The sequence below is a fragment of the Sporofaciens sp. JLR.KK001 genome (assembly GCF_036941055.1).
GTDB lineage: Bacteria > Bacillota > Clostridia > Lachnospirales > Lachnospiraceae > Sporofaciens.
The window spans coordinates 346028-401863 of sequence record NZ_JAYMNO010000002.1; the positions used below are offsets into that span (position 1 = coordinate 346028).

Genomic DNA, 55836 nt, shown 5'->3' on the forward strand with positions numbered 1-55836 from the left:
GGCTGTTTTCACTGCTTTCAATCCGGCGCAGGCGGCAATCAGCGCCGTTCCTGCTTCTTTCCGGTCTGTGTACGCTTTCCCGCCGATGACCATAGAAAAATCATCTTTTTCCTTATCTTTCTCCAAAAGCGGCTTCACTGCCTCCGCATCTGCTTTTAAGCCTGCAATCCGCTCTTTCAGCGCTGTGATCTTCACTGGGTAATTCCTTGCGATCTCCGTTTCCAGGCGGTACTTTTGGCTGGTATGGTTTGCCTTCAAAAGTTTCAGCTTGCTCACCTGGATGTCGAGATCCATCTTCTCTTTGATGTAGGGATTGCCCGTAGCCAGAGCTTTGATCTCTGCATAACTTAACGCCGTATCGTCCACGTCCTCACAGGCTCGTACCGGGGATTTACTGGTCATGATCTGGCTGATGAACTTCTGCTTGTTCTCCAAAATCTGCCACATGTACGCATCGAATGTATTTTCGGTAACGTACCGGTAGATCTGTACCTTGTCATTCTGGTTCCCCTGCCTAAGAATACGGCCCTCCTGCTGCTCCAAATCAGTCGGTCATTTTTTGCGGACAGTTCAATACATGCCATCCGTTTCTGCTCCCTGCTCCTGCGTTTGCTCTCGTTTGACTTCTCCCTCTGCATCTTCTTGGCGCAAACGGGACAATACTTTGATATGCCAGAGCCAGGGACGTATTCAACGCCGCACACTGTACAGCATTTAGCGGGCAACGCTGTCCACCGCTTTGTGGGTGTGATATGTAATTCACCGACAAAGCCGATGAATTTATAGTAAATCTTGATTTCCTGTTTCACTGTTCCGTCTGCAAGCTTCTCACGCTCGGAAACAAGTATCTTGTCTATCAAAGCGTTTATGATGGTTGCGTCCAGTTCCTTAATGCCTTGATAGTTACGGATAAGGGAGAGGAAGTCACGGATTCCCTGTGATTTTTCGTAGCTTTCGTTAAGCGTTTCTGTTACCTCTTTCAGCCTTGATTCAATCTCAAGCTGTTCTTTCTGGTATTTCCCCGACATCATCTCAAAATTCCGCTCGGTGATACGCTCCATGACCTTATCCTCGTAAAGAGAAGAAAATAGCCTGTCAAGCTCCGCAAGGCGTTTGTTCAGCTTCTTTTGTTCTTTCTCCATTGCCTTTGCCTTGCTCTGGTCTGTTTCCGTGAGCCGCTTCTCAATCGCCCTTACCGCCCGCTCATCATTCACCGCCATATCCGCAAAACGGTTGATGTCGGCAAGCACGGCGTTGAATAAGTCCCTCGCTTCAATGGCGTGTGCAGTACACATGACGTTGCCGTACCTGCCATAATTATTACAGGTGTATTGTACGCAGTCGATAATGTCGGGGCGTTTCCTCCTGTTTGCGCTCATCGCCCGCAAAGCATAGCCGCAGTCCGCACACTTGATAACGCCTGAAAAAATATTCTCAAAACCGCCCTTATTTTTTTCCCGCCTGCGGCTCGTCATAAGCTGTTGGACAGTATCAAATTCTTCTTGTGTAACTATGCCCTCATGGGTGTCGGGTATCACTTCCCATTCTTCGGGCAGCTTAGAGGGTCTTTTCTTGCTTTTCATATTGGCGGCAATCCGCTTGTAGCCTGCAAGGTTCCCCGCATAGATAGGGCTTCTTAAAATGCCCCTCACACTGTTCTCGCTCCAGATATAGCGGTTTTCCTCGTTATCCTCAAAGTATCGCTCATAGCCTGCCGCCCCCTGCTCCGCCGCATAAGCGGCAGGGCGTAGGATGTGCTGTTTATTAAGGTGCTTACGGATTTTTCCAAGTCCGTTTCCCGCCAATGCAAGGTCAAATATCTCCCTTACAACGTGCGCCACCTTATCATCAATCAGCAGATGGTTGTGGTCGGCGGGGTCTTTGATATACCCATAGGGTGCATATGTCCCCATGAATTTCCCCTGCTGGAACCTCGCACGGTACGCCGATTTTATCTTGACCGACACATCGGCGGAATACATTTCGTTTAGGATATTGCGGAATGGTGTGATGTCCATCGCCGATTTATTGAGCGTGTCCACGCCGTCATTGACCGCTATATACCTCACATTATGCTCTGGGAAAAAGACTTCGAGATACAAGCCGCAGTCAAGGTAATTCCTCCCAAGCCTTGATAAATCTTTCGTAATCACGCAGTTTATCAGCCCGTTTTCAATGTCCTTAAGCATTTCCTGAAAGGCTGGTCTTTGGAAATTTGTCCCAGAATACCCGTCGTCCACATACGTTTTTACCAGATTCCATCCCTGCTTTTTCACATAATCAGCAAGAATGGATTTCTGTGTTGCAATGCTCGCACTCTCGTTATCCGTACCGTCGTCCTTTGACAAGCGGCAGTAATCGCCGACATTATAAATCATACTTCCTGTTCTTGTCCCTGCCATACTGTTAAACCTCCGTCTTTGCTCTACTAAATTTCATGTTCCATTGCGTACATTCTAAGCGGATAACCCGTCATTGTCGAAGGTGTCATTTCCCGTAATGCTCTTTCGGATGTCCTCGGAGATAATCGGGATGAACGCTTCCGCAACGGTCTGTGTGCCAACATATTCACGGCTGACAACCATCTGCACTGGCTGTCCTGCCACATTGCGCTTTCTCTTTTTGTTCGCTGTCTTATCCTCGCCCATATTCAAATCTTCCTTTCCAGACAGGGCAGGGGAGTATATAAAAATGCTCCCGCCCCGCCAATCTGATACAATCAATCCCCGCTGTTTATCTCTTTCTGCAATGCTTTAAGGAGAGCCGCCGCTTCATCAGCAGTCAACGTGATTCCCTTTCCGCATTTCTCACGGTTCGGGGAAAAGCTACGGATGTCATATTTAGGCTCTTTCCCATTCCATGAAATAAGGTTGATTTCTTTTGTATAGCCGCTGTCGCTTGCCGACAACACGGCGATTTCCTTTACAATCTCATATTGAATATCTTTCATTTCCTGTCTTGCCTTTCTGCTTTTTTATCTGTCCAAAGTTTCTATTTACTGCCCGAAAAGAGAAGATTAGCGGCTGTCCCTGCCCCGTTTCCTCTGCAATTCACGCTCCAAAAGTTTGATGATGGTGTCCTCCATCTGCTTGGGCGTTGTGCCTTTCGGGAAATATTTCTTTAACCGCTCCATACCGATTTTCACGGTTTCTTTCTGGTTTCCTTTTTCCTCCGTCATAATCGCAAAGATGGTATCCATGTCAAGCCGCCCGCTCTGGCTTAGGCTTTTCATCCGCTGTGCCTGTGAAAGTGAGGGCGTTGCTTCCTCGCTCTCCATCGTGGCGAATAAATTTTCCTGCTCGTCTTTCTTCAGAAAGGACAGCTCCGCCGCAGGCGTGAGGGCGATTTTTCCCTCATCCACCATCTGCAAAATCGGCGGTATCAGTTCCGTCAATCGAATAAATCTCTGCACGGTCATCCTGCCAACGCCGAAGCCCTGCGCCACTTTATCGTCCGTCCGCAACCTCGTCCCAACTTGTGACGAGGTTAAATCCGTGCGGAAGCCCTGCCGCTTCATGGCTTCGGATTTCATTTTGTAGGCGAACGCCCGCTCACTCGGCAGGATATTTTCTCTTTGGAGATTGCTGTCCACAAGGGTAATGATGGCTCGGTCACGGTCTAAGGGCAGGACAAAGGCGGGGACTGTGTTTATCCCTGCAAGCTCCGAAGCACGCACACGCCGCTGTCCCGCAATGATTTCATAGCCGTTGCCGTCCTCTTTCGGGCGTGTGATTATCGGCGTTACGATTCCAAACTCTTTGATACTCTCTGCTAACTCTGACAGCATTTCATCCTCCACCACATGAAACGGGTTATCGGGAAACGGATATAAATCTGCGGTCTTTAATACCTTAAAATCCTGTTTCTTCATTCACATTCCTGCCTTTCCTTCGCTCTGTTCCGATTGCTTTTCTGCAATTCTTCCAATATTTCTGGCGGGATTTTGGAGAGCAGCCGCCCCATCTGCTGATTGGTTTTCTGCAACTCAAATATCCTCTGGTTGGCTTTCTGTACCTTTAATTCCTGCTCGTACTTTTCATCACGCATACGCCCCGCATAATCGGCTTCCTGCCCGATTTTCTCTTTCAAGCTGTCGATATACGCCTGCTGTCTCCCGATTTCCTTAGAGAATTTCTCCACGTCTGGAAGCCATGCGGAGAGCAGTTCTAACGCCTTATCCCTTTTCTTGCCTGCGTTAAAGGCGTTAATATCAGAGAGGGCAGACACGATTTCCGCATACTGTTTATCCAATCTGCCGCCCAACTTATAGAGCCATGTGGGGATGTGCTTCCGCTTCGTCTCCATTGAGGATTGACCTCTTTCCAATTCGCTCCACCGTGCGGACATACGCTCATGGTAGGCGGTCTGCCACTCGGATAAGGATTTCTGGTTGCCTAAGATAGACTTCGCTGACAGCTTGTTGTCTGGCGTAAGCGGCACAAAGCATAGGTGCATATGGGGCGTTTTCTCGTCCATATGGACGACTGCGGAAAGGATATTTTGCTTTCCTACACGCTCCGAAATGAAGTCAAGAGCCGTCTGGAAATAGGCTTTTTGTTCTTCGGGCGGTAAGCTGTTCATAAATTCTGGTGAAGCGGTGATGAGCGTTTCCACCATCATCACGCTGTCTTTCCTCGTCCTGCACCCTGCTTCAGCCACCATTCGGTTTATCTCTTTTTTGTAGGTGTAGCAGGGCGGCTCCACAAGATGGTAGTTATCTTTGGAGCGTCCCACGTCAATGTCTGGATTGCTTTTATAGGCTTCTTTCTTCCGCTCGTTGTGGCGTTCACAAGCCGCAACGCCGCCTGCCTTGCGTTTTTGGAAACGCAGGATTGCATAGGGCATAATCAATCTTCCTTTCTTTCGGCGGGTAATCTTCCAGAGGGTGACGGTTGGTGACGGTGGTGACGGTGTTTTTGGGATGCCCCCACGGGAGCCACCGCCTGTCACCGCACATTCTTCCATCCGAAGCCGCCAGGCAGAGGATGGGCAGGGCGCAAGCCCTGCTTTAAGGGAGTCCAGAGGGAACGTCTGGCACACGACTTTGCAGGGCAAAGTGTAGTGTGTTACACCCTGTAAACGCAGTCGGAAAAATCGGAAGATTTTTCTGACCGCAGGGGTGGCTTTACGAGCCGAAAAAGGCGAGTAATGCCCACGCCTGCATTTTGCGTTTATGGGGTGTTCTCCCGCAGGGATGACAGCGGCGGGGGTATCCCAATCTAACCGTCATCACCGTCACCACCGTCACCCGACTGCCTTGTGAGGGAAATCTCCCTGCCCCCTTTCTTCCTGTGGTAGCTGTAACAGATATTGTTTTCACTGAGGAAACCGGCACGATATTCGTTGAGCCGCTTCGTCATGATGTTGGGCGGCGTTCCCGTTTCCCCCATCGCTTCCAGTAGCTCCGTTGCCGTTCCAGTCCATTCCTCCCTGCCCTGCATGAAATCCACTAACCGAAAAAGGACGTCTGGTATCGCTTCTTTCGCAAGCTGTTCCTGCTCCTTACGCTCCACCAGTTCCCAACTGCAATCGCGGAAGCGGAGCGTGAACTCCTGATAGGGCGTGTCCCTGCCCGTCACATACAGCTTTGCGGCATTGGACGCACGGCTTTCCTGCTGCAGGACAAAGGTTGCGTCCGCACTCCCCGTCAATCCCGTCGTGCCAGACACTTTGTTGAACACGTCGCTGTCGTTCTGCTTTCGGATGTGGTGTACGACAATGACCGCCAGGGAATGCCTGTCGGCAAAGTCTTTGATGAGGGAGATGTCCCCATAATCGCTTGCATAGGCGTTGTCTTTGGATGCGGTGCGGACTTTCTGCAAGGTGTCAATCACAATGAGCCTGCTGTCGGGGTATTCTTTTAGATAATCCTCCAACTGCACGATAAGACCGTCTGACAGCTTATCGCTTGCCACTGCAAAGTGAAGCCGCCCGCTTGCTTCATCCGTCAAGCGGAACAGCCTGTCCTGGATGCGGCAGAACGTGTCCTCCAAACAGAGGTAAAGCACGTCGCCCTCCTGTGTCGGCATATCCCACAAGGGGATTCCCTGCGACACACATAGGCAGAGCTTTAACATGAGCCAGCTCTTGCCGATTTTCTGTGAGCCGCAGAACAGGGTTAAGCCTGTGGGTATCAGACCGCCCACCACAAAGGACGGCTTTTCAAGCGGCTCATAGAGGAGCGTGTCTGCGCCCACTGTCTGAAGCTTCTGCATGGCTTTCCTCCTTTCGGGCGGTGTCTTTGGCTTTGTTGCACATAGGTGTGACCTCCTTAAAATTGATTTACTCCCACGGAAAAAGTGAGAGTATGTAATGCCGCCAATCCCATGCCGATAAAGAGCGGCTTTCTTTTTCGGGCGGTAATCGTCAAGGTTTGAGATACTTCCTCATTTCTGCCTTAACTTTCTCCCTTGCAACCGAAACGGACTTCTGGACAGCGGAAGCGGTACAATGCTCCATTTCGCCGATTTGGTAAAAATTGAAATCATACTCGTAATAGAGCAGGAAACGCCGCCTCTGTATCTCTGGCAGTCGGGCAACCGCTTTAACGAATATTTCATTCCGTTCTTTTTCAATCATGCTTTCATCAAGCGTTTTAGGAACCCGCAACGCCCGTCTGTAAAGCGTTTCGTCCCATACCTCGTTAAATTCCCTGTGCCGTTGGTTCCATTGCTGAAGGTTCCTGTTCCTGCGCTCCATCTGCCGAAATTCAATGAATAACTGCTCGGACACTTCCAGTTCGTGGTGTTCCCCCTGCCCGTCCTTAAAGCTGATAAAATACCTTTTGCCGCTTTCCGTGGATTCCTCCCGAAGCGTGTATGTCTTTGCCTTGTATGCCATTTCCTTTCCTCCTGCTAAAAAGTAGGAGAGAGTTTTTCCCTCCCCACCCGATAGCCCATAGGAAAGCAGGATATATGAGACGCTTATAAAATTTTCCGCAGCTTCTTCCGCAGATGGTTTAACCTCGCATAAACAGCCCCTGCCGTTAAATGCACAAGCGGGGCAATCTCCTTTGTGGAATAGCCCTGCATTTTTAGCAGGACGATTTGTAACGTGCGCCTGTCCACCGTGATTAAAGTAAGGTACAGAGTTTCGTTCTCAATCTCGTCCAGTAAATCAGAAACAGACTTTACCTCCGCCTGCTTCTCCCTGTCCGCCATGCCCTCAAGGTATTCGCCAAAGTCACTCGCCCATCGGTAAAACCGCCTGTTGGAATTAAAATCTGCCCTGTCGTCTGTGCGGATTTGCTCAATAACCGCTTCATCAACGCCGCACTCACGCAAAATTTTTTCCTCGGCTTCTTTCCAGATACGCCATTTCCTGTCCTCCCGTCCGTGGTTGTATGCCATCCTTATTTCCTCCAATCGAATTGATTGAGAGGGCAGGAAAAAGCCCCCTCATTTTCCCAAAGGAAAAAACAAGGGGGCTGAACGCCTTAAATTTTGTTTTCCATTATCTTCCTCAGCTTCGCAAGGATTTTGGCTTTGCGTTTATTGACAACGCTCTGCGTCACGCCTAACTTTAATCCTACTTCCCGCTCGGAAAGTTCCTCAAAAAAGATTGCTTGTATCAACGTCTGTTCACTATCCGACAATAAGGGCAGGGCGACTTTCAGCCTGTCCACCATCACCGAATGGACAACGGTTTCTGCAACATCCACCGCTTCATCAATAACGAAGTCAATCACATTTCCCTCGCTATCCGTAAATCCCTCCAATGAAAGCAGGCTGTGGTTCGTATCCAGTTTTTTCAGATAACGCCACCGTTCTTTCTCCTTGTAGAAATCTGCGTACTGTTCCCGCACGACTTCAAGCAGACAGCCCTGCACGGGGATAAACAGCTTGTCCATGTAACTCTGGTCGGCTTGCCTGCGGCGGCAGAAGTCCATATAGGACAGCTCCACATAGCCGCCATTCTCTTTGATATATACTTTTCTTGGTGCATACTTCACCGTAAGTACCTCCCATCTGAATTTTTGAAATGCTGAAAATCCAGATGGAGAGGGGGTGAACGGCAATGAATACCGCATAACGCCCTGCGGCATAATCTGATAAAAAACGACAAAAGAAAAACCGCAAAGGCTCTGTGACCTCTACGGTTATAGGAGATACATATTCTGTTAAGAAGAGATTCTACTTCTGGTTTCATGGTGAGAAGTAGCGTTGCATGGGCAGGGATTTTTTTAACTGGCTTCCTGCCAATCCCCGATATGCTATGTATAAGTCAAATCTGCCTTGCATGAGCAGATGGATAACTGCCCGAAAAAAGGACATAAAAAAATCCCTCCAAACTTCAAAAACAGGTCTGGAGAGTATTTGTTAAGTCTTTTCGGGCATAGCAATACCGCCCACCGAACCTCGTTTTTTTATTTGGTGAGCATTTGCCTTAAAACCTTATGAAATAAAATAGAGCCAACGAACTGTGAGTTTATTTCACACGTTCATCGGCTCTGCGTCTATGCGTCTGGCTCTGTGATGACTGTTATTTGCAAACTTTTGACCTCAATCAAAGTTTCCTGCTTGCATTTCGGGCAATAGAGAGGGTAGTTTTTCAAAACCGTGTCTTCTCTAATTCTGTCACGGGTTTTATTACCGCAAACAGGACAGCGTATCCACTTTTCTTTCATATACACTCCTATAATTGCTATTTATAATCTTTTAAATTACGGCAAACATCTACATTTCCGACATTGTTAGTACATGGCAGATATTCTTTTGGCTTTTTCCTTTAGAATATTTCTTGCTTCAACAGGTTCAATAATTTCGACATATTCCCCAAAAGAAAGCAGATATAGGAAAGTCCAATCACTAAGCTGGTATCTAAAAGTCACTTCCAATGTTCCATCGTCTAATTTTTTAATATATTTCTCTTGAAATTCATCATAGACTTTATACGCTATCTTTTCCGAAAAATGTAATATGAATATCGGGGTATTGTATTCTTCCTTGTAGACAGGGGTAATGGAAAAATCCTTTGGTAATTCACGTTCAAATAATTGGTCTGTTATTTGAAGCTCCCTAATACGGGACATCTTAAAAGTGCGAATATCATTTTTGCGCTTTGAATAGGCAACAAGATACCATGCATGAGATTTGAAAACCAATTTCAACGGTTCGACAATCTGATTGGTGATTGTCAATTCTGCATTAAAATAAGTGAACGTAATCACATACTTATTGATTATCGCACGTTCTAAAACCGTAATATTGTTTCGTTCCTTTTCAGGACTGCCCCAATAGGAAAAATCAATCTCCAACCATTCGGACTGCAAATTGTGACTAAACAATCCAGCAATCTTGTTTAATGATTTATCAGCATTGGGATAATTTGACGACTTTAGAATCTGCAACGCCTGTATAATATTCTTTTGTTCTTCCTGCGTAAAATAAGATTTGTCCAGTGAAAAGCCTTGTAATAACGACAATCCTCCGCCATATCCTTTTTGTGATGTAATCGGTATTCCCACAATCGAAAGTATATTGATGTCCCTATATATCGTGCGGGTGGAAACGCAAAGTTCTTCCGCCAGTTGCTTTGCAGTTATATTCTCATGCCTTAACAAGAGAAACACAATTTGAATAAGTCTGTCTATCTGCATATTATCACTCTGCCTTTTTGTGTTTAATGGCAAGCTGTTTTAAATGATTCAAGTTTTCTGAATTATCACCTAAATTTTCTTCCAGTATAGAACATGGAAATTTGTCACATTCGGCACAACTTCCATAGGGTTTCTTAACGCCACATAGTCTTATTTCACAATTACCGCACATCTTTTTCGACACCATATCAGAATGGCATCCCAAACAATACATATCTTCTTTTGAGAATTTTGTAACATCAGTTGAATATTCGTTTGCCAATTTGATTTGTTCATCTGTATTTTTTCTGATAGTAGCCAAATAAACAGGACATTCACTACAATCCAATCCACAATATGCGAAATCCATTAAAACACTCCCTCTCCTAAATATTTGTCGTGCGGAACTATTAAACATTTTTCAATAGACTTCCAATAGCTGTCATAAAGATTTTTTTGTGCTGCTCCGTAGTTCTCTTTCGTATCAAATTCCCAGTAAAGCATATACTTAACACTTTTTACGATACGGTTAATTTTAAGAGGTGGAAGCCCCTCCTTAATTTGCTCCATGTCTATGCGATACCCTCTTTTTGCGAACCGAAGCAGAAGCAATCCCTCCTGTTTTTCTAAGAGGCTTTTGGCTTCAAGCATAAGAGCTTCAAATTCTTCTACCTTTTGCGGCTTGACTTGATAAATACATATTTCAGTAAACGGCATATTCAATTCCTCCTTCATTTTAGTTATAGCATTAGGAATGTGACAACAAGTATGTCGCATTCCTCAATTAATTTACAGATGCAATGATAATGATATAGTTCTTTATATTTTACCATGCTGAAACTCCTTCTGGCAAATATGAACTTTAATCAGCCCTATGAAAAGAAAAGTGACAGAACTTTTACATTCTGCCACCTTGCCTGTCTATGCGAAAATAATTTCCTCGTTCACAATCTCCCTCGCACATGCCCTTATATTATTTAAGTATTGTACCCATTCTAAGGCGTTTTCTTCCTTTAGGCGTTCCGTTATGCCCTGCGCCTGTTTCATGCCCTCTATGAGCCTTTCAAAGCGTTCCTGCGCCTGTCTGTCTACATCTACAAGATAGGCGTTGAGCCTGCCGCTTGTGAGAAGATTAGTGTATGTAACCCTGCGGTATTGCTTCAGATAGTCCAGATGCCGCTGTCCCCATATGCCTATCGGCTGTTCTTCTTCGGTGGGTACAGTTATGCACGGTATTAAGTAATCGCCTTGCCGCTCATATCTGCCACCCAGTTCCTCAAATAATGATTTTGCCATTGTCTATTACCTCCACATTCTTTTTTATTTTGAATGTCCGCAAAATCCGTCCTACATCGGCCGGTTTCCAAGGCGCATCCAGGTGGTGTAGGGCAACAAGCCTGTCTTGGATATTTGTCCCTGCGCCTAACTTCGGTGTAGAACCGAGCAGAATACGCACCTGCCCGGAGCGCACCTTTGAAAATAATTCCGCTTTTTTCGTTTCCGTCCCGGCTTCATGGATAAACGCCACTTCCTCTCTGGGGATTCCTTTTGCCACCAGCTTTTCCCGCACATCGTCATAGACATTGAACGTGCCATCGTTTTTCGGCGTAGACAGGTCGCAAAAAATTAATTGTGTCCCTTTGTCTGCAGAAGTCTTTTCCCAAATGCCAAACGCATTATCCACACAGCGGTTGACCTTGCTTTCCTCCGCATCCGGCAGCATATCGTTAATCAGACGCTGATCCAGGGCGCATTTCCTCCCGTCGTTGGTGATTTTCAGCATGTTATCCCTTGACGGGTCTACATTCCCGGAACGGACAGCCTCTGCCCGTTCCGCAAAGGAGCTGACCAAATCCTGCTGTTCCTCGCTCGGTTTCAGCACTTCGTTGATATATTCCGCTTCGGGAACTGGAAGGTCAAGCATATCCGCTGTCTGGATGTCGGCGCTCTCCTTAAATAATGCGATCAGTTCTGGGAGATTAAAAAACCGGGCAAACCTTGTCTTTGCCCGGTATCCTGTGCCTTCAGGACTTAACTCACTACCCCCAGTATTATAGATACATAAATGGATTTTTAATTGATTTCCCCAACAAACTTATAGAAAATCCTGATATTCTGGACTTTCTCATCGTTGATGGTCTGAGGTTCCGAAACCTCAATCTTTTCGATCAGGCGATTTACAATCTCTGTAGTCAGTTCCTTAATCTCGGCACACTCTGCCATTTCATCGGCAAGGCGTTCCGCTTTATCCGCACTGTCCTCCAGATTTTCAGCCATCGCTTTTAACTTTTCGATTTGCTCTGTATAGTCTTTCTTTTCCTGCTCAAAGTGGGAAGACAGCAACCGGAATTGCTGCTCTGATATTATCTGCTTTGACCAGTCCCCATACAGCTTGATGAATTGTTTATCAGATTCTTTTAACTTTTTCTCTAAGACAGCCACTTTCTTGTCAATATTCGCCCTGCTGTTTGCCGATGACATATCCATCTGACCAAGCACTTTCCGCATAAATTTCTCTCGATCCTTTATGACCTTCCCTGCATGGAATTGGATATCAGAAAGTATCAGTTCTTCCAAATCCCCGGCGCTGATGCGGTGCTTGCTACAGAACTTCGCCCCTCTTACACGGTAAATCCGGCATAGATAATACGTCTTTTCTAGCAAAGGCCTGTCCGGGTTCCGGCCATCCGTATGAATCGTCAGATTACTGCCACAGTCAGCGCATTTTAAAATCCCCCGAAACTTATTGTCATAACCGGAAGTGCATGGCTTCACTTTCGTATGCCTGTCAAGGATTTCCTGCACGGTATTCCATGTATGCTCGTCTACAATGGCTTCATGGTCGCTGGATATAGTTATACGATCCTTAATTGGGATGTAACCTTTTGACTGCTGTTTAAAATACTTCCTGTCATACCTCTGTACCCAAAAATAACCTTTATACAGGGGATTCCGGAGTATGCGGATGATCGTTGACTGTTTCCAATTATAAATATCATCCTCAGCAATTAAAAACTTTCCAAAAACTTCCTGATTGTAATAAGCTGGTTTCGGAATCTTTTCTTCATAAAGAATCTTTCCAATCTTATTGTTGCCATAGCCTTTCAAAGCAAGCTGGAAAATATAGCGGACGGTCGGTGCGGTTTCTTCATCCGCAATCAGATGGTTCTTATCTGCTGGATCTTTTTTATAACCAAACGGTGCATAAGCCCCCATAAATTTCCCCTGACTGGCCCGGATATACCTTCCCGTCTTTACCTTCTTTGAAATATCCCTCGAATAAAATTCGTTCAGGATGTTCTTAAATGGAGTAATGTCCATCTCACCGCTATTTGCTGAATCTACGCCATCATTGACAGCAATATAGCGGACATGGTGGTTGGGGAAAAATACTTCAATATATGCCCCGCTCTCCAGATAATTCCTGCCGAACCTTGATAAGTCCTTGGTTATAACGCAATCCACATGCCCCACTTCGATATCCGCAATCATTTGTTGAAAAGATGGCCGGTTAAAATTCGTACCGGAGTATCCGTCATCTATGTAAACGCTGTCTTTGATACAATTCGATTTTTCCTTACACTTTTTGATTTTTCCCCGATACCTTTTGATTTTTTGTACACCTTTTGATTTTTCCCCATACCTTTTGATTTTTCCTATACTTTTTGATTTTGCCCCAACGAAAAATCAAATTGTAGAAAAATGCCGTAGAAAACAGGGGAGAAAGAAAGCCCGCGGCATCCCGTCAGCCGCAGGCTCCTTTTTACGCTTTTATCTCCACCCCGTTCTTGAAAGTAAAGCGGATGTCCTCCCTGCTGTACACCGTGACATACTCCACAAGGCTGTACCAGTCGTCCTCGCGGAATGCCGTGAGCGGGCCGTCCAGCTTTTCCAGGGCGGAAACAAACCTCCCGATCTTCTCCCGCTTCGCCTGCCGCTCCGTGATGGCCTGGCTGACTTCCGAAAGCCGCTCCTTCGCCCTGTTGAACCGCCCCGCCAGCCCGTCGTATTTCTTCTGGTACTCCGTCTGGTCAAGGGCGACGCGGGCGTTCTCGGTCACGCACTGCCCGATCAGCTCCGCCACCACATTCATCTCATCCTGCAACCGCAGGCGCTCCGCCTCCAACTCCGCCGTTCCAAAAAGCGTGTCTTTTATGGAGTCGTAATCCTCCCGCACGCCGTCCTTTTCTGCAAAGACGGCATTGGCCGCTTTCAGGAAGAGTGCCTGGATGGTTTCCTCGTCAAGGTGGGGCGTGCCGCATTTCTCCCCGCCGTCAAACTTGTGGTTGCACTGCCAGATGGTCTTCCGGTACTTGCTGTTGGAATGCCACACCTTGGAGCCGTACCAGCCCCCGCAGTCCGCGCATTTTATCCGGCCGGAGAATACACCCGTGCTGCTCGCCCGGTTCTTCCCGGAGTGCCTTGCCGCCATCTGGTGCTGCGCCTCCTCGAACACGGACGGGCTGATGATGGCCTGGTGGTTGTTCTCCACATAATACTGCGGCACCTCGCCCTCGTTCACCTTCTTCTGCTTGGTGAGGAAGTCCACCGTGTACACTTTCTGTAGGAGCGCGTCGCCTTTGTATTTTTCATTCGTAAGGATGCTTTTGACCGTGCTGGACGACCAGACCTCCTTTCCTCCGGGCGAGGGGATGCCCTCCGCCATCAGCAGCTTTGCGATTGCATGGGGCGAGCGCCCCTGCAGGAAGAGGCCGTAGATCCTGCGGACAATCTCCGCCTGTTCCTTATTGATGACGAGGTTCCCGTCCTCTCCCCTGTCGTATCCTAAGAACCGCTTGAACGGCACCGTGACCTTGCCGTCCGCGAACCGCTTCCTCTGCCCCCAGGTGCAGTTCTCCGAGATGCTCCGGCTCTCTTCCTGCGCCAGCGAGGACATGATGGTCAGGAGCAGCTCGCCCTTGCCGTCAAACGTCCAGATGTTCTCTTTCTCAAAGTAGCACTCCACCCTGTTCTCCTTCAGCTTCCGGATGGTCGTGAGGCTGTCCACCGTGTTCCTTGCGAAGCGGGAGACGCTCTTGGTGATGATGAGGTCGATGGCGCCGGAAAGCGCGTCCTCCACCATTTTGTTGAAGCCGTCGCGCTTTTTCATATTGCAGCCGGTTATCCCTTCGTCCGCGTACACGGACACAAACTCCCAGTCCTCGCGCCCGTTGATGTAGTTCGTGTAATAGTCCACCTGCGCCTCGTAGCTGCTCTGCTGCTCCTCATGGTCGGTGGAGACGCGGGCATAGGCGGCCACCCTGCGCTTTCTGTAGCTTCCTATCGGCGCCGCCGTGTGCCTGTTCACCGTTGCCGGTATCGTGATCACGCTCTTTGCCACCGCTTGGCCCTCCCTTCTTTGAAATGGAACTCCAGGCTCCCGTCCGAGAATGCCGTGATGCTCTCCACCCGCTTCTCAAACTCCGCTTCGTCAAATTCCTCCAGCCCCATCATGTGTGCGGAAACCTGCCTCAGCTTGTAATCGGTGCAGTTCGGGTTATGGCACTCCACATTTTTCCTTTTCTTGCCGATGCAGTACCAGTACACCCATTTTCCCGCACTGTTCACCCGGTGGTATGTATTCCCGCAGGCGGCGCATTTCACCTTCCCCTGGAAGCAGTCCGTGACCGTTGCGATGTGCCTTGGCGGGTTCAGGTGCAGGTTCTTCCAGATTTTCGTTTCCCCACCGGCAAGCCGGAATTCCAGGTTCCCGTTTTCCATGACGGTGATGCCCCGGACAGCCTTTTCAAACTCCGCCCCATCAAATTTCTGCATCCCAAGCGCCTGCGCCGAAATCCGTTCCAGTTCTTCCTCGCTGAAATTCACGCTGGTGCAGCTCATGCCCGTCTCCTTTTTGGAGCGGCATATCCAATGTACATAGGTCTTCCCCCTTACGGTTCCTTTCTTCCGTGTAAAGCAGTTCCCGCAGACGCCGCATTTCACCTTCCCCGTAAAAGGGTAGGTGGGATTGACAAGCCCCGCCCTCCGTTCCATCTCCGCCTGGACCTTTGCATAAGTTTCCCGGTCAATGATGGCTTCATGGCAGTCCGCCATGTAATACTGCGGCAGCTCCCCGCAGTTCTTCACTTTCGTTTTTGTGATTGGGTCCGCCATGTAGCATTTCTGCCGCCGGATGTCCCCGGCATAGACCTCGTTGAAGATGAGCTGCCGCACCGAGGCTTCCTGGAAGCCGTTGCCGAGCGTGGTGCGGATTCCCGCCCTGTTCATGCTCCCCGCAATCTCCCGCAGGGGAACCCCGTCAATGTACATCTGGAACATCCAGCGGACTGCTTCCGCCTCTTCCGGGATGATGACATATTTTTTCCCATCCTCATCATACCGGTATCCGAGGATGTGCTTGTTGGCCGTCCCGATCTCGCCGGACTGGAACCGCTTCCTGACTCCCCATTTCACGTTTTCCGAGATGCTCCGGCTCTCCTCCTGTGCAAAGGACGCCAGGAGCGAGAGCATCAGCTCCCCGTCCTCCGAGAGCGAATTGATATGTTCCTTCTCGAAGCGCACCTCGATGCCGAGTGACTTTAAATGCCTGACCGTCTCCAGAAGGTCGACCGTGTTCCTTGCGAAGCGGCTGATGGATTTTGTCAGGATGATATTGATCCTGCCCGCCTCGCAGTCGGCGAGCATCCTTAAGAATTCGCTGCGTCTGGCCGTCCCCGTCCCGGATATCCCGCAGTCTGCGTACACCCCTGCATATTCCCATTCCGGATTGTTCTGGATGAGTGCGCTGTAGTAGCTGACCTGTGCGGAAACGGAATTCATGAGCCGCTCCGTGTCCCTGGACACCCTCGCATAAGCGGCCACTTTCTTCCGGTCTGTCAGTACGGGGCGGACCGGCTCGATTCTGCTGATTTTCTTCAATGAAACCACTCCTTTCCGCTACCATTCATCACTCTGAAACACACTTATTGCAAGGGTTTTCCCGCTAATAATGTACCCAGAATTGGCCGGTGTTTTTTAAGCAGTATTGTATCAATTTCCCGGTATTCCTCCTCGGTGATGGCGCCTTCTTCGAGCATCGCCCGTGCCACGGCAAGCGACATCCGGTAGCGCAGCTCCGCACGGAACTCCTTCTCACTCATCCCCGCCGCCTCCTTTGAAACGGGTCCTGATATAGCACTCATGGGAGCAGTATTTCCGCCCGGCGTTGCCGTATGCCGTGAACGGCTGCCCGCACCCGGCGCAGGTGAAGGAATAGACCGCCCTCTGCCTTATCTGGTCCGGATGGCCGTGCCACCACTTCTCCCGGCACTCCCTGGAGCAGAACACCCTTTTCTTCATGCCCTCCAGCTGCCGCAGGGCCTTCCCGCATTCCCGGCAGGAGCCCTCCTCCGGGCAGCCGGCCGCCCCTTCCTTCCCTGCTGCCGTTTCCCCTGCCAGCCCATTCCTCCTGCAGAAGCTCCGCACCGTGTCCCTCGGCAGCCCCATCTTCCTTGCTATCACTGTATATCCATCGCCCGCCGCCCGCAGGCCCGTAATCTCGCTTTTCTGTTTATCCGTCATCGAAAGCACCTCCTGCCATATGCCGCCGCAGGGCAGGGAACCGGACGGGTGCGGGCAGAATTTTTTCTGCCGCATGAACCGTTTCCCGCCATGCGCAAAAATACCTTTCACATATAAGCCACGGGGACGGGAAAACTGAACCCCCTAAAATCAAAAAATGGCCCACGACATTTTATGTGCCGTGGGCTTGTCACTATTCGCGCATACCTTTATGCCATGGTGCGCATATTTATTTCTGCATCAGCTTATCCTGCTGGCATAATCAAGGGAAATCCAGCCATCCTTCTTTTTCTGGCAGGATTTCAAAAGCCCCCACCTGGATGCACCCTTGCCGTCCGCTTCTTTTACAATCGTGAAGGTGCCGATTCCCGTATATTTCCCGGTCTTTGCATGGTCAGTGCCGGGGCCTTTCCGGATATTAAGGTCAGGAATGGATACCCTCACCAGATACGGCTTGAATGCTGCCGCCCCGGTGTATACCGCATTTCCAGTCTCATCAAACACGGAATGCCCCGGATTCCCATCCGCACATTTCTTTGCATTCTCCAGCGACTTGAACGCCCCTTTCTGCGAGGAGGCATCCGCCCACGACTTCCGGACGCAGTACCATGCTTCTGCAGGCTTGGATGTGCCGCCTGCCGTGCCGAGGATGCCTTTCAGGATGGAGAGGATTTTCTCCCCGTAGCCGGCTCCCGCCGCCCATCCTTTCCCAGACGGGTTTTCCTTCTGCCCAAGCCACTCCACATATTCCGCACAGCCCCTCGTGACATACTTGAAACGCGGGTCAATACAGGCGTTCTTCAGCGCGTCCGTGGAGGCGTATGCTTTCAAATGCTGCACCTGCGCCCGGATACCGAGCTGCGGCGTGTCAAAGGAATTCCCCTTCATACCATTGGAAGTCACGCCCATGCCGCAGAAATTATTCTGTGAAAGCGTGACCGCAGAGCCGGAAAAAGTAAAATTCCCCGTCTCAAGGCAGGACTGCGCAAAGGCAATGTCTCCCCTCACTCCCTCCGCCTTTCCTTCGGAGAGATACAGCGAGGCCATGTCAAGGACAGACTGTGCCACGTCCGGATTCTTCGCTTTGAGGTATGCCTTCATCTGTTCTGCCGCTGCCACGGCATCCCCCATGATCTTTGTGTATCCGTCCGTGCCGGAGGATATGCCGCCCATTGCCGCCTTGACCGCCCTGCGGAATCCGTCCATCGTGTACCCCATGCCAAGCTGCGTCCACAGATGCTCCGGGTCGCCGTGGTTGCTGGCAATCCCCCGGCTGTGGCCTTCCCTGTGGCTGATGATGGCACCATCCGCAAGCGGGTTCAGGCTGTATTTCTTACAAAGGTATGCGAACAGTTCCACCGCCGCCTCATAGGTGCGTTTTGCCACCGCCTTTGCCTCTGCTAAATTGGAACAGGTAAAGTTAGAGCCTGCCGTGTACTTGATACACGCAGGCTCGCACATTTCTACTCCGATATGGGTATTGTTCCCACTCCCTTTATTCCCACTTCCGCAGTGCCATCCCCTGTGATTCCACGGGAGCGTCTGGTACACCGTGCCGTCGTTCCCATCAATAAAGCCATGGACGCAGGAGGTGTCATGCGACGGGCTGTTCCACGAATTGATAAATGCGGATGCCTTCGGCTGTGGGCAGCCCACGGAATGGAGCATCAGCCCCTTGACCGTGATCTTCCTCCCCGCCGTGTAGCAGGGATTCCTTGTCATAATCGATTCCACCAATTTCATGCTTATTCGCCCTCCTTCCCATTCTCTGCCCTGTCATGGAGCTGCTCTAAAATCTCCTTCAGCTTTTCCGGGATGGGCAGCCCCAGGTGTCCGGCATTTTCCAGAAGGCTCACGCCCTCGTTGGAGATATAGAAAAAGATAATCGCCGTCCGCAGGACAGAGCCGCTCCCGATGACCTGCACATCAAGGATGTTGGCAATCCCCACAAGCAGGAAGATGAGGACCTTCTTTGCGATGCCCCGGAACCCCACCTCGCTGGACAGCTTCTTATCCGCAGCGGCGCACATCACACCTGTGATATAATCCACCGCCACAAAAGCGATGAGCGCATACAGCAGGCCGTCACAGCCGCCGAGGAAGTAGCCGAGCCATCCCCCGACGCCTGCAAAAATAAGTTGGATCGTGTTCCAGAATTCTTTCATAGTGAAACCCTCCTATAAAATTTTTTTGTATGATAAAAGGCTGCCCGCCAAACGGCGGACAGCCCTGTATCCATGGAAATATTAAATTTGTTTCGGCAGCGCCTCCCACAGCCTCATGTCCTCCTGCCCCAATGACCAGATGGCAATCCCCCGCAGCCTCCAGCGGTAGGCCGCCTCGTTCGCCCAATAGACCAGCGAGTCCACGTCCTGGTAGTAAAGGATGGAGAAACCGTCCGCATCCCCAAGGAACAGCCTTGAAATCCAGATGTTGATGTCCCTCGGCGTGACCTTCACCGTGTAATCATTCCCGCAGGACAGCTCCATCAGATGGGAATGGAAGAAGTCATAGTCCAGCGAGATTTCCCCGCTGCGTGTGCTTCCCTCCTCCACATCGACGGTCAGCGTGAACACCTGGTATTCCTCATCCCATACTGCATTGTTCCGCTGGATTCGCCCATACTGTGTCACCCTGCCGTCCGGGAACGTGACGTCGAACCGCTCATACGGCTCATAGGCCCATGCGTCCCCAAGCCGGAGCAGCTCGCAGACCGTCCGGCTGTCCGAGCGGTACCCGGCATAGCCGCCGGAAAACCCGTTTATGGAAGCCGTAAACCGGAGCGTGTAAGAGGCGCCGGAATAAACACGCACCCTGTTCCCCCGGATACGCATCTCCACCGTGTACATGGCGGGGTTCCCTCTGAGGTCAGCGTTGGAGGTACGGCTGATTGTCTGGCTGTAGCTGCCAAGTAGGGTGGAGCCCTTGTAAAGCTCCACCCTCTGCGTATCAATATTTAAGCAGCAGAACACATCACCGCAGAATACCCCTGCTTTGCCGCTGCCGTCTGCCGGGAACGCCAGCCTTGCCCGCAGGTGCAGCTCCTCAAATCCGCTGTACTGCCACGCAAGCTGCCCGCTCCCCTCAAGCTGAGAGTACACCCGCTCCATGGAATATTCCTCCGACCGCCATACCGTCCATGAGCCGGAAAGCACGCTCCAGTAGTTTGTTTCCAGCACGCCGTAATCCCGGAAATCCTCGTACCAGACAAGCGCCGAGTCCGGCTTCCTTCGGAGCATCTCCAGCGTCAGTTTGAAGCCTTTGTCCGGCCGGCAGGGATTCCCGTCCACATCAATGAACTGCCGCGGGGAGAGCGTGAACGCCGCCTCCCCTGCAGAAGCGTATTCCCGGAATGCCGTGCAGACGCGGAAACCGTAAAACTGCACGCCCTTCACATCCACCGAAACTGTGACCGTATGCGTCCCTGCGGAAAGCTGCGCCTTCTCCGCAAGGGAAATCCAGAAGGCGCTCCTCCAGTATGGCCACCAAAGGCGGCTCTCCGTGAAATGCCTCCTGCCCCCGTCAAGGGAAACATAGATGCCGTTCTTATCCCAAAAAGGGTAGCAGATACGCACCGCCACATCATAAGTTCCCACTGCAGGCACGCTGAAACGGTAAGTGGCACTGCCATTGTCGCCAAGCGTTACCATTCCCTCCGAAACGGACACGATGCCGGAATAACTGTCCGGGCTGCCGCCACGGTCAACAATGACATCCCCAAACTCCGCCTTCTGCTCCTTGCCGTAGGCGGTCAGGTAATGCCTGCGGTTGTAAGTCCCCGTCAGCAGGGGGTATTCACGGGAAACGGCATCCGCGCCTTCCATGAAGTCGTACACCTGCGGGAACGCATAGGGGACCTTATCATAATCGTCCCAATAGGCGAGGATGGGGATGAAGGGCTGCGGCGGAGCGTCGTTTGTGAAATTGTAGCCGCCCGCCATCCACAGCCTGGCGGCATAATAGGTGTTGGAAGTCCCCCGGTAGGATTTGCCCAGGTTCTCCGGCGTATCGTAAATCTGCCAGTTCCACCCGTACCCCGGCAGCCCCATGAAGATTTTTTCCGGCCGCATGGCTTTGGATGCATAATCATAGATTCCCTCCAGCCAGCTCCGCGGGGAGACCGGCCCCGGAGCGGAACCCGCCCACGCCATGCCGTAACTCATGATGGACGCCGTGTCGCAGTAAGCATCAAGGTCCGCATACACGCACCAGTTCTCACCGCCCACCGAGCCGTTGACGCCGGTCATCCCCGGCAGGCAGATGTTCACCAGCTTTGCCGGATTGTAATTTTTCACAGTATTGTAAATATCCCGGAACAGCGCATTTGCCGCCGCCCGGTTCTCATATTCCCCGCCACGCTCCAGGTCAATGTCCACCCCGGCACACCACGGGTATTTCCGCATGATCCGCACCAGCTCCGTGAGGAACTTATCCTTCGCCCCGCCCGTGTTGTTCCGCAGCGCAGTAAAAATGGATGCCGCTCCGTGGTTCATCACGGTCAGCATCCACTTGATGTGCGGCCATTTATTGATATAGGGCATCATGGTGGAAATGCCCGTTCCCGTTTCGGAAATCGTGCCTGTGATATCCACCTCAAATGTAAAAATGCCCACAGTGTCCAGCCGGTCGCCGTAATCCCGGAGCGCCTGGTACATCCGGCTGTTCCCCATAAACGACCACACCATGCACCGCTTCCCCTGCAGATAATCTCTCATAAACAGCCACCTCCTTAAAAACAGGCAGAAAAAAAGCACCTGTTTTCCAGATGCCTCCTCAATTATAAATCTATTTTTTATGTTGCTCTAAAAACCATTCACTAACATTCTAACATTATCAACAAGCCTGTCATAAGTAACGATGTTTAATCTTGGTGTTTCATTTTGCTTTTGCCCCCGAATTCTATTTCCCCTTTCATCCATTCTGTCCCGACGACTCACCACCAGACAATAGTGTATTGCCCATGAAGGGATATTTCCACTAATATTTGATAATCCGCAGCTTCGCAAAAAATAGTCCCGGTTATCATCCATCCAGCATTTCCAATCCATGATTTGCACAAGTCCCTTTCTTACACTCTCTGACTCCATATTTGATGTCTTATTTAAATAATCAACATTAGCATTTTCAAATTCTACCAATACAATCTGATGGCCAATTGAATTTCGTCCAAGCAGCATATAATCAACACGATATTTTTCCCCAAGTTCCTGTTCTGGCACAATATAAGCCTCATGATGTCCAAAGTCATAATCTTTAAATATTGACGCAGGAATAAACCATTTTTTCTTTTCCTTAATATAATTTTGTATATCGTTTTCTTTCTTTGACTGATTTATGACATCAAGTAACAAATTGGCTTCATTTCTAAAGTCAATCCCTTGATACCAACCTAATCCAAATTCATAAAAATTTGAAGGTATAACATAATCCATAATGTATTCCTCTTTACCATTAAAATTTTCCCTTTTTTAACAAGATGATTATACTTCACATTTATTTAATTTTCAATCACCCTTTAAACCGCATCACCCCCATCCTGCATTTCCTGGAACTCAAAATATATCCTTGCCGATTTCCCCTTTTCCACCGCCACCGGATGCTTGCTGTCGCCCGCCGCCGTGTACTGGAAAAAGCCGTCCTTCTTCGTGGCCGCGCCGTTTCTAAGGCACTTGCGGCTGGATGCCAGGAGCGAGAACTCATCCCCGGCGTTTGCCGCCGAGAGGAACTTCGCCTTATGCGCCCCTGCCCCCAAAGACAGCTCTATGCTGCCCGCCGCCATGTCCTGCACCGGGTACACTTTGACGTCCAGCCCCGCCGAGGTCTGCCCCAGGTTGAACGCCACCAGCGTTGCGCTGGAGCGCACCAGACCGTTATAAAACCTCGGCGGCACGATCTCCCCGTTTTCACGGTACTTTTCCATCACCGTTTCCGTGTGGATCACATACCCCGTCAGCCGGTCCCCCTCCTGCGCCATGAGGTCGGTGAACCAGATCCGGCCGGTGCAGTCCGAGACCAGCGGCTTCACAGTCACCGCCACTACCCGCATATCCTTCTTGCATTCCAATGTTTCCGCAAACCGTGTGAATTCTGCCATAGCGCCGCCTCCTATCCGTCAAGCGTCCACTGTATCTCGCTCACATGGCCTACCCACCCCGTTGCGATTGAGCCGCCCTGCAGGAGCATATCCGTGATATAGAATTCCCCTGTGCAGTCCGTCACGCACACCCGCACGGTGATGGATTTGAGCCGCTCATAGCCCCTGGGCGACACGTCCTGCGCCGCCTGCGTGAAAAATGCCATACTCCACCGCCTTTCCAAATCTACAGCAGATCAATAAACCTCGTTTCCGTGGTTCCGTCCTCATATTCAAAGGTCACCTCAATGCCCACCTGCCCGCCTGCCCCTTTTTTCAGATTCTCCGAGGCGATCTGCGCCGAAAAGGTATAGCTGCTCCGGCTTGCCGGGTACACCGTCTGCGCAAGGCTCTTTGTCATGCCCGCCGCGCCCGCGCATTTGAAGGACGCCGTGCCGGACACCCCGTTTTCCGCATCCACCTCAAAGCCGGAATTCAGCCAGCCGCTCATGCCGCTGTCGGCGCGGGAATTCCGTAGGTGGTTGAACGGCACCATGTCCTTCACCTCCTGCCGGTCGATGACATCCGTATTGGAAAGCACATCCGCCGCCTTATCCCACTGCGCCGAGGAATCGCCCAATTCCCGCAGCGTGGTGGAAAGTTCCAGCACCGTGTTCCACGGCTCCTGCAGGTTATACTGCCGCCGCACAATGCGTGTCTTCACGGAAAGGTTTAAGTCCCGGTCATCCACCGTCACGATGTCGCCCAGGTTCCAGGTCTCATGCTCATATCCCGTCAGCACGGATAAGTCCATGGCGGAAAGCACATAGGAAATCCGGGGCTTCGCATAGTCCGCAAGCCGCATTTCTGCGAACTCCAGCATCTGGTAGGGGTTCGTGAAGCTGGAGCAGTCCAGGGTGGAAGTCCGCACCTCGTCTGTGTAGGCGTAGCTTTCCACATATTCTTTCCCGCCGTTGATGCTGGCAAAGGTCATGCCGTCCTTCCCGTAAGCGTACAGCCTCGTGACAAGGCTTCTGGTGTCCACCACCCTTTGGATGGATTTCATATTTTTCCGGTAAGCGAACAGCACACCGCTGTCCGTACCGCCGAAAGTCAGAAGATGCACCAGATGGTTGGCGCAGTCAAAGATCAGGTCGCCGCCGTGGATGTTCTGCACCTGCCGCAGGATGGAGAGGGCGTTCTTCTCCGTACTCTGCCATGTCCGCTTTGTCCGTACCGTCACGTTCCCCACGCTCCAGTCCGTGCCTTCCAGCGCGTATGCCATCGGCGCCTCCGCCGTGTCCGCATTGAAATTGACGGTTGCCTTTTCCACAGAGAAAGCCAGGTCATAGAAAGCCGCCTCCGCATACACCGAGGTCACCACTTTCCCGTCCGCCCCCTTGTCATCGGTCAGCGTCCGGATGCGGTACACATCGTTCACGATCTGCACCTGCTTTTCATTATCCAAGTGCGGGCGCTTGGAATCCCGGAACGGCAGCTTGAATTCCAGGGTGTCCGCCCCGTTCACCTCACTCGTCACCATGATGTCAAAGGCATTTTCCAGCACCGCCTCCCATGCCCCGTTGGAATCAAGGATGACCGGGCGGGCAAAGCCGAGCCTCTCATACGGCGGCTTTGGGATGTCATGCAACTGTATCTCCATCAGCTTCGGTGTTTTGGAAGTGTCCGTTGTGGTAAATGTCACCCGGTAGCGGATGTACCTCTGGTTGGGGGACTGCAGCTCACCGCTGCTCCCGACACCCTGCCATGCCGTCCATTCCTCCAAATCGTCGGATGTTGATGTTTCCACCAGGGAGACCGCCGTAACGCCTGCCGTGTATTCGCTCTTTACTGACACCCGCCCCGTCCCTGCAAGCAGGCATTCTGCAGGAGCCGTTAAAAGCTGCCCCGTTTCCGGATAGACGCCGCCGCTGCCCTTCCGCAGCGTCACGCATCCCGGCTCCGTGAGGGCGTCCACCTCCCTGGAGGTGTCGCCGCCATTGGCGCAGAGGGATTTCCTGAAATAATCCGCCAGGCCCTCGGCTGTGAGCTGCGAGTCGCAGTCTAAAAACCAGTCGTCAAAGCCCCCTGCATACCAGTAGGAACCGGCATTCATCCCCATGATGAGGTCTGCCGTGCAGGAGCGGTTCAGCTCGCCCGTAAAAGACAGCGCCGCGGAAACCCACACCGCCCCGCTTTCCCGGTCGCCTATGACATACTGCGCTTTTTTGTTCCCAGGCTCGATCACGCAGGCGAGGAAGTACCACCCGTTGTTCACAAAGGAAAAGGGCGGCGCCACCGACTCATCCAGGATCAGCGTGCCAGAGGAATTGTAAAGCATGATCCTCGGCTTTCCACGGATTAAAGACAAATAGAAAATCGGCTGCCCCGGCCCCTGCCTAGTGTTAAAAATCGGGCAGTAGGTATTTCCAACCGAATAGGTGGTGGGGTTTATCCATCCTCCCACGGTGATCCGTTCCCCAGGGTTCTGGAAAATAGTGCCGTCATTCGTTACCTTCAGATAGGTTTTCTCCGATGCCGGATTACTGGTGTTCATGCGGAAATGCCGCCCCTTCTGCCCGCCCCGGAAACCGGCGCTCGTACCGGACCAGCCGGAGACAAACATCTTCCTGCCCTGGCCGGAGGAATCAGAAAGCATTGTGTCTGCATCCGGGGCATTTTCATTGAACCGCCACAGCCCGTCTTTTGCATATTCTGCCGGGAACTCCCCCGTGAAATCCGTCTGCTTGTTCAGCGTGCTTTTGACCGCCATCCCGTCACCTCCATCTGCTCCCCGCCTGTATTTTTAATTCTGCAAATGCCGTATTCCCTGCCGTGGAAACCGCCACCGTGTTATGCCCTTTGGACAGCACGGGGAAATTCAGCTCCGCCAGCAGCGGCAGTCCGTTGCGCAGCGTGTTCCCGGAGGCATCCACCACCTTTGCCGTGACCAGGTCGGAATCCACCAGCAGCGTTTCCCCTGCGGCAAGCGGCCCCGTCACACGAAGCTCCGTCCCGTTTGTAATGATGGACACATAGCTGCCCGTGCCGGAAGGGATGCTGCCCTTTAACGCATACACCGGACAGGAGTCTGTATTGCCCGTATGCCGCACCGCCATGTGCGCCCCCGTTTCCGAAAATATATAGGTTTCATCCGCCAGGGCATAGGCGTATGGGTCCGGGCAGATAAAGGACAGCGTGAACTGCCCCGCCGAGCGGAGCAGACGCTCACAGTCCACCGCCTCTGAAAGCCTCGCCATGAAATACCGGTCCGGCACATCATCTAAAATAAGCTGCCCCTGCCCCCTTGTCGGGTCGAGCCACTCCGCCATGTTATCCAGCACCGCCACCAGTGCCGGGAAGTTTTTCTGCGGGAAGACGCTGCATTCCACTTTGATGGTACGCTCCGCGCTGTCACAGCCGAAGTCCGCCACCCCCGCCTTCCCCGGCACGGTCTCGTAAAAATTCCGCAGGGAAGGGGAAGCCTGCCAGGAGGACAGCCTTGCCCGTATCTTCATGCTTTTGGATGTGGTTCCGTTGAAAGTAAATCCCATAGCCGCCTCCTTTATGCAGTGATGATCCGGCCGCCCGCACGGGAGCCGGTCTGGATCAGGTTATAAAGTTCCTGTGAAATCTTGCGGATGTCGTCCTCGCTGCGGACGATCATCTGCTGGATGGTGATGAGCGAAGCGAAACCGAACATATCCTTTCCCTTCATGCCTGCCATGCCGTCTGTCACGGAACGGACCGAAGCGTCCGCATCCAGCTTGAAATCGGTCGGGATGGAGGTCTTCATGTCCTCCGCCAGCCCGTTCATCACATCGGAGATGCCCTCGCTCAGTCCTTCGGCGGCTTTTACCGCCTCGCCGCCGTTATCCTCGATGGAGCCTGCCAGACCTTCCACCAGCATCTCGCCCACCCACGCCATTTCCGTGGACGGGGAATGGATGCCGAAGAAGCCTTTTATTTTGCCCATGAGGTCGGAGCAGAAGCCGCTGACCTTGCCCCAAAGCCAGGATGCCGCGTCACCGATGCCGTTCCAGATTCCCTTGATCAGGTTCAAGCCAATGCCTGCCATCTGCGCCGCGCCGCCGGCAAACCCCTTCACAATCGCCGCTATAATCTGCGGCACTGCCTTCACAATCGACACAATGATCTGCGGCAGGTTTTTAACCAGGGAAACCAGCAGCTTCACGCCGGCAAGGATGATCTTATCCACGTTCCCGACGATGGCGTTCACCAGAGAGGCCACGATCTTTGGGATTGCGCCCGCCACCGTGGTGATGATCTGCGGCAGGTTCTGTATCAGGGAAACCAGCAGCTTCATCCCGGCATCGATAAGCTGCGGGATACTCCCAAGCACTGCCGTCACCAGCCCGTCAACGATCTGCGGGATTGCCGCCACGACTGCCGTGATAATCTCAGGCAAAGCCGAGACCAGCGAGGTCAGAAGCTGTATCCCTGCGTCAATGATCTGCGGGACTGCCCCAATCAGGAAGTCTACGATAGAGGCAATGATTTGCGGAAGCGCCTCTGTCAGGACCGGGATGGCATCTAACAGTCCCTGCGCCAGCCCCATAATAAGCTGCAGGGCGGCCTCCAGTATCATCGGGAGGTTATCCGCGAGGGTCTGCACAATCGTGGCGACCGCCTGCACGATGGCAGGCACCAATGTTGGCAGCGATTCCCCGATGCCCGCGGCAAGGGTGGACACGATCTGCACCGCCGCCTCCACGATTGCCGGGAGGCTCTGTATGATGCCGGAAAGGAGGGATGCCAGCATCTGCGTGCCTGTGCTGACGAACTGCGGCAGCATGGCCACCGCCGTGTCCACCAGCCCCGTGACTGCCTCCGCAAATGCCGTGTCCGCCCCTTCCACGCCGTTCACCATGTCCGTAAATGAGGAGACCACGTCCGCAATGGCGGGGAGGAACTCCGCCTGCAGGTTATTTTTTACATTGGAGATGGTCTCCCCAAGCCCCGCCAGCGTCTCATCCATCCGCGCCTGGCCTTCCCTTGAGGCGACCAGCGCCTCGTTGTTCCGGTAGAACGCCTGGCTTGCCTCGTCATACGTCCCGGAAAGGGTCTCCATGATGAGGCGGTTCCTTTCGCTCTCCCCGGAGCAGGCGGCCAGCTTTTCATTGAATTCATCCTCGCTGATCCCCACCCAGTTTAAGGCGTCCGCAAGGGAGCCGGTAACCTGCCCCACCTTGGCGGTCTCATTGGCGGATTCAATCAGACCTTCAATCGGCAGGGCGTCACCGAACGTGCCGCAGACGCCCGCCGCAATATTTGTCCATTTGGTGATGTCCTGCTCATTTTCCGCAAGCTGCGCCAGTAGCTGCGAGGCTTCGGCTGCCGTGTCCGTATCGCCTAAAATCTTGTAAAACTCGGTGTAGGATTTCTGCGCCGCCTCCCCGCTGTACCCCGCCGCTTCGAAAGCCGTGGTGAGTTTTCCCTGCGCCGTCCGGTATTCCTCCGTGGCTTCGTCAAGGTTCCAGATGGCGCTCCCTAATTCCCTGATGCCGTTTAACGCCGCCTGGATGCCGGAGGAGATGAGGTTCCCCATGGCGACCGTCGCCGCCGAAAGCCCGGAGCCGAGTTTCCCCGCCCCGTCCGAGGCGTCCTCCATGGCGTCCCCAAAATCCTCCGTGCTGTCGGAAGCCTCCCGCAGCGTGTCACGGTTCTCCTCCAGCTCCCCGGAAAGGTCTGCGATGCGCCCCTCCAGCTCCCTTGCCTCGCTGGAGCCTTTCCCGTATTCCAGCACGGCATTGGAGTAGGCGCGTTTCAATCCCGCCAGCTCCTCCTCCTGGCGTGAAATCTCCTGGGTGAGCCGCTCCGTGGCGTCCACGGCCTGTTCCTCCTGGTTATTTAACGCTTCAATGGCCTGCTCGTTCTGGGAAAGCTCCCGCTCCATGCCGTTTAAGGCGGCCTCCGCATTGTTGAGCTGTACCTGCCAGTTCTGCGTCCTGCGGTCATTCTCCCCGAAGGACTCTGCGGCGTTCTGCAGGGCGGAGCGCAGGGTCTCCACCTTCTGCCGCTGCGCATCGATCTCCTTATTCAGCACCGTGTTCCGGGCGGAGAGCGCCTGCACGGAACTGTCGTTTTTATCAAACTGCGAGGATACCAGTTTCATCTCGGAGCCGAGGACCTTGAAGGACTGGTTGATCTCCGCCAGCGCCTTTTTAAATTCCTTCTCGCCCTCGACGCCTATCCGCAGCCCAAAATCATCCGCCATGCAGCCGCACCCCCTTTCCCCGAAAAATGCACACGGCCACGCCTGCTAAATCCCATACGGGATGACATCGTCAATGGTCAGCTCCCGCTTCGGCTTCGCAAAGCCCATGAACTGCTTATGGCACTCCCAAAGGTCCATAAGCAGGCCAAACGACGTCAGCCACGTTTCATCCATGGAAAGGTGAAGCTGTGCGACGCCGTAATATAAAAGCCGGGTAAACAGCTCTTCATCGCTTACCCGACCGCTCCGTTTTTTCCCGTATTTTCCTCGCTCTGGATGTTCCGCTTCGTGCCTTTGTACATGGCCTCCATGATGGCGTTCTTATAGCCTGCCAGTTCCAGAGGGGAAGTTAAAAGCTCCACCTCCTCAGCGGTCAGCTCCGGCTTTTTATCCTGCGGGTTTTTCAGGTTGTGTACCAGAATCGGCTGGTTGCATAAAAGCGTGATCAGCCACACAATCTCATCCAGTGCCATCTCGAAGTTCTCCGACTTCATCAGCTTCTCGCCCAGGTCCTCCAGCCCGCCGTATCGTCCCGCAATCTCCTTTGTCGCCCTCGTGGTCAGGAGCATTTCATACTCCGTGCCGCCGATATTTACAACTGCGCTCCTCTCATCCATCTGTTAGCCCTCCCCGTTTTCTGATGGAACCGTCGTAAATGCCGGCTCATATACATTCTTGTACCAGTCCGCAATCGTGGAAGCGGAAACGCCCGTGTCATCCTCGGAAACCTCCGCCTTCCACGGATGGTTCCCCTTGCCGTCCACCTTGTTCCGGCGCAGCACCGTCCCCTCAATGGTGGGCGTGGAAAATTCGATGCTCTCGCCCTTGGTGGTGAGGTTGGTGGCGGGGATGCCGAACTTCACGCGGTACAGCCAGAAGTAACGGTATTTCCCGTTTGCCTTCTTTGCCCGAAACCCCACTGCCACCGGGTCGCCGCCGTCCTCGGACGCGGAGACCAGCACCTTGTTGTCGTCAATCTTCGCCCCGGTCAGATCCTCCGCCACTTTGGGGCCGATATCCGCCACGCCGAGGGCAAGCGTCCCGCTCTGGAACTCCTTCACGATCTCCGCCGCCCCGTCGTCCGCATACAGCGTCGCCTCCGCAAGCTCCACGGACAGCTCAGCGGTCATCGCTTTCGCAAGGGATGTGGGCGCGGCATAGGTTTCGTTCCCGTCCTCATCCTCCGTGATCTTCGCATAAAATAATTTGTCAAGGCCAATCGTAGCCATGCTTCATTCCTCCAATCCATACAGTTTCGCCACGTCAATGGCGTAATGGTGGAAGCCGGTATCATCCTCATGCCCGATGTACCGCCTGTCCGTAATGGTAAAATCCTCTGCAAGCAGCTTTTTTACGAGCTTCTTTTTATGCCCCGTGTAGTTTCCCTTGGAAAACAGGGAAAGCCTCGCCTCCTGCGTCTCGTATTCCGGCGCGTTGTCGGCGTGCAGCCCAAAGCTGTCCCCAAGGGGCGTGGCCACCAGGTATAAATCCGGCGGCGTGCCGGAGAACACCCCGGCCTCCACCGGGATGCCGCACCCCTCCGCCACCGCTTTTATCTCTGACAGCAGACTCATAATCCGTCCACCTCCCGTTCAAACCGCTCCTGCATCGCATCCACACAGGCTTTCCGTGTGGCGGTCTTGGCGAGTTTCAGAAACGGCTTTGCCGGCTGCCCGCTCTTGCCGTATTCGATGATGTTGGCAATCTTCGCATTGCTGCCCCCGCCGCCCCTCGGCTCGGAAAAGCCGATCTTCACATTGAAGTTCCCGTCCCGGTCCTGCAGGGGCTTGGAAATTCCGAGGGAGGAAAGCAGCTCCCCGGTGGAACGGGAAGGCTCCTTTGTCCCGCTGCCGATGGCTGCCTGCAGGTTGGAGCGCACCTTCGCCTCCACCACCTCCGCGCCGGCCTCCAGCACCTTCCCGCAGATTTCATCCGTCTTATCCCCAAGCCGGGAGAGCCTTAAAAGGAACTCCTCCGGCAGCTTCACGTCAGCCCTTGCCACTGGCTTTCACCTCCTCCGCCAGTACCTCCAGGTACATCCCGCGCCCTTTCACATCCTCCACCGATGAAATCTGGAAACGGCCCGCCCCGCACACGACCACCATGTCAGGCGTGACCTCCAGTCCTGGAATTATCCGGAACCGGAAAAGGTCCGTGGCAGAGGAAAAGGCGGCGCGGTTCGCCCATTTCTCGCTGCCGTGCCGCCCCTCCCGGTATGCCCGGACCGAAGCGAGGATTTCCTCCGTGTCTTTCTTAAACCCCTCACTGTCCGTGTCCCTTTTCACACGGACAATGTCAATGAATGTGTCCATCTTCCCAAAACCCATCCGCTACACCTTCCATTCCCGGTCCAGCCGCAGGAGCAGGTTCACCGTATGCCACACCTGCTGTGCGGCGTTTGTATTGTCTGAAAAGAATCCGCCCGTGCTGCCGTCCCTGCTTTCATAAAAATGCGAGGCGAGCATGATGACCGCCTGTTCCGTGGTGGCGGGCATTTCCTTTCCACCGTAAGCCCCTTCCGGGATATGCTGGTAGCTTTCCGCATAGGAGACGGCGGCGGTGATGTAGCTTTTCAGAAGCGCGTCATCCGCCGAATGCTCCAGTATGAGGTTCTTCTTCACTTTCTCAAGCAGCGCATCCATATCCATCACCGCCGCCCCCTTTCCTTAAGCCGAAGCCCCTGCCTTCTGCTCCAGCACCTTCACCGCTTCCGCAAGGATCATCTTCCCGTCCACACGCTGCGAGGCGAGGAAGCCCACCTGCCCCGTTGCCGCAAACAGTTCGTTCAGGCGCTTAAAGCTGCGCCCCTGCCGGTCGGCAATCCAATAGTAGCTGAAATCACCGAAAGCGATGGTCTTTGCGCCTGCGGCAATGGCCGGCATATACGCAGAGGTCCTGACCGGCCTGCCAAGGATGGTGTCCGGCGCCCCGGCTGTCAGGGACGGCTGCCACAGGTACTGCCCGGTGCTGTCCTTCAGCTTGCGGATGGCCTTGATGGTGGAGTCATTTAACACCCACGTGGATTTCTTGCGGTACGGGGATTTCAGTGAATAATATAAATCCATCAGCTCATCCGCCGTCACAGCCGTGGCGGATGCGGCGGTCACGCCCGTTTCTGCGCCGCCCGTGGCCGCAAGCACGCCTAACGGCTTGCCCTTGCCGTCCCCCGTGAAAAATGCCTCCTCTTCCTTCGCCCCGATACGGCGGGCAAACTCGCGGGAGATATAGGACGGCAGGTCAAAGACGCTGTCGTTTAACAGTTCCTCGGAAACCTTGATCATGGTGCCCAGCTTATACGCGCCGATGGAAACCTGCCCGAAGGAGTCGTCGCTCTCCGGGTATGCGCCCTCCTCGTCAATCCAGGATGCCGTGCCTTTGGAAGCCACAACGGGAATCTTGCGGTCGCCGCTGGAGGTCTTGATGACCTTCGCCATCTGGCGGAAAATGTTCTCCTCCTCCAGCGCCTCCACAAGCGTCCTCTCGTATTCATCCGGCACAAGGTAGCCGCCCTCGGAATCCGTCCCAATCTGCAGGGCGTTGGTGACCGCAGGCATCGGCGCCTTGGAGCGCATGGCGTTCCAGAAGTTCTTCCGGTAATCGTCGGAGGCACGCCCGGCCTTATCCTCCCCATCGTCCGCATCCGCCCTTCCGCCCGGCTTCCCCGTCAGGGGCTTATTCACCGGGCGGTTCAGCTCCGCATCCAATGCCTCCTGCCGCTCCAGCCTCGCAATCTCTTTCCCAAGGTCGGTGATCTCCTGCTCCATCTTCGTGTATGCGGCGTCATCCTCCGCGGAAAGGACGCCGTTCTCCTTCCTGTGGGAATCCAGGAATGCCTTTGCCGCCTCCCATGCCTTTGCGCGTTTCTCACGCAGTTCCAGAATCGTCATAATGAAATCCTCCTTCTTATCGTTTCAATAAATTAAGCCGCTCCATGAGTGCGTCCACGGAACGGCCGGTTTCTGTATCCGCAGCAGGGATTTTTGCCTGCGCCTGGATATCCGCCTTCGGTTTTTCCCCGCCATACTTGGCGGCCAGTTTATTCAAAAGGGCGTTGTTTGCCGTCCGGCGGGAGAACAGCATGGAGCTTGGAGCGGGAGGGAATTTCTTCTCTTCTTCCTCCCCGTCCGTATCCCCCTCGCCTTCCTCCGGCTCTTTTTCCGGCTCCGCCTTTGCCCGCGTCATAATTTCATCCGCAAAGCCAAGCTCCACCGCCTTGTTTGCGTCCATCCACGTTTCCGCATCCATCAGGTGCGACAGCTTGGAGCGGGAAAGCCCCGTCTTTAACACATAGGCGTTAATGATGGACTCCTTCACCTCGGCAAGCATATCGATGGCCTTCTGCATCTCCGCATGGTCGCCCCAGGCAATGGTGGCGGGATTGTGGATCATCAGCATGGAAACCGGGGACACCAGGACGGTGTCGCCCGCCATGGCAATCACACTGGCAGCGCTTGCGGCGATGCCGTCAATCTTTACAGTTACCTTGCCTTTATAGTTAGAGAGCATATTGTAAATCTGTGCCGCCGCCACACAGTCGCCGCCCGGCGAGTTGATCCACACGGTGATGTCACCGTTCCCGGCATTCAGCTCATCCTTGAAAAGCTGCGGCGTGACGTCATCGTCAAACCAGCTTTCCTCTGCGATGGTGCCGTTCAGAAACAGAGTCCTCTCCTCCGGAGCCGTCCCCGCCTCCGCCTGGTTCCTCCACTTCCAGAACTTCTTCGTTTTCATTGGATTCCTCCTCTCCGTCCTTTCTGCCGAACAGACCGGCATCGGACAATTTTGTCATGTTCCCGTTTATCAGGTACAGATCGCCTCCCAGCTCCTCCGGGATGCGGTCAAGGTTCTCCAGCTCCCGGATGTCGTTTGCGGACATCCACCCGTTCTGCCGCCCCACGGCATACCCGTTCATGCGGCTCTGGTAGTCGCCCCGGAGCAGGCCGTCCACGTTGAACTTCACAAAATACTGCTTCTTTTCTTTCGGCGTCAGCAGAGACCGCGCCATGGACTGCTCCCATCTGGACACCCACGGGTCGAGGGTGTATTTCACGAACTCAAGGCTCTGCTGCTCGATGTTGGAGAAGCTGCTCTTTTCCAGGTCGCCCACCATGTGCGGAGGCACACGGAAAATCCGCGCAATCTCATTGATCTGGAACTTCCTTGTTTCCAGAAACTGCGCCTGTTCCGGGGAAATGGAAATCGGAGTATACTTCATGCCCTCCTCTAAAACTGCTACCTTATTGGCATTGTGGCTGCCGCCGAAGGTGGACTGCCAGCTCTCCCTTACCCTTGACGGGTCTTTCAGCGTCCCCGGATGCTCCAGCACGCCGCTCGGCTGTGCGCCGTTGGCGAAGAACTTCGCCCCGTATTCCTCGCAGGCAATCGCCATGCCGATGGCGTTCTTTGCCATGGCAATGGGGGAATAGCCTACCAGCCCGTCAAAGCCAAGGCCGGGGATGTGCAGCACCTCTGATGGCGGCAGGACGACCGTGCTGCCCTTCACCGTGGGCGCGTCATCCATGCTCACCGTGTATTCGTAATAGAGCTGCCCCTTGGAATCCCTCTCCACATTCATCCTGTCCGGCATCAGCGGGTACAGTGCGATGACCTCCCCTTTGCCGTTGCGGATGATCTGCGAGTAGGCATTGCCCCACAGGAGCAGGTGCGTCATCAGCGTTTCCCGGAACACGAAGGAAGTCATCTCCGGGTTTGGCTCGTCATGGAGCAGAAAATACAGCGGGTGATCCGCTGCCTTCTCCTTCCCGCCGTTATCCGTATATCTGTAAAAATGCAGCGGCAGCCCCGCCACCGCCTCCGACAGGATACGGACGCAGGAGTACACCGCCGTCATCTGCATGGAGGAACGCTCATTGACACGCTTGCCGCTGGTGCTTCCGCCCATGAAAAAGCTGTAGGCGCTGCCGGAAGTCCTGTTCTGTGGGGCATCCCTCGCCCTGAACAGCCCGCTTAGAAATCCCATAGGAATCACCCTCCTTCATTAAAAGACAAGAAGCCCCCGGCTGTCATAGACGGAAGCCCCTGCATCATTCCCACAGCGGATTGCCCGGTCAAGCCCCATGATCGTGGCAACCGCCCCGTCAATTTTCTCCGTGGACTTTTCCTTATCCGCTTTGATATTGCCCGCCGGATCGGTGCGGATGAAGATGTTATCCATCATCCATCTAAGGACCGGATGCCCGCCGTGGGCAACCATCTGCTCCAGCACCAGCTTCATCAGCTCCTTGGTCGGCGGGGACATATCCTTGAAGCCCTGCCCAAACGGGACCACCGTGAAGCCCATGCCCTCCAGGTTCTGAACCATCTGCACCGCTCCCCACCGGTCAAAGGCGATCTCCCGGATGTTGAACCGCTCCCCAAGCCGCTCAATGTATTTCTCAATATAGCCGTAATGCACCACGTTCCCCTCCGTGGTCATCAGCTTCCCCTGCCGCTCCCACACATCGTAGGGAACATGGTCTCGCCGCACACGCAGCTCCAGCGTTTCCTCCGGCACCCAGAAATATGGGAGGATGCAGTATTTGTCCTCCTCGTCCAGCGGCGGGAACACCAGCACGAACGCCGTGATATCCGTAGTGGAGGATAAGTCCAAGCCTCCATAACACACGCGCCCCTCCAGGCCATCCTCCGAAACCGGGAAGGCGCAGGCATCCCATTTATCCATGGGCATCCAACGGATTGCCTGTTTCACCCACTGGTTTAAGCGGAGCTGGCGGAAGGAATTTTCTTCACCCGGATTCTGCTTTGCCGACTCACAAGCGGCCTCCACCTTGTCAATCCCCACCGTGATGTTTAAGGATGGATTCGCCTTCTTCCACACCTTGGGGTCCGTCCAGTCGTCCGCCTCATCCGCGCCGTAGATCACCGGATAAAATGTAGGGTCAATCTTCCGCCCCTCCAGAATGTCCTTCGCCTTCTGGTGCGTCTCATAGCAGATGGAATGGGTGTCCGTCCCCGCCGTGGTGATGAGGAAATACAGCGGCTGCATCCTGGCATCCCCGGAGCCCTTGGTCATGACATCAAACAGCTTCCGGTTCGGCTGCGTGTGCAGCTCATCAAACACCACGCCATGGATGTTGAAGCCGTGCTTGGAATACGCCTCCGCCGAAAGCACCTGGTAGAAGGAATTGGTGGGCGTGTAGATGATCCGCTTCTGCGAGGCGAGTATTTTCACTCTCTTGGAAAGAGCGGGACACATCCGCACCATATCAGCGGCAACATCAAAAACGATGGTAGCCTGCTGCCGGTCGGCGGCGCACCCGTACACCTCGGCACGTTCCTCCCCATCCCCGCAGGTAAGGAGCAGCGCCACGGCGGCGGCAAGCTCCGACTTGCCCTGCTTCTTCGGGATTTCCACATAGGCCGTGTTAAACTGCCGGTAGCCGTTGGGCTTCAGCGTTCCGAAAATATCCCTGATAATCTGCTCCTGCCAGTCTATCAGTTCAAAAGGCTTCCCAGCCCACGTCCCCTTGGTGTGGCAGAGGCTCTCGATGAACATCACGGCAAAATCGGCGGCATCCTTGTCGTATCGGCTGTCCTTCGCCTTGAACTTCGTTGGCCTGTATTTTTTCAGCTTCCGCATTGCCACCGGCATCACCTCCCCAAAGATGGCATAAAAATTGGCCTGCCATCGGCAAGCCGTAATCTATCGGTACAAGACACAGAGCCTTCCGGCTCCGCTCTTGGAATGTCCACTTGTCTTTACTGCTGCATTGCCCAGGCGATTGCGTGGCCGTCATCCTTGAACTCAACCCCGCTTGCAGCCCTCAGCTCGATGGCGCCTTCGCAGGTATGGTTGTCACCCAGGAATTCATAAGCCGCCCCGAAGTAGCAGGGCTTGTTCTGCCCGTTGTAAAAGTATCCTGCGATAATCACCTTATCGCCAAAGGTCAGCAGCTTGCCCCATCTGCATTCCAAATCCTCCGGCGTGGTGGGGTTCGGCAGTCTGTAGGTCTTCATTGCATCGTTGATTTTCATGGTCTGTGTCCTCCGTTTTTTTTGTTTTCCCTTTCGGCAGTATACATATTCGCTCTAAAATCACATTTTATCAAGTTAATTCCAGGCATAAGCTGCACAAATATCCGCAGTGGGAATTGTGTAATTTTAATTAATGGTTGGGGATGTGCTTCCCGTCCTCTATCCAGTCAACCAGGGCGATGATTTCGCCCTCGGTCTCCATCCGTTCAAACCCCACCACATCCTCCAAATCCCAATCGATGGGGTACACTCCGCAGAACTCCACAATGCAGTCTATCTCCCCGGTTTCAATCCAGTCCCGGTTCAGGTTCCATGCACCGCAGACCGTATCGACATGGCCGTGGCTGACATGGTTCTTATCAAGCATCCCCTCAATCTTCCGGATGGTTTCATCCTTATAAATGTCAGTATCCTTCGGAACCGTGATGTAAAACATACATTTTGTGATCTCGCCCCGTTCCTTCCTTGCGTCAATCCACTCCCGGATGACCTCTGTCCTTTGCCTCATAACATCCTCCTTTGCCTTTTTCAGTCCTGCCCATGCCTCCCATAGCACCTGTGGATGGCTTCGAGTATCTGTTCCTGCTCCTTCCCGTCCACGCCGATGCTCTCCAGCGCCTCCCTGGTTCCGCTGTCCGGGCAGAGCTGCGTTCTGCCATCTGCCCGTGAGACTGCCGGCCTGCCGTGGTAGGTCTGCCCGCATCTGGGGCAGACCGAAATCCTCGCAATATTATCAGTTTCCTTCATTTTGGTTTCCTCCTGGTTCCGTATTTTCCTTCCGAGGGGCCAGCGCCGCCTCCCTGCCGCGGAACATCCGCCCTGCGGATGCGCGGCAGCGGCTTCCCCTGCGGTTCTGCAGGCAGAAATATTTTCCGTCAAATCCCCGCACTGTGTAGGTGCCGGTGCAGCCCTTTTTCCTGTTGGTCACCAGAAAGCAGGCATCCCCCACTTTCCACCCGCCCGGAAATTCCTCCGCGCTGTCAGCATACGCCTGTTCCAGAAATGCCTCATCGAACCCAAATCTCTGGTAGCCCTGCCTGCAGGTTTCCATGTAGGATTCACCCGGCAGCCCAAGCGGGCGGTCCTCATGCATGATGTAGACGAAAACCTTCCGCATCCGCACCCTGCCGGTCTTGATGCCCTTGAGGGGCAGCTTCATTTCCTTTTTGTAATAAAAAGTGGGGAAGCCCTCGTAGCGGTCCAGCGCCGCCTCATCCTCCTCCGTCACCGCCCATGCCGCCACGGGGACGCTTGCGCCCTCCTGCGGCTCGATGGTGAGGTAGGAGCCGGTCCGGCTGCCCTTGAACAGCAGCCGGTAACCCTCGATCACCGAAGTGCCGATGATCCTCGCCCCAGGGCAGCGCATCCGCATCTGCGGGATGTTCAGGTTTGAGCCGTAAGCAATGTAGTATCTCTTTTCCATTCTGATATCCGTCCTTTCCGAAGGGGGCACCCTTCTACCACCTTAAGACCGCCGGAGCGGTCCACTGCCGTTTCCGCGGCAGGAAAGGTGGCAGGAGGCTACCTCCTGCGTTCCCTTCAAGCGGCCCTTCCGTTTCGGAAGGATGCGTCCCCTGCAAGCCTCCTTGTCAGGATGTCCCTTGCGGTCTTGAATTCGTCCCCGATGAAGCCGAGCCGGAGGAGCCATGTCCGCATGGCGTATTTCGGGTTCTCGCTCTGCTGCGGCTTCGGGCTTGCCGTCTTTACTTCCTTCGCCATCTGGCTGAGTGCGAGGCAGAGCTGAATGTAGCTTTTAAGCTGCCCTGCGTGGAGGCCGCCCCTGCGCCCGTCGCCCGGTTCGTCGAACTGGAAGAGCCGGAACTCGACCGTGCCTTTGGTGAAGGTTGCGTGGTAATTGAGCATATGGTAGCGGCTGTCGTTGTAGTGCTGGTCCCTGCCGTAGCTTGCGCCGTGGCTTGTGTACCAGATGTCCGCAAGGGCCGCCATCGTGGAAGGTTTCTTTCTGTTGACCTGCTCCAAAAATCGTGGGTCAACCGTGCGGCAGTAGCGGTTCATCCTCCAGCGGTCAAGGTTTAAGGCATCCGCTATCAGGCTTTCATGGCCTGCCATGATGTTGGCGAGGTTTCTGAGGCTCTGCGGCGTGTGGCCTTTCGCCCCGATGTGGATGTGTACCCCGCAGCCCCTTCCCGCGTCGCTCTTCGCTCCAGCGTGCCGTAGCTGCCGGATAAGCTCCTGCAGGGTTTCCATGTCCCCGTAGGTAAGGATGGGCGTCACCAGCTCGCACTTTTCGCTGTCAGGCCCCGCGATGCTCACGTCCTTCTGGAATTTCCACTCCCTGCCCTGCGCATCCCATGCGGAGTAGGTTTCGTAGCCGTTCCTGCGTGCCGTGTATTCATGCCTGCCTGTTCCGAAGAAGTCCGCTGCAATTTTCGCCGCCCTGCTCCTTGCGATGCTGTTCATCTCCACCTCAACCCCGATGGTCTGCTTTTTCATTTCCTCAACCTGCCTTGCTAACTTTGCGTTCATGCTGTTTTCCTCCGTTTTCTTTGTGTGTTTTCCCTTTCGGTAGTACACATATTCGCTCTAAAAGGGGATAATAGCAAGTCAATTCGAGGCATATATTACACAATGTTTTCCGCAGTTTTTTGTGTATTTTATGGCTTTTTCAGGCCCTCCATGGAGGCTGCCGTGATCTGTGCGCCAAGCCGGAATCCGTCCTTAAAGCCTTCGCAGATGGTCTTGCACTCAAGGTCGGAGGCATCGTCCAGAAGTTTCTCCAGCAGTGCCTTCCCCTCACTGTCCAACAGCCCTTTCAGGCGTTCAATCTCCCCGTCGATGCGCTCCGCAAGCTCTGCCATCTCCGGCGTCTTGTCGTTCCGGTTCTCCCACGGCACGATCTCACCAAAATAAAGCTGTTTCAGAATGTCCTGCTCCATCTATTCATCCTCCTTTATCCTGCGCACCACATCCTCACCGTAAATTGCATGGAGGCTGCTGCCGTTGTCCCATGCGACCATGACGCTCGCCGTGTCATCCACACCTTCGACTGTTCCCCGCGTCCCGATGGGCGGGGCCTGCACATCGTCCATCCGTACAAGCTCCACCCGTGTGCCTGCAGGGTACTCCCTGCGGACACGCTCCACAATCTCCCTATTCGGAAAGTTCACTGCTGACCGCCTCCTTCCTTTCGCCGTTTTTGAATGCCGAGCTGCCGGAGAGGTTCTTCAGCAGGATTTTCCGCTCGCCCTTGTATTCCGCCCCGATGAATCCGAGCCGGAGCAGGAAGCACCGGAATGCGTATTTTTCATTGTCCGCAGGCTTTTCCTTCGCCGTGATGCGCTTCTGGTTCCTTGCCATGTCGCAGATGGCGGCAATGAAATGGGTGTAGGCTTTCACCGATTCGCTGTCCTGCCCATCCGCAAACCATGGGAAGGAAACCTTCTCCCCGTCCGTTTCAATCGGGAGGCTGTCAACCGCCAGCGCCTTTTTAATCAGGCTCCCTTTGGCATCCACCAGCTTCCGCAGGTTCTCCAGCGCGGCATCCGTGAAGGAATCCCTCGGCATTGCCACCGTAAGCCCCAGATCTGCCCCCTGTGACTCCGTTTCCGGCTCCTCCGCTTTGTTTTCCGCATCCGCGCTTTCTTCTGCCGTGCCGCCTTCCTGCGCCGTTTCTGCCGGGGCTGCGACAATCCCTCTTTCCGCAAGCCGCTCCAGCAGGTTCTCTATTTCCTCACTGTCCGCCCGGTCGTCAAACTCCACCGCGCCGGTCTTGTCGATGTGGAAGTAATCCACCTGGTAAGCCGCTGTCGGCATTCCGAGGTATTTCGGCTTTACCTCTAAAATCTCCCCCATTGCCTGCACCAGCGCCTTCCGCTCTGCCCCTGTCCTGTTGAATTCAAACCTCATTTTTTTGTACCTCCTTCGTTTTTCGGTACTACATTAATCACTCTGAACGGCAGGAATAGCAAGCAGTATGTGAGAAAAAATGTCACAATAAAAAGTCCGGGAACTGTGCGTAATACACAATGCCCGAAAGCACGAAATAGACATTCGGCAGCGCCACGCCGTTGCCCCACATCTTATATTCAGCGGAATCCGAATGGGGGTCTTTCAGCCATTTGATGATCTGCTTATCGGTCTTCGGCTTGGTGGAAGTCCCCGCAATCTTACGGTGGGTCTCAAAGACCTCCCGCCAGAAGGCAAGGTCATCCTCCGTTGGCTTTTCCGTCCCAAGACCGCTGCACCACCAGTCCGGGAAGCCCTGCAGCCTCGCACACTCCGTCGGCGTCAGCCTGCGGACGATATACTCCGGCTCCATGATATGGTAGTCCCCGCTGAACGCCTCCTGGTTGCCGAGCCACTGCTTGGAGCCCATGCTTGCGGAAAGTGTGCCGAACACCTCCTTGCCGGATGCCGTCTGTACATCATTGATGACAGGCGGGTCTTTATAATCTGTAGCCACCAGCGTGTTTGCCAGTTCTTTTTCTGCCCGTGTGAAATGGGAATTCTTGCTGGTGCAGTAGGTCGGGTATGCAACAGCGTGTCTGTCCACGGCGTCAAGCGTAAAGGACACATCCTCATTCACGCCACTCCCCTGCGGCCCGTTCTCATCCTTCCTGCCAATCATGGAGCCCTGCACCGCCACCACGGCAATGCCGCCCTGGTTGCATCCGGGATTCCCGCCATTGGCATCCAGCGTCCGTGAGGTTTCCGCTTTATAGAATCCGCTGTGGGGATTGTCGGACTTCATGGCGTTGCTGTCCTTGGAGCAGATGCCGTATGCCTGCACCACCAGTTCATTGCAGCGGCTTTCCCCCACATCAAAGGTGTTCAGGGTGTTTGCCACCTCCCCGGCCTTCCATACGGGTGCTTCCTCCGCCGAATGCGGGCGCATCCCTTTACTGAACGGCACGAACACCGTCTGGTCATTGTTGCAGGAGAGCGTCGCCGATTTGTCATCCTGTATGATCGGCCCTTTCCCGCCGCCCTCGCAGCCGGAACGGATTTTCAGCGTTTTGGGTGTGTCCGGCTCCACCACAAACGGCTGGTTGTTGCCGCCCATCCCATAAGTGGCATTCACAGTGGGTGCAGTATCCAACGGTCCCGTGTATCTGGTATCCTGCGAATGGTTCTCATAGAGCGCCACCGCAGCCGGCACTGTCCCGGCACGGAGCGTGGGCGAGGTTTCCTCTTCATAGCCGATACCACGCGCCTTTGCGGAATGCTCCGTGCAGAAACCGGCCGATTCCAGGACGCACGGGGGATGGTGCGCCTCCGCCCGCAAAGTGCAGGTCACCTCATCCGTCACATCCATCCGCTGCCCGCCCTGGTCGTTCAGGCAGACGCCGCCTGACGCTCCAGCGCCTTCCGCAGCACTTCCGGCAGCTCCTTGCCACGCACGGAAGCCCTCCGCAGAATACCCAGACACGCCTTCGGACTCAAATAATATCTTTCCGGCACTCCCGCCTGCAAAATCTGCGACAAGGTAGATGCGTTTCCTTCGCTGGGGGATTCCCCAAAATTGTGCATCAAGCACCCGCCATGCGAGGGAAAATCCGTCCCCCATGACAGTTCCTGCGTTTGCCCATTTCCCCTTCGGAGGTCCAGGTACAGAAACACTTTCGTCTTTGACGGAACAGACCGCTTCGAGGACTGCCTTGAAGTCCTCCCCCTTGTTGGAGGAGAAGGCGCCGGGGACGTTCTCCCATACGATAAACCTTGGGTATTTTCCATCTGTTGCACACCTCATTTCCTTTACGATTCTGACTGCCTGGTAGAACAGGCACGACTGCCGCCCGTCCAGCCCCGCCCGCTTTCCCGCCACCGACATATCGGTGCAGGGCGAGCCGAAGGTGATGATGTCCACGGGGGCGATCTTCGCGCCGTCCACCGTGGAAATGTCGCCTAAATGCTTCACAAAGGGCAGCCGCTTTGTGGTCACCCGGATGGGGAAAGGCTCAATTTCTGATGCCCATAAAGGCGTGATGCCCGCAAGCAGCCCGCCGAGCGGGAATCCCCCGGAGCCGTCAAACAGGCTTCCGAGGGTCAGCCGTGAATCCGCAGTCTGCGGATTTGGTGTGTCTCCGCCGCCAGTGCCGCCCTTCCTACTATGGATATATATAGCGTCCGCATTCATTCCGCCTCCACCTCCTTCACCAGCGCGGAGTACGGGATTTTCTCCCCGCCCCGCTCCACAAAAATATCCTCCTGTGCAATTCCAATTTCTACGGCACGGCGGAGGATGACGGACGCATACTTTTCATCCAGCTCCATCATGCAGCAGATGCGGTTCGTCTGTTCGCACGCCATCATCGTGGAGCCGCTGCCGCCGAAGGTGTCCAGAACAATGGCGTTCTCCTGGGAGGAATTGCAGATGGGGTATCCGAGCAAATCCAGCGGTTTGGAGGTTGGGTGGTTCTTGTTCCTCTTCGGCTTGTCGTAGTTCCAGATAGTGGTCTGCTTCCGGTCGGAATACCACGGGTGTTTCCCGTTCTTCAGAAAGCCGTAAAGGACAGGCTCATGCTGCCACTGGTAATCCGAGCGCCCAAGCACGAGGGAATTCTTCACCCAGATACACACCCCGGCAAGGTGGAACCCTGCATCCACAAACGCTTTCCTGAAATTCAGCCCCTCCGTGTCCGCATGGAACACATAAGCCGCGCCGCCTTTTTCCAGATGCTCCGCCATGTTCTGGAAGGAATTATACAGAAAAGTGTAGAACTCCCCGTTCTCCATGCTGTCATTCTGGATGGAAAGCCCGCTGCCGCTCTTAAATGCGACGTTATACGGCGGGTCCGTCACAATGAGGTTTGCCTTCTTCCCGTCCATGAGCGCCGCCACATCCTCCGCGCTGGTGGCATCCCCGCACACCAGCCTGTGCCTGCCCACCGTCCAGATGTCGCCCCGCTCCACGAACGCCGCCTTCTCCAAAGCGGCGGAAAGGTCAAAGTCATCATCTTTCACATCCTTTTCCCCGTCCCCGGCAAAAAGGTCGGCAAGCTCGCCCTCCTCAAAGCCCGTCAGGGACACATCGAAATCCGCGCCCTGCAAACTTTCAATCTCAATGCGTAGCAGTTCCTCATCCCACCCGGCATCCAGAGCCATGCGGTTGTCTGCAAGGATGTAGGCTTTCTTCTGCGCCTCCGTCAGATAGTCCACAAACACACACGGAACCTCTGCAATCCCTTCCTCCTTCGCCGCTGCAATCCTGCCATGCCCCGCGATGACATTGAACTCCCGGTTGATGATGACCGGGTTGATGAAGCCGAACTCCCGCAGGGACGAGCGGAGCTTCGCAAGCTGCTCCGGCGAGTGCGTCCGCGCATTATTCACATATGGCACCAGCTTCCCCAAAGGGATGAGCTGCATCTCGGTTGTCGTCTTACCCATTTTTTATCTACACTCCTTTCCTTGCGCGGAGCAGCCGCTCCATCACATCATCCTGGGGCGTGTTCCCCTGGAATTCCACCGAGCAGTTCTCCTTCACGATCTGGTATATCTGCATCCAGCAGTAATTGGTCTGTTTCATGTAGGACTGGCTCATGGTGACATAAGGGGAGGCGATGGCAGCCCCCGTGGTCGGGTGTTTCGCAAGGAAGCCCGTGGAGGACACGATCTCCTCGCACTGAATCCACCGGGACACGCTCATGGCGTACTGCTCCACCATCTGCACGGTGACCAGCTTCTCACAGCCCCTCGCCTTCAGCCATGCATACGTTTCGTTGAAAACCTCCTCCGCCACCAGCTCCCGCCCGCTCTTCTGCGGGGACTTGAGGAAGTCCTTCACGGGCGGCACATTCACGCCTTCCAGTTCGGCCGGCTCCATCATCACTTCCGCCGTCTTCCCCTCGCTGATCTTCTCCGTGAGCGCCTTGGGCTTGCGCCCCGCCCCCGGCCTTGCGCCGCCCCGGTTGCTGCCGTCTTTTGCCACCGTTTTCACCCCGTTTCTTTGATTTCGTTTGAAAAAATGCTGCGGAAATCAAACGCTGCAGCACCTTGAAAGCCTTTATTTCAGGGAAATCTCCGGGCGGGCAATCCCCCGTTTGATTTCCGGTTTTTATGCGTGACACCCCACGCCCGTTCCACAGAAAATCTGCTGTAGAGATTCCGACCGCCCCTCCGGGTCAGCAGAAACCTCCACAGCATAAATCAACACAGCACCGATTCCCATAAAACAAATTAATGTTTATGCCACCTGTCACCGCGCTCCGCATGAATCCTTGCATGGCACGGCTGGCACAGCGACACAAGGTTTCCCTCGTCATGCGTGCCGCCCTCTGCCAGCGGCAGCTTGTGGTGTACCTCCTCAACAGGATGCAGCACGCCCTTCTTGTAGCACTCCTCACAGAACGGGTGCTTTGCGGCGTAGCGGTCACGGATTCTCTTCCAGGCACGCCCATACCTACGGCGTACAGCCGGGTCACGGTCGTACTTCTCGTAGCGGCGGTTCTCCTGTTTCTCATGCTCCTCACAGAACCTCCCGTCCGTCAGCTCCGGGCATCCGGGGAAGGAACACGGCCTCTTCGGTTTCCTTGGCATCTGCCTCACCTCCTTCGGGCATAAAGAAAGCCCCCGCAGGGCTGTTCCCACGAAGGCCGGCTGTCTTTATGCAGTTTTCGATGATAACAGTGTACCACGTCCAATATGGAAAATCGTCCGCGATTTTGGACATCAGCTTTTCCCATACAACAGCGTGACCAGTTTCTGAAGGGCTCGGTTCTTTTTCTTGTATGCGGATGTCCGCTCGATGTGGAAACGGTCGCAGATGTCGTAAACGGAATCCGTCTGCCTCTCCTCATCGGAATAAAAGGTTTCCAGCACATAGCGCTCATCCCTGGAAAGCTCCTCCCATGCCGGAAGGAACCATGCCATATATTCTGCCGCCTGACGGTAACGCTCCTTCAGCACATCAATCTCCTCGATGCCCTTTATCATCCTGTCCTCCACAGCATGGGGATTGTGCGTGCGGGGCATTCCGTCAGACTGCGGGCTGCTGACGCCGCCCATCTTCTCATATGCCGCCTTTATCTCATCATCCGTGTGTTCGATGATAAATTTCATATTGCTGTAATCCTTCAGCGCATCCACGGCCGCCGACCGTTTGTCAAGGTACTTCCAGATAATGCTCATAAGCCATGCCTCCAATCAAAATATATTTGCTTCCCCCGGATTTTCAAAGATTGTCATTGATTTTCATTGATTGGCTCTGATTTGCTTTTTGACTGGAGGCGGCTCTCCCCGCCTATATCTTAAGGTCTGCTTTCACCGCATCGATCAGTGCGGCCTGCGTGGTGTCCTTTTCGGATAACGCCTTCATGATCCGCTCGTCTATGGTGCCCTTGGTGATGATGTGCTGCACCACCACGGTTTCCGATTGCTGCCCCTGCCGCCACAGCCTAGCCACCGTCTGCTGGTATAATTCCAGTGACCAGGTAAGGCCGAACCACACAAGGGTGGAACCGCCAGCCTGGAGATTCAGGCCGTGTCCGGCGGATGCCGGGTGGATCAGCGCCACCGGGATCTCCCCGGCGTTCCATTTCCGGATACTGCTGTCCGTGTCCAGCCGGGAACATGGGATTTTCAGTTTGTGCAGCCGTTCCGTGATGCGTTCCAGGTCATGCCGGAACCAGTATGCCACAAGCACCGGCTTGCCGTTTGCCGCCTCGATGATGTCCTCCAGTGCGTCCAGCTTCCGCTCATGGATGGCGACCGTCTCCCCGGCATCCGTGTAGATTGCACCGTTTGCCATCTGCGACAGTTTCCCGGAAAGGGATGCGGCGTTGGCGGCTGTGATATCGCCGTCCGGCAGCTGCAGGACGAGGTCTTTCTTCAAATCCGCATAGTGCGAATCCTCCTTCCCGGAAAGATACACCGTGTATCTGGAATTTATCAGTTCCGGCATCTGCAGGTGATCGGTGGACTTCATGGAAATCGTGATGTCGGATATCTTGCCGTATATCTGTTTCTCCGCCCCAGGCAGCGGCTTGTAGGAAAACACCACCTGCCCGTTCTGCTTATCCGGCCGGAAGTAGGAAGTGCGGTACTGCCCGATGAACCGGCCAAGCCTCTCCCCCATGTCCAACAGCCGGAACTCCGCCCACAAGTCCATCAGTCCGTTGCTGCTCGGCGTGCCAGTCAGCCCCACGATGCGCTTTACTTTCGGTCGGACTTTCATCAATGCCTTGAACCGCTTCGTCTGGTGGTTCTTAAAGGATGACAGCTCATCAATCACCACCATGTCGAAATCAAACGGTATGCTGCTCTCGGAAATCAGCCACTGTACGTTTTCACGGTTGATGAGGTAAATATCTGCTTTCCGCTTCAGTGCTGCCAGCCTCTCCGCCGCCGTTCCGACCGCCACGCTGTACTTAAGCCCCTCAAGGTGATCCCACTTTTCAATTTCCGCCGGCCAACTGTAAGAAGCTACACGGATCGGCGCTACCACAAGCACCCTGTGGATTTCAAACCTGTCAAACATCAGGTCGTTGACTGCCGTCAGCGTGATGCTCGTTTTCCCTAATCCGCAGTCCAGGAAGATGGCGGACACCGGATGCGCCTCAATGTATTCTGCTGTAAATTTCTGGTATTCATGTGGACTGTATCTCATCAATCATCCCTCCAATCTGCGACTCGTCATCCAGTACATACACTTTAAATCCCAACTGCCGCAACAGCCTGTGCCGGGAAAGCTGCAGGGGGCGGGGCTTTTTCCCAGGAGCCTTTACCTCCACGAACGCCATTTTCCCATCCGGGAGAAGTGCCAGTCTGTCAGGCACCCCATCAAAACCGGGCGATGTGAACTTTACTGCCAAGCCCCCGGCGGCCTTGACTGCCGCCCTGAATTTCTGCTCTATGGTCTTCTCTCTCATGCAAATGCCTCCAATCCCTTTATTTTTCAAGCATTCCAGGCTTTCGGGTGACGGTCGGTGACACCCGTACCTAAAACTCCTCTATAAGTGATTTTTTACTGAAAAAACTGCCCTAAAGGGGGTTTATACCAAGACCATCACCGACCGTCACCCTTAAGCCTGTCAGTCCGCAAAATCAGTGGGTTTCAGGCGCATTTTCAAAATATATGCCCCGTCCTTTTTCTTCTGTTTTTTGAAACCCGCAGACTCCAGCGCATTATAAAAATCAGCCGTGCTTCTTGTATACTCGCCCGTCCTCAGACAATAGCTGCGGTATTCCTGGTAGACCTCCCCGGACTTCGCCGTGTAACCCGGCGCCATTTCACAGCACTCACTCAGGAAATGCCCAAGCCAGTCATTATCCTCCCGGTAGGATTTGATGGCTTCCTCCACGCAGGCCGGAGAAGGGATGTGGAAGTTACGGCTGATTGCCTTTTGCGCACCCTCAATGATCCACGCCATGACCGCCGGCGCTGCCTCCGAAACGAGGAAATCGGCATAGTTCTTCACATCCCCCGCTCCCTCTATCCTGGCATGGAACGGGATCACGATTAAACGCCGCCATGTCCCAGGGTCATTCGCTCCCACCCTTGGCAGGTGGTTGGTATAAAGCACGAGGGTGTGGCTCGGCGTGAAGGAAAACGGGTCCTTATACTTTTTCTCCGCAAAAATCTCATCCGTGGAACACATCTGCTTCACCACGGAGGTGTTCAGGCGCATCCCTTCCTCCAGCTCCGCAGCAATAATAAGCCGTTTGCCCTTCGCCTCGGCAAGTTCCGGCTTCACGTTCCGCTTGCACCCGACCGTGAGGGTGTCGGCGGACATATTCCCGCTGTAGGTTCCAAGCACACGGGCTATCGTGTTCCAGAAGGTGGACTTCCCGTTCCTCCCTTCCCCATAGGCAATGACCAGCGACTCCATGTAGACACGCCCCACCGCCGCCATGCCCACGATCTGCTGCACATAATCAATCAGCTCCTGGTCCTTGCAGAAAATAGTGTTTAAAGAATCCAGCCACAGTTTCTCCCCCCTGCCGCCGGGAGCTGCCGCCGTTATTTTTGTGATATAGTCCTCCGGGCTGTGGTCACGCTTCCCATCCAGCCCGTCCGGGAGGTAATAAGTGCCGTCCGGCGTGTTCAGAAGGAACCCGTCTTTATCCAGGTCAGACACGCTGATCTCCAGCATCGGCTTTGCCGCCTGCAGTGCGGAAACCACATACTTCATGTCCCTGCGTTTCATCACGAACGCCCTATACGCCTGGGCGGACACATACGCAAGGTAGGCGTCCATCTGCCCACCGCTGATTTTCTTCTCCAGCGACTTGCCGCCGGAGGTGATGGCATCCTCTGAAATGCCCGTGTCCATAAGAGCCTGTTTCGCCCGCGTGATTTCATCCTTGGCGTCCGCAAGCTGCAGGTCAAGGAACTCCTCCGCCGCGCCAACCGCCTGCTGCTTCGACTCCACCCAATACTGCCCGCAGAAACGCAGATAGTCCGTGGCCGCTGTGTAGCGAAGCTCCACACCGTACTCCCTGGTCAGCACCTTCGCCTGCCCAATGTCAGAATAATCCCCAGGCTTTAAAGATTCCCGCCCGAACTCGTCATTGTACGCATCCGGCGCCACATAGCCCTCCTGCCCCTGCACCTTTTCCGCAAAACGGCAGGCGCTCTGCCAGATCATGGCAAGCTCCGCATCCTCCAGCGGCGGATTGCACTTTACCGCCTCCTCCATGAAAATCTCATGCGCCCGTTCCGTTGCACCGTACCGCTTCACCACGCGCCCCGCGAAATGGGACATGGTGGCGTTCCGCTGCCCCTGCGGTATCTCCCTACCGCCCTGGGGCTTCACGATGCAGTCAATGGTGATCTCGCCCTCATGCCAGAGGATAGAATCCGCCTGGCTGCCATAAATGAACCTTGCACAGTCCAGCGCCTTTGCATCGAAGAACGGGAACTTCTGCTGTATGGCTTTCTTCAGCGCCGCGCACGCCTCCCCATCCGTGACCGGGTCATGCGGGAAGTACGCATGGAACCTCGGCCTTGCGGACTTGCCCTCCTTCGGCTTCATGTTGTTCCGGCTCGGCACCACAGCGAACGCCACGTCCTTCCCGATTTTTTCTTCCAGGTTTTCCGGATGAATCCAGTCCGCCGGATTGTCGGAATGGGAATTGTCGCAGTCCATCACGTCCACATCGCAGGAGAGGAAGTTATCCCCGCTCCTGCGGCAGCCCTTGAATTCCGCACACACATGGTCGAACGCCACCACCTCCATGCAGTCGTCCTCATTGTCAATGACACGCCTGTTGGGGTAAAGGCTGTTCTTTGCATTCCCCCTGCAGTTCGCCGTGTAAAATGTCATTTTCATGTCCTGCTTACCTCCTCACATTGCTCCGTGAAATAACGGATGGGCATATCCCGCTTTTCCGCTTTTTCTATCTCCGCCGCCATCCCCGTGGATATGGTGTTTCCGAACACCCAAAGCTGCTCGCACTTCCCAAGCAGCACCATGCCCATGAACATCCCGATTGCCCGCTCCGCAGGCTTCCCGTCATCCAGGAACTGCGGGAACAGCAGGTGCGGCGCAAACGGGATCGCGCCGTTCTTTACCGCAAACCTGCTGTACCGCCTCGCCTTCTGCGTGTTGCCTGACCTGTCCCCGGCAAACGGGGAGCATATATAGACAAGCGGCCGGTATGCCCGCTTTGCCGCCCTTTCCTCCTTCCTGATCCCCGACAGCGCCGCATGGCTCGTCGGGTCGCTGTATCCCTCACTGTTGTATCTGCTGATTCCCATAAAATCTACCTCCATCCTGCCTGCGCCGGCTTTCCCGGACTGTGTCCGCAGGCTTGTAAAACGGGCAGTCCCTCCCGCCAAAGTCATTGTCCTTTAAGCAGGTGCAGACGCCGCCCCTGTTTGCGAAACAGTCGCCGTGTGTCCTGCACCCCTGCATTGCCGCTCTGCTCATTCCTCTCTGCCTCCTGAAATCAATTTGATATTATTTTCCATCCGTCTGCGGAGGGTTTTCGTCTTGTTGAGCTGCGCCCTCCAGTGCCGGTACACAGACGCCTCCTCTGAAAGCCCCTCCATTTTCTGTTTGTACATTTCGCAGAGCGCCTTGTACCCGTCCGCCAGCTCCCGCAGCTCCGAGAGCAGCTCCGCCCTTGCTTCATCGGAGCAGTATGAATTGATGAGCCTTGCAACCTTTCTCATCGCCGGCATTTTGCAGGGGAAGAATGCCTCCACAATAAGCTCCATGTATCCCGTCCCGTATTCAATCCGCAGCCGTTCCATCATGCACCCCCTGCCTAATCCTTCTGGTAAAACGAACACTCGTAACCATCCGCCCGGAGCAATAAACCTTTCGCCCAGGGCGGCGTCCTTCCCATCTGTTCGCAGACGGCGGGAAGGGACATCCTCCTGTCTGCCTCGATGATGATTTCATCATGGACGTGTGCCACGACTGAGCAGGTTCGAAGCGTCCGCATGGCATAGCACAAAATATCCCGGCTGACCGCCTGCACGATGTTCTCCACGAACTTGGGGCCATAGCTTTCCAGCCGCTCCCATTTCTTTGTGCCACCAACGCCCATGTATGTGACAGACTCCCCACCAAACTGGTTCTCGCCAATCCTCGGCTTCACATAGGCAAGCCGCCGCCCGGAAAAAAGCGTGATGAACAGCATCCCGCTCTGGTAATCGAAGCGGATACCGTGTGTTTCCGTTGGCACTCTCTTTTTGATGCATTCCTTCACCGCACGGTCAACCGCCCACCAGAATTCCGTGATGCTTGGGTTGGAATCCCGCCATGCCGACACAAGCGGCTGCAGCTCTTCCTCCGCAAGCCCCATCTCCAGTGCGCCCATGGATATCAATGCCCCGACTGATCCGCCATAGCCGAGGGCCAGTTCCGCTATCTTGCCTTTCTGCCGCAGATGCCCGTTTACGCCATGTTTCTCAACAGGCACATGGAACATCTGGCTTGCCGAGGCGCAGTAAATGTCACCGCCTCCCTCGAACACCCTAAGACGCCACCGCTCCTCGGCGATCCAGGCGATCACCCTCGCCTCGATTGCGGAAAAGTCCGCCACGATGAACTTTCTCCCGTCCTGCGGCACAAAAGCCGTGCGGATGAGCTGCGAGAGCGTATCCTGGATATCCTCATAGAGCATGGCAAGGGCTTCAAAATCCCCGGCTTTTACCAGCTCCCTTGCCTGCACCAGATCCGGGATATGGTTCTGCGGGAGGTTCTGCAACTGTATAATGCGCCCGCTGTACCGGCCGGTTCTGTTAGCACCGTAAAATTGAAACATTCCGTGCGCCCGGCTGTCCGCGCATACCGCATTCTCCATCGCCTGGTATTTCTTCACGGAGGATTTGGCAAGCTGCTGCCGGAGCGTCAGCACAGTTTTCAAAGGCTCCGGTGCATCCTTCAGCAATGCGGCCACCGCCTTTTTATCCAATGAGTCCGTCTCCATCCCGTTCTCCAAGAGCCACTGCTTCATCTGCTGCACGGAATTAGGGTTCTCCAGTTCCGTCAGTTCCTTCATCGCCACAGACAGTTCCGCCTTGGAACGTCCGTCCATGGCGATTGCGTTCCTGACCATCTCCATGTCCACGCCGATGCCCCGGTCGTTGATCTCCTGGTCCTGCTGGTATTCCTCCCACACAAAATCCGGCACGGGGAACTTTGAAAGCCTCTGCTGTATCTGCATCTCCGCCTCCACGTCACGAAGGTTGTATGCCTTGAACCGCTCCCATTTCTCCCGGTCATGCTCCGGCAGATTCCGTGTCCGTCCGCCGTTTGCCTTGGTCGGCTTGCACGGAACACAGAAATACCGGATCAGGTCTTTTCCTTCTGACAATTTCTGCTTTTCCAGCCCAAGCACTGTGCCAACATTCTCCAAAGACAGCGGAAGGCCAAGGGTGGCAGACCAGACCATGGAGCATTTCCACGATTCCGGCTCCAGCCATTCCCCAAGGTAATTTGACAAACACACCCTCTCGAACATGGCGTTGAACGCCCATTTCGTGACGGACTCATCGGGAAGCGCCGCCAGTATTTCCGCAGGGATTTCCTCCCCGCAGGCAAGGTCAACAACCTTCACATCCCCGCCATCCACGCTGTATCCGAATAATAAAATCTCAAAGTTCGGCGAAGAAGAATATTTATAAACACCGCATTTAGATAAATCCACATCGCTGTACGTCTCGATATCAATTTCGATAGACTTCAATTCCACCAGCTCCTTTCACCGCCTTAAGGGCGGCAGGGAAAAGGCAGACGCCCCTCCCCGCCACCCGGCAGTATATCCCCGCTATGCCGTCAGGAGAGGAAATCCTCCTCGTCCCCGTCCTCATCCGCAAAGTCATCCTCCGCACGGGAACGCCCGCCAAGCGGCTCCCCGTCACGGATTTTCTGTAAATTGTTCAGCCCGCAGGCGATACCCTTATTCCCGTTGGAATTGAAGGCATAGAAATTGATGCTCGCCCTGCCGTATACGCCGCTGTACACCTCGGAATGGTCCAGGATCGGCTGCCGGTCCGCGTCCACGATTCCCGGAGCCGTGGAGCTGTTGGCATTGACGAAATACGAATCCGCATAAGCTTCATCATCCGGGCGCTCCACGTCCCCGTCACGCAGCGGGGTCTTCAGAACGGAAAGGGCAGGGACGCTCCTGCCGTTCCCCTTCAGCTTCGCCTCGCCCTCGCGGTACGCCGCCTTGATTGCTTCCTCGATCCTGGCAATGGTCTTCTTATCCGACTTCGGGATGATGAGCGACACGGAGAACTTCGGCGTGCCGCCGTTGATTGCCTTCGCTTCCCATGCGTTGCAGTAGCTCCACCGGGTGTTCGGCCCGGTGATTACTTTTGTTGGATTGTTGGCTGTGTTTGACATATGATTTTCCTCCTAAATTTCATTCAGTTTTGCATATTCGCCAAAATAACTCTTTGCCGCCTCGTTATACGCGAGGGCGGCTTCCTCTTCCGTACCGTAAAGGCCGATGTGTTTCTCCCTGCCGCCTATCATGATCCTGCTGCGCCATTTATGCTTATCCCTCATATACGAAACGCCCTTGAACCGGGATGTGCCGTTTTCCACCCGGTGCTTGCGTGTATTGAACGCATTCTGCTGGTGCGTGACAAACCGGAGGTTGCCCCTCCTGTTATCCAGCCTGTTCCCGTTAATATGGTCAACGACAAACCCCCGCGGCGGCTTTCCAAGTATTGCGTGGTGCATTTTCAGATACACCATTTTCCCATTCTCCCGGAATCCCCGCATTGCATAGCCGGCTTTGCTGCAGCTCCAGTGGTGGATGCCCAGCCTTTCATAATCCGCATCATCCACAATTGCCGCCTTCCCCTTTGCCAGCGGTATCTCCCTCACTTCTCTTCCTCACGGAAATCCTGCTCTGCCGTGTTCATTTCCGGGCGCTTATCCGTCTCAAGCACAAGGACGGGCTTGCCCTGCGGTTTCTCCACAAGGCCCTTCAAAATCTCCGCAAACTTCTTCTTGCCCAGCAGCTTCTCCATGGCCGTGATGCCTAAGAGCTTCGGCTCATACGGGTCGAAGCCAGCCTTCTTCACGGTATCCGCAACGGCATCCTCGTCCGTGTACTTCCGGTTCGACCTCCCGGCCACCACCTTGAACCCGGCATACTTCACGCCAGAGAGCGCCTGCTGCAAAGCGAACTCCTTCACATCCGCCGCCCATGCCGCCAGCTCATCCGCTTTCACGAGGATTGCCGCAATCTCGTCATCCTCCAGCGTGGCGGGCATCTCGAAGTCATACTTCGCAAGCTCAGGTTGTATTCCGCCCGTTTCCTGCAGACCGCCTTCGCCTTGCAGAATTTGCAGTGTTCCCCGGCGCAGAACTCGCCCTCCCCGGCATAGGCCAGCTTCGCCCTTTCGGTAAGCTCACCCTCCGCCCACTGGAGAAGGTCCTCTTTCGCCATCCCATACACGCTGACGTTCTCCCGGCGCGGCTGGTAGATCGCCATGCGGACGGCGTCAATGTCATAGATGCCGTCGAACAGCTCCAGCGCGCCCAGGGCATACAGCATCATCTGCGGATTCCTCTCTGCGGAGACCTCCACGCCCTTGCCGTGCTTGTAGTCAATGATATACAGCGTCCCATCTGCAATAATCACGCAGTCGCCGGTGCCGAAGCCCTCCTCCACATACCGGGAGAAGTCCAGCCACTGCTCGATCAGCACCACAGGGTCTTTGCAGGTTTTCTTTGCCTCCTCCACCAGCGAAAGGACATACTCCGCATAGCCGCAGGCGCATTCCTCCATCTCCTCATCATAGAAGGAAAGCCCCTCCGTCGGGTCTGTGGTTTCCATGCTAAGTGCCTGCTTCAGCTTGTGTTCGCACAGGCTGTGGGCGTCGGTGCCCTGCTGTGCGTATTCGCTGCCCGTATCCTCATAGTTCTCACAGAGCCTTGCAGACGGCGGGCAGGCAAGCCACCGGTGGCTGGAGGATGCGGACAGTAATGCGTGTCTTCCCATCACAGCACCTCCGCTTCCGCAAGCAGCGCAGGATACTCCGCCGGGTCGATCTCAGAC

The 55836-nt window shown here is 54.4% G+C and carries 63 protein-coding genes and 2 pseudogenes (2 of these 65 only partly in view); all 65 read right to left on the reverse strand.

Annotated features, from left to right (window positions below; genetic code table 11):
* Window positions 1-435 carry the start of a helicase gene (locus tag VSQ62_RS26810; RefSeq protein WP_334638094.1) on the reverse strand. The gene continues 546 nt to the left of window position 1, outside the view, so only the first 435 of its 981 coding nucleotides appear in the window; its start codon is at window positions 433-435; its stop codon lies beyond the left edge, outside the window.
* Complete coding sequence (locus VSQ62_RS26815) at window positions 399-2402, reverse strand: recombinase family protein (protein WP_334638095.1); 2004 nt, start codon at window positions 2400-2402, stop codon at window positions 399-401. Before VSQ62_RS26815 ends, VSQ62_RS26810 begins: the two co-directional genes overlap by 37 nt.
* A 54-nt stretch (window positions 2403-2456) precedes the next feature.
* A complete protein-coding gene (locus tag VSQ62_RS26820; RefSeq protein WP_160555928.1) occupies window positions 2457-2648 on the reverse strand; it encodes a stage II sporulation protein R in 192 nt (63 codons plus the stop codon).
* 71 nt (window positions 2649-2719) lie between these two features.
* The gene (locus VSQ62_RS26825) at window positions 2720-2950 is read right to left on the reverse strand and encodes a YdbC family protein (RefSeq protein ID WP_129176062.1); all 231 of its coding nucleotides are present in this window, start codon (window positions 2948-2950) and stop codon (window positions 2720-2722) included.
* Between the two features lie 66 nt (window positions 2951-3016).
* Entirely contained in the window at window positions 3017-3871 is an 855-nt protein-coding gene (locus VSQ62_RS26830) for a ParB/RepB/Spo0J family partition protein (RefSeq protein WP_129176059.1), read from the reverse strand.
* The gene (gene mobV, locus VSQ62_RS26835; RefSeq protein ID WP_334638096.1) at window positions 3868-4845 is read right to left on the reverse strand and encodes a MobV family relaxase; all 978 of its coding nucleotides are present in this window, start codon (window positions 4843-4845) and stop codon (window positions 3868-3870) included. Before mobV ends, VSQ62_RS26830 begins: the two co-directional genes overlap by 4 nt.
* A gap of 374 nt (window positions 4846-5219) precedes the next feature.
* Entirely contained in the window at window positions 5220-6215 is a 996-nt protein-coding gene (locus VSQ62_RS26840) for an AAA family ATPase (RefSeq protein WP_334638097.1), read from the reverse strand.
* 151 nt (window positions 6216-6366) lie between these two features.
* Window positions 6367-6840 (reverse strand): RNA polymerase sigma factor, encoded by a 474-nt coding sequence (locus VSQ62_RS26845; RefSeq protein ID WP_129176053.1) that lies wholly within the window; start codon window positions 6838-6840, stop codon window positions 6367-6369.
* 83 nt (window positions 6841-6923) lie between these two features.
* Entirely contained in the window at window positions 6924-7349 is a 426-nt protein-coding gene (locus VSQ62_RS26850) for an RNA polymerase sigma factor (protein WP_129176051.1), read from the reverse strand.
* 86 nt (window positions 7350-7435) lie between these two features.
* On the reverse strand, window positions 7436-7951 hold the full coding sequence (locus VSQ62_RS26855) for a sigma-70 family RNA polymerase sigma factor (protein ID WP_334638098.1): 516 nt from the start codon (window positions 7949-7951) through the stop codon (window positions 7436-7438).
* A gap of 504 nt (window positions 7952-8455) precedes the next feature.
* On the reverse strand, window positions 8456-8626 hold the full coding sequence (locus VSQ62_RS26860) for a cysteine-rich KTR domain-containing protein (protein WP_129176045.1): 171 nt from the start codon (window positions 8624-8626) through the stop codon (window positions 8456-8458).
* A gap of 66 nt (window positions 8627-8692) precedes the next feature.
* On the reverse strand, window positions 8693-9598 hold the full coding sequence (locus tag VSQ62_RS26865; RefSeq protein WP_334638099.1) for a helix-turn-helix transcriptional regulator: 906 nt from the start codon (window positions 9596-9598) through the stop codon (window positions 8693-8695).
* Window positions 9599-9602: 4 nt separating this feature from the next.
* Complete coding sequence (locus tag VSQ62_RS26870; RefSeq protein ID WP_160555927.1) at window positions 9603-9947, reverse strand: DUF3795 domain-containing protein; 345 nt, start codon at window positions 9945-9947, stop codon at window positions 9603-9605.
* Window positions 9947-10294 (reverse strand): antibiotic biosynthesis monooxygenase family protein, encoded by a 348-nt coding sequence (locus VSQ62_RS26875; protein WP_084384571.1) that lies wholly within the window; start codon window positions 10292-10294, stop codon window positions 9947-9949. The genes VSQ62_RS26870 and VSQ62_RS26875 overlap by 1 nt, the downstream gene beginning before the upstream one ends.
* Before the next feature lie 204 nt (window positions 10295-10498).
* Window positions 10499-10873, reverse strand: coding sequence for a TnpV protein (locus VSQ62_RS26880; protein ID WP_129176038.1), 375 nt, complete (start codon window positions 10871-10873; stop codon window positions 10499-10501).
* Window positions 10854-11615, reverse strand: a pseudogene (locus VSQ62_RS26885) (DNA methylase); the annotation flags it as partial. The pseudogene VSQ62_RS26885 and the gene VSQ62_RS26880, both read right to left, overlap by 20 nt.
* 35 nt (window positions 11616-11650) lie before the next feature.
* Window positions 11651-13237: a recombinase family protein gene (locus VSQ62_RS26890; RefSeq protein WP_334638529.1), complete on the reverse strand. Its 1587-nt coding sequence runs from the start codon at window positions 13235-13237 to the stop codon at window positions 11651-11653.
* A gap of 103 nt (window positions 13238-13340) precedes the next feature.
* Entirely contained in the window at window positions 13341-14918 is a 1578-nt protein-coding gene (locus VSQ62_RS26895; protein ID WP_334638101.1) for a recombinase family protein, read from the reverse strand.
* Window positions 14903-16465 carry a recombinase family protein gene (locus VSQ62_RS26900; RefSeq protein ID WP_502957850.1) on the reverse strand — a complete coding sequence of 521 codons (1563 nt, stop codon included), beginning with the start codon at window positions 16463-16465 and terminating at the stop codon, window positions 14903-14905. The genes VSQ62_RS26895 and VSQ62_RS26900 overlap by 16 nt, the downstream gene beginning before the upstream one ends.
* A gap of 35 nt (window positions 16466-16500) precedes the next feature.
* Window positions 16501-16677 carry an SHOCT domain-containing protein gene (locus VSQ62_RS26905; protein WP_334638103.1) on the reverse strand — a complete coding sequence of 59 codons (177 nt, stop codon included), beginning with the start codon at window positions 16675-16677 and terminating at the stop codon, window positions 16501-16503.
* Window positions 16670-17173 (reverse strand): RNA polymerase subunit sigma-70, encoded by a 504-nt coding sequence (locus VSQ62_RS26910; RefSeq protein WP_334638104.1) that lies wholly within the window; start codon window positions 17171-17173, stop codon window positions 16670-16672. The genes VSQ62_RS26905 and VSQ62_RS26910 overlap by 8 nt, the downstream gene beginning before the upstream one ends.
* Before the next feature lie 165 nt (window positions 17174-17338).
* On the reverse strand, window positions 17339-18841 hold the full coding sequence (locus VSQ62_RS26915) for an N-acetylmuramoyl-L-alanine amidase (protein WP_334638105.1): 1503 nt from the start codon (window positions 18839-18841) through the stop codon (window positions 17339-17341).
* A gap of 2 nt (window positions 18842-18843) precedes the next feature.
* Window positions 18844-19263: a phage holin family protein gene (locus tag VSQ62_RS26920; protein ID WP_334638106.1), complete on the reverse strand. Its 420-nt coding sequence runs from the start codon at window positions 19261-19263 to the stop codon at window positions 18844-18846.
* An 81-nt stretch (window positions 19264-19344) separates the two neighbouring features.
* Window positions 19345-21813 carry a glycosyl hydrolase family 18 protein gene (locus tag VSQ62_RS26925; protein ID WP_334638107.1) on the reverse strand — a complete coding sequence of 823 codons (2469 nt, stop codon included), beginning with the start codon at window positions 21811-21813 and terminating at the stop codon, window positions 19345-19347.
* A gap of 87 nt (window positions 21814-21900) precedes the next feature.
* Window positions 21901-22530 (reverse strand): Shedu anti-phage system protein SduA domain-containing protein, encoded by a 630-nt coding sequence (locus VSQ62_RS26930; protein ID WP_334638108.1) that lies wholly within the window; start codon window positions 22528-22530, stop codon window positions 21901-21903.
* Window positions 22531-22613: 83 nt separating this feature from the next.
* A complete protein-coding gene (locus VSQ62_RS26935; protein WP_334638109.1) occupies window positions 22614-23192 on the reverse strand; it encodes a hypothetical protein in 579 nt (192 codons plus the stop codon).
* 11 nt (window positions 23193-23203) lie between these two features.
* Window positions 23204-23398, reverse strand: a complete 195-nt coding sequence (locus VSQ62_RS26940; RefSeq protein WP_195415603.1) for a hypothetical protein — start codon at window positions 23396-23398, stop codon at window positions 23204-23206.
* 20 nt (window positions 23399-23418) lie between these two features.
* Window positions 23419-25944: a phage tail spike protein gene (locus VSQ62_RS26945; RefSeq protein ID WP_334638110.1), complete on the reverse strand. Its 2526-nt coding sequence runs from the start codon at window positions 25942-25944 to the stop codon at window positions 23419-23421.
* A gap of 4 nt (window positions 25945-25948) precedes the next feature.
* Complete coding sequence (locus VSQ62_RS26950; protein WP_334638111.1) at window positions 25949-26725, reverse strand: distal tail protein Dit; 777 nt, start codon at window positions 26723-26725, stop codon at window positions 25949-25951.
* A gap of 11 nt (window positions 26726-26736) precedes the next feature.
* Window positions 26737-29409, reverse strand: a complete 2673-nt coding sequence (locus VSQ62_RS26955) for a phage tail protein (protein WP_334638112.1) — start codon at window positions 29407-29409, stop codon at window positions 26737-26739.
* Window positions 29410-29454: 45 nt separating this feature from the next.
* On the reverse strand, window positions 29455-29583 hold the full coding sequence (locus VSQ62_RS26960; RefSeq protein ID WP_334638113.1) for a hypothetical protein: 129 nt from the start codon (window positions 29581-29583) through the stop codon (window positions 29455-29457).
* A gap of 59 nt (window positions 29584-29642) precedes the next feature.
* The gene (locus VSQ62_RS26965; protein WP_334638114.1) at window positions 29643-30026 is read right to left on the reverse strand and encodes a hypothetical protein; all 384 of its coding nucleotides are present in this window, start codon (window positions 30024-30026) and stop codon (window positions 29643-29645) included.
* Between the two features lie 3 nt (window positions 30027-30029).
* Window positions 30030-30638, reverse strand: coding sequence for a major tail protein (locus VSQ62_RS26970; protein WP_334638115.1), 609 nt, complete (start codon window positions 30636-30638; stop codon window positions 30030-30032).
* Between the two features lie 3 nt (window positions 30639-30641).
* Window positions 30642-30983: a hypothetical protein gene (locus tag VSQ62_RS26975; RefSeq protein WP_334638116.1), complete on the reverse strand. Its 342-nt coding sequence runs from the start codon at window positions 30981-30983 to the stop codon at window positions 30642-30644.
* A complete protein-coding gene (locus VSQ62_RS26980; RefSeq protein WP_334638117.1) occupies window positions 30980-31411 on the reverse strand; it encodes an HK97 gp10 family phage protein in 432 nt (143 codons plus the stop codon). Before VSQ62_RS26980 ends, VSQ62_RS26975 begins: the two co-directional genes overlap by 4 nt.
* Entirely contained in the window at window positions 31398-31736 is a 339-nt protein-coding gene (locus tag VSQ62_RS26985; RefSeq protein WP_334638118.1) for a head-tail adaptor protein, read from the reverse strand. Before VSQ62_RS26985 ends, VSQ62_RS26980 begins: the two co-directional genes overlap by 14 nt.
* Window positions 31737-31739: 3 nt before the next feature.
* On the reverse strand, window positions 31740-32057 hold the full coding sequence (locus VSQ62_RS26990) for a head-tail connector protein (protein ID WP_502957854.1): 318 nt from the start codon (window positions 32055-32057) through the stop codon (window positions 31740-31742).
* Between the two features lie 18 nt (window positions 32058-32075).
* Window positions 32076-33296, reverse strand: a complete 1221-nt coding sequence (locus VSQ62_RS26995; RefSeq protein ID WP_334638119.1) for a phage major capsid protein — start codon at window positions 33294-33296, stop codon at window positions 32076-32078.
* A gap of 16 nt (window positions 33297-33312) precedes the next feature.
* A complete protein-coding gene (locus VSQ62_RS27000; protein ID WP_334638120.1) occupies window positions 33313-34140 on the reverse strand; it encodes a head maturation protease, ClpP-related in 828 nt (275 codons plus the stop codon).
* Window positions 34031-35389 (reverse strand): phage portal protein, encoded by a 1359-nt coding sequence (locus VSQ62_RS27005; RefSeq protein ID WP_334638121.1) that lies wholly within the window; start codon window positions 35387-35389, stop codon window positions 34031-34033. Before VSQ62_RS27005 ends, VSQ62_RS27000 begins: the two co-directional genes overlap by 110 nt.
* An 18-nt stretch (window positions 35390-35407) precedes the next feature.
* On the reverse strand, window positions 35408-37009 hold the full coding sequence (locus VSQ62_RS27010) for a terminase large subunit (RefSeq protein ID WP_334638531.1): 1602 nt from the start codon (window positions 37007-37009) through the stop codon (window positions 35408-35410).
* A gap of 119 nt (window positions 37010-37128) precedes the next feature.
* Window positions 37129-37386: an Nmad4 family putative nucleotide modification protein gene (locus VSQ62_RS27015; protein WP_334638122.1), complete on the reverse strand. Its 258-nt coding sequence runs from the start codon at window positions 37384-37386 to the stop codon at window positions 37129-37131.
* Between the two features lie 148 nt (window positions 37387-37534).
* Window positions 37535-37912: a hypothetical protein gene (locus tag VSQ62_RS27020; RefSeq protein ID WP_334638123.1), complete on the reverse strand. Its 378-nt coding sequence runs from the start codon at window positions 37910-37912 to the stop codon at window positions 37535-37537.
* Window positions 37913-37932: 20 nt separating this feature from the next.
* Window positions 37933-38151, reverse strand: a complete 219-nt coding sequence (locus VSQ62_RS27025) for a hypothetical protein (RefSeq protein ID WP_334638124.1) — start codon at window positions 38149-38151, stop codon at window positions 37933-37935.
* On the reverse strand, window positions 38138-38827 hold the full coding sequence (locus tag VSQ62_RS32730; protein ID WP_502957856.1) for a gamma-glutamylcyclotransferase family protein: 690 nt from the start codon (window positions 38825-38827) through the stop codon (window positions 38138-38140). Before VSQ62_RS32730 ends, VSQ62_RS27025 begins: the two co-directional genes overlap by 14 nt.
* Before the next feature lie 116 nt (window positions 38828-38943).
* Entirely contained in the window at window positions 38944-39891 is a 948-nt protein-coding gene (locus VSQ62_RS27035) for an amidoligase family protein (RefSeq protein ID WP_016230190.1), read from the reverse strand.
* Between the two features lie 128 nt (window positions 39892-40019).
* Window positions 40020-40301, reverse strand: a complete 282-nt coding sequence (locus tag VSQ62_RS27040; RefSeq protein WP_016230191.1) for a DUF6809 family protein — start codon at window positions 40299-40301, stop codon at window positions 40020-40022.
* Window positions 40302-40532, reverse strand: coding sequence for a DUF4314 domain-containing protein (locus VSQ62_RS27045; protein WP_016230192.1), 231 nt, complete (start codon window positions 40530-40532; stop codon window positions 40302-40304).
* Window positions 40516-41271 (reverse strand): virulence protein, encoded by a 756-nt coding sequence (locus tag VSQ62_RS27050; RefSeq protein ID WP_334638125.1) that lies wholly within the window; start codon window positions 41269-41271, stop codon window positions 40516-40518. The genes VSQ62_RS27045 and VSQ62_RS27050 overlap by 17 nt, the downstream gene beginning before the upstream one ends.
* An 82-nt stretch (window positions 41272-41353) precedes the next feature.
* Window positions 41354-43501, reverse strand: coding sequence for a DNA cytosine methyltransferase (locus VSQ62_RS27055; protein WP_334638126.1), 2148 nt, complete (start codon window positions 43499-43501; stop codon window positions 41354-41356).
* Window positions 43498-44754 carry a site-specific DNA-methyltransferase gene (locus VSQ62_RS27060; protein ID WP_334638127.1) on the reverse strand — a complete coding sequence of 419 codons (1257 nt, stop codon included), beginning with the start codon at window positions 44752-44754 and terminating at the stop codon, window positions 43498-43500. The genes VSQ62_RS27055 and VSQ62_RS27060 overlap by 4 nt, the downstream gene beginning before the upstream one ends.
* A 7-nt stretch (window positions 44755-44761) precedes the next feature.
* Window positions 44762-45295, reverse strand: a complete 534-nt coding sequence (locus tag VSQ62_RS27065) for a P27 family phage terminase small subunit (RefSeq protein WP_334638532.1) — start codon at window positions 45293-45295, stop codon at window positions 44762-44764.
* Window positions 45296-45543: 248 nt separating this feature from the next.
* Window positions 45544-45903: an HNH endonuclease gene (locus VSQ62_RS27070; RefSeq protein ID WP_334335864.1), complete on the reverse strand. Its 360-nt coding sequence runs from the start codon at window positions 45901-45903 to the stop codon at window positions 45544-45546.
* 132 nt (window positions 45904-46035) lie between these two features.
* Entirely contained in the window at window positions 46036-46494 is a 459-nt protein-coding gene (locus VSQ62_RS27075; protein ID WP_334638128.1) for a hypothetical protein, read from the reverse strand.
* Window positions 46495-46606: 112 nt separating this feature from the next.
* Window positions 46607-47971 (reverse strand): SNF2-related protein, encoded by a 1365-nt coding sequence (locus VSQ62_RS27080; protein ID WP_334638129.1) that lies wholly within the window; start codon window positions 47969-47971, stop codon window positions 46607-46609.
* Window positions 47952-48233 carry a VRR-NUC domain-containing protein gene (locus tag VSQ62_RS27085; RefSeq protein WP_004058627.1) on the reverse strand — a complete coding sequence of 94 codons (282 nt, stop codon included), beginning with the start codon at window positions 48231-48233 and terminating at the stop codon, window positions 47952-47954. Before VSQ62_RS27085 ends, VSQ62_RS27080 begins: the two co-directional genes overlap by 20 nt.
* A 162-nt stretch (window positions 48234-48395) precedes the next feature.
* Complete coding sequence (locus tag VSQ62_RS27090; protein WP_334638130.1) at window positions 48396-50636, reverse strand: phage/plasmid primase, P4 family; 2241 nt, start codon at window positions 50634-50636, stop codon at window positions 48396-48398.
* Entirely contained in the window at window positions 50633-51064 is a 432-nt protein-coding gene (locus VSQ62_RS27095) for a DUF7768 domain-containing protein (protein ID WP_334638131.1), read from the reverse strand. The genes VSQ62_RS27090 and VSQ62_RS27095 overlap by 4 nt, the downstream gene beginning before the upstream one ends.
* The gene (locus VSQ62_RS27100) at window positions 51039-51236 is read right to left on the reverse strand and encodes a hypothetical protein (protein WP_334638132.1); all 198 of its coding nucleotides are present in this window, start codon (window positions 51234-51236) and stop codon (window positions 51039-51041) included. Before VSQ62_RS27100 ends, VSQ62_RS27095 begins: the two co-directional genes overlap by 26 nt.
* On the reverse strand, window positions 51233-51565 hold the full coding sequence (locus tag VSQ62_RS27105; protein WP_334638133.1) for a hypothetical protein: 333 nt from the start codon (window positions 51563-51565) through the stop codon (window positions 51233-51235). Before VSQ62_RS27105 ends, VSQ62_RS27100 begins: the two co-directional genes overlap by 4 nt.
* Before the next feature lie 11 nt (window positions 51566-51576).
* Window positions 51577-53505 (reverse strand): DNA polymerase, encoded by a 1929-nt coding sequence (locus VSQ62_RS27110; protein WP_334638134.1) that lies wholly within the window; start codon window positions 53503-53505, stop codon window positions 51577-51579.
* Window positions 53506-53594: 89 nt separating this feature from the next.
* On the reverse strand, window positions 53595-54167 hold the full coding sequence (locus VSQ62_RS27115; RefSeq protein WP_304443017.1) for a DUF2815 family protein: 573 nt from the start codon (window positions 54165-54167) through the stop codon (window positions 53595-53597).
* 12 nt (window positions 54168-54179) lie between these two features.
* On the reverse strand, window positions 54180-54656 hold the full coding sequence (locus VSQ62_RS27120; protein ID WP_016213915.1) for an HNH endonuclease: 477 nt from the start codon (window positions 54654-54656) through the stop codon (window positions 54180-54182).
* 101 nt (window positions 54657-54757) lie between these two features.
* A pseudogene (locus VSQ62_RS27125) lies at window positions 54758-55779 on the reverse strand (DUF2800 domain-containing protein); the annotation flags it as partial.
* A protein-coding gene (locus tag VSQ62_RS27130; protein ID WP_334638135.1) for an rRNA biogenesis protein rrp5 crosses the window boundary here: on the reverse strand, window positions 55779-55836 show its 3' portion. 320 nt of this gene lie beyond the right edge of the window; only the last 58 of its 378 coding nucleotides appear in the window; its start codon lies off the right edge, out of view; its stop codon occupies window positions 55779-55781. The pseudogene VSQ62_RS27125 and the gene VSQ62_RS27130, both read right to left, overlap by 1 nt.

Excerpts from the sequence above, each read along its gene's own strand:
- VSQ62_RS26825 (WP_129176062.1), bottom strand. The coding sequence starts at position 2,950 with ATGAAAGATATTCAATATGAGATTGTAAAGGAAATCGCCGTGTTGTCG.
- VSQ62_RS32730 (WP_502957856.1), bottom strand. The coding sequence starts at position 38,827 with ATGGAAAAGAGATACTACATTGCTTACGGCTCAAACCTGAACATCCCG.
- VSQ62_RS26955 (WP_334638112.1), bottom strand. The coding sequence starts at position 29,409 with ATGGCGGATGATTTTGGGCTGCGGATAGGCGTCGAGGGCGAGAAGGAA.
- VSQ62_RS26950 (WP_334638111.1), bottom strand. The coding sequence starts at position 26,725 with ATGGGATTTACTTTCAACGGAACCACATCCAAAAGCATGAAGATACGG.
- VSQ62_RS26910 (WP_334638104.1), bottom strand. The coding sequence starts at position 17,173 with ATGCGGCAGAAAAAATTCTGCCCGCACCCGTCCGGTTCCCTGCCCTGC.
- VSQ62_RS26840 (WP_334638097.1), bottom strand. The coding sequence starts at position 6,215 with ATGCAGAAGCTTCAGACAGTGGGCGCAGACACGCTCCTCTATGAGCCG.
- VSQ62_RS27010 (WP_334638531.1), bottom strand. The coding sequence starts at position 37,009 with ATGCGGAAGCTGAAAAAATACAGGCCAACGAAGTTCAAGGCGAAGGAC.
- VSQ62_RS26915 (WP_334638105.1), bottom strand. The coding sequence starts at position 18,841 with ATGAAATTGGTGGAATCGATTATGACAAGGAATCCCTGCTACACGGCG.
- VSQ62_RS27035 (WP_016230190.1), bottom strand. The coding sequence starts at position 39,891 with ATGAACGCAAAGTTAGCAAGGCAGGTTGAGGAAATGAAAAAGCAGACC.
- VSQ62_RS27020 (WP_334638123.1), bottom strand. The coding sequence starts at position 37,912 with ATGAGGCAAAGGACAGAGGTCATCCGGGAGTGGATTGACGCAAGGAAG.
- VSQ62_RS27055 (WP_334638126.1), bottom strand. The coding sequence starts at position 43,501 with ATGAATGCGGACGCTATATATATCCATAGTAGGAAGGGCGGCACTGGC.
- VSQ62_RS27050 (WP_334638125.1), bottom strand. The coding sequence starts at position 41,271 with ATGAGGTTTGAATTCAACAGGACAGGGGCAGAGCGGAAGGCGCTGGTG.
- VSQ62_RS26975 (WP_334638116.1), bottom strand. The coding sequence starts at position 30,983 with ATGAGTCTGCTGTCAGAGATAAAAGCGGTGGCGGAGGGGTGCGGCATC.
- VSQ62_RS26930 (WP_334638108.1), bottom strand. The coding sequence starts at position 22,530 with ATGGATTATGTTATACCTTCAAATTTTTATGAATTTGGATTAGGTTGG.
- VSQ62_RS26945 (WP_334638110.1), bottom strand. The coding sequence starts at position 25,944 with ATGGCGGTCAAAAGCACGCTGAACAAGCAGACGGATTTCACGGGGGAG.
- VSQ62_RS27015 (WP_334638122.1), bottom strand. The coding sequence starts at position 37,386 with ATGAAGACCTACAGACTGCCGAACCCCACCACGCCGGAGGATTTGGAA.
- VSQ62_RS27070 (WP_334335864.1), bottom strand. The coding sequence starts at position 45,903 with ATGCCAAGGAAACCGAAGAGGCCGTGTTCCTTCCCCGGATGCCCGGAG.
- VSQ62_RS27040 (WP_016230191.1), bottom strand. The coding sequence starts at position 40,301 with ATGGAGCAGGACATTCTGAAACAGCTTTATTTTGGTGAGATCGTGCCG.
- VSQ62_RS26860 (WP_129176045.1), bottom strand. The coding sequence starts at position 8,626 with ATGAAAGAAAAGTGGATACGCTGTCCTGTTTGCGGTAATAAAACCCGT.
- VSQ62_RS26925 (WP_334638107.1), bottom strand. The coding sequence starts at position 21,813 with ATGAGAGATTATCTGCAGGGGAAGCGGTGCATGGTGTGGTCGTTTATG.
- VSQ62_RS26970 (WP_334638115.1), bottom strand. The coding sequence starts at position 30,638 with ATGGCTACGATTGGCCTTGACAAATTATTTTATGCGAAGATCACGGAG.
- VSQ62_RS26815 (WP_334638095.1), bottom strand. The coding sequence starts at position 2,402 with ATGGCAGGGACAAGAACAGGAAGTATGATTTATAATGTCGGCGATTAC.
- VSQ62_RS26985 (WP_334638118.1), bottom strand. The coding sequence starts at position 31,736 with ATGGGTTTTGGGAAGATGGACACATTCATTGACATTGTCCGTGTGAAA.
- VSQ62_RS27115 (WP_304443017.1), bottom strand. The coding sequence starts at position 54,167 with ATGTCAAACACAGCCAACAATCCAACAAAAGTAATCACCGGGCCGAAC.
- VSQ62_RS27005 (WP_334638121.1), bottom strand. The coding sequence starts at position 35,389 with ATGGGATTTCTAAGCGGGCTGTTCAGGGCGAGGGATGCCCCACAGAAC.
- VSQ62_RS26995 (WP_334638119.1), bottom strand. The coding sequence starts at position 33,296 with ATGACGATTCTGGAACTGCGTGAGAAACGCGCAAAGGCATGGGAGGCG.
- VSQ62_RS27090 (WP_334638130.1), bottom strand. The coding sequence starts at position 50,636 with ATGAAAATGACATTTTACACGGCGAACTGCAGGGGGAATGCAAAGAAC.
- VSQ62_RS27085 (WP_004058627.1), bottom strand. The coding sequence starts at position 48,233 with ATGAGAGAGAAGACCATAGAGCAGAAATTCAGGGCGGCAGTCAAGGCC.
- VSQ62_RS26965 (WP_334638114.1), bottom strand. The coding sequence starts at position 30,026 with ATGGATGAGAGGAGCGCAGTTGTAAATATCGGCGGCACGGAGTATGAA.
- VSQ62_RS26845 (WP_129176053.1), bottom strand. The coding sequence starts at position 6,840 with ATGGCATACAAGGCAAAGACATACACGCTTCGGGAGGAATCCACGGAA.
- VSQ62_RS27060 (WP_334638127.1), bottom strand. The coding sequence starts at position 44,754 with ATGGGTAAGACGACAACCGAGATGCAGCTCATCCCTTTGGGGAAGCTG.
- VSQ62_RS26850 (WP_129176051.1), bottom strand. The coding sequence starts at position 7,349 with ATGGCATACAACCACGGACGGGAGGACAGGAAATGGCGTATCTGGAAA.
- VSQ62_RS27025 (WP_334638124.1), bottom strand. The coding sequence starts at position 38,151 with ATGAAGGAAACTGATAATATTGCGAGGATTTCGGTCTGCCCCAGATGC.
- VSQ62_RS27100 (WP_334638132.1), bottom strand. The coding sequence starts at position 51,236 with ATGAGCAGAGCGGCAATGCAGGGGTGCAGGACACACGGCGACTGTTTC.
- VSQ62_RS26940 (WP_195415603.1), bottom strand. The coding sequence starts at position 23,398 with ATGGCATTTTTCACGCAGGCGGCGCAGGACGTGTCGCCCAGGGGCTAT.
- VSQ62_RS27095 (WP_334638131.1), bottom strand. The coding sequence starts at position 51,064 with ATGGGAATCAGCAGATACAACAGTGAGGGATACAGCGACCCGACGAGC.
- VSQ62_RS26960 (WP_334638113.1), bottom strand. The coding sequence starts at position 29,583 with ATGGATGAAACGTGGCTGACGTCGTTTGGCCTGCTTATGGACCTTTGG.
- VSQ62_RS27080 (WP_334638129.1), bottom strand. The coding sequence starts at position 47,971 with ATGAGATACAGTCCACATGAATACCAGAAATTTACAGCAGAATACATT.
- VSQ62_RS27075 (WP_334638128.1), bottom strand. The coding sequence starts at position 46,494 with ATGAGCATTATCTGGAAGTACCTTGACAAACGGTCGGCGGCCGTGGAT.
- VSQ62_RS26990 (WP_502957854.1), bottom strand. The coding sequence starts at position 32,057 with ATGGATATGGATGCGCTGCTTGAGAAAGTGAAGAAGAACCTCATACTG.
- VSQ62_RS26920 (WP_334638106.1), bottom strand. The coding sequence starts at position 19,263 with ATGAAAGAATTCTGGAACACGATCCAACTTATTTTTGCAGGCGTCGGG.
- mobV (WP_334638096.1), bottom strand. The coding sequence starts at position 4,845 with ATGCCCTATGCAATCCTGCGTTTCCAAAAACGCAAGGCAGGCGGCGTT.
- VSQ62_RS27000 (WP_334638120.1), bottom strand. The coding sequence starts at position 34,140 with ATGAAAACGAAGAAGTTCTGGAAGTGGAGGAACCAGGCGGAGGCGGGG.
- VSQ62_RS27105 (WP_334638133.1), bottom strand. The coding sequence starts at position 51,565 with ATGATGGAACGGCTGCGGATTGAATACGGGACGGGATACATGGAGCTT.
- VSQ62_RS26905 (WP_334638103.1), bottom strand. The coding sequence starts at position 16,677 with ATGAGTGAGAAGGAGTTCCGTGCGGAGCTGCGCTACCGGATGTCGCTT.
- VSQ62_RS26830 (WP_129176059.1), bottom strand. The coding sequence starts at position 3,871 with ATGAAGAAACAGGATTTTAAGGTATTAAAGACCGCAGATTTATATCCG.
- VSQ62_RS26865 (WP_334638099.1), bottom strand. The coding sequence starts at position 9,598 with ATGCAGATAGACAGACTTATTCAAATTGTGTTTCTCTTGTTAAGGCAT.
- VSQ62_RS26880 (WP_129176038.1), bottom strand. The coding sequence starts at position 10,873 with ATGGCAAAATCATTATTTGAGGAACTGGGTGGCAGATATGAGCGGCAA.
- VSQ62_RS26820 (WP_160555928.1), bottom strand. The coding sequence starts at position 2,648 with ATGGGCGAGGATAAGACAGCGAACAAAAAGAGAAAGCGCAATGTGGCA.
- VSQ62_RS26935 (WP_334638109.1), bottom strand. The coding sequence starts at position 23,192 with ATGGCAGAATTCACACGGTTTGCGGAAACATTGGAATGCAAGAAGGAT.
- VSQ62_RS26870 (WP_160555927.1), bottom strand. The coding sequence starts at position 9,947 with ATGGATTTCGCATATTGTGGATTGGATTGTAGTGAATGTCCTGTTTAT.
- VSQ62_RS26875 (WP_084384571.1), bottom strand. The coding sequence starts at position 10,294 with ATGCCGTTTACTGAAATATGTATTTATCAAGTCAAGCCGCAAAAGGTA.